Consider the following 57,671-nt stretch of genomic DNA (forward strand, 5'->3'; position numbering starts at 1 on the left):
TTGAGTGAATCGGGGGCCGGTGCTGGAGGTGCCGGCGGGACTATAGTTGTTATCAAGGAGAGCGGAGACACCCCGTCAATGGAAGTCACTGGTGGAGTCAGAGCGTCGAACATTGGATACCCAGGGAAAAATTATTACTCTGGTGCAGGTGGATCTGGTAAGAGTTATGTTGTTCGGCTACGTGACGTTGCAGGAATCACAGGGAGCAGTCTTTACATTGACGGCTTGACCATCTCTCCTACGACTATTAGCGGGGAGGACATCACGATCACCGGAGATATCCCAGATAACTCCCCGATTCGGTACAAGGTCCTTCTTAACAGCGTCGATGTAGACTGGTCGGCATACCGTAATCCTTCCACTTTAAATGAGACAATCTTCTACGATGCTGAGAAGTACCAGCTTGGCAATGGAAACATCGTAGAGGTATTCGCAGAGTCGGCGGATGGGCGATCAGGTTACTTGTTCTCCCCGATCAATGTAATCAACGATCTTCCTGCTATTGAGATCCATGAACAAGGTCTCAATGTAAGAGTCGTCATCAATGACCGTGATAAGGTAAAGTACCGGGTGTTAGTGAATGGAGTGCAGGAGTACCCGTATATGGGGGCTGTTCCGCAGGACATTATCATAGATAACGATAGTGCAGAAGGTTTTTCTTTAGTAAATTCTTGGACTAAAACCTCAGAGGGGGCGGTGGGTCAATCACCTTTCAGTGGCGCATCCTTCCATTACGCTGCCAAAGACACCGGAGCTAGTGCGACATATGTTCCTGGGATTCCAGTGTTCGGCCAGTACAAAGTGTACATGATGTGGCCGAGTCACTATAACCGTGCTACGAATACTCCTATTGACATTAGTTTTGTGGGCGGTAAGGAGACATTGGTCGTCAACCAGCAGGTAAACGGGGGGCTGTGGAACCTAATAGGCACTTACACATTTGACGTAGGAACTGTGGGAAGCGTAAAGATTCGTTCAGATGGCGCTAATGGCTACGTTATCGCTGATGCGATCAGGTTCGAGTATGTCCCTCTGTTTGCAGACATGGGGGAGACTCCAATCGTATGGGAGAAGCAGTACCTGAGCACTCAGGTAAACATTGACGCGGATAATGTAGTAGAGGTAACAGCCATCGACTCCTACGGTGATCAAAGTGTCAAATCTTTTACATTTGTGGGCAAGTATGCGGGACTCATATTTTCGGATGTCAATGGAGAGTACTACTCCGATGACTTTGGTAATGTGCTTAGGTACTTGGAGGTAGGTGTCCTCATTGTTGGTCAGGTTTCGCAGACCTACCCTATACTGCTTACTAACAAGACATCTAATGCACTAACGAATGTACTTCTGACACCGAACAATAAAACTCTGCCAGAGGGGGTGAATCTGGAGATAAGCAAGATAGAAGATCCCTTCACTCCACAGGATTCACTCTTCTACACTGAGATGCTGAACTACGATGAAGCTGTTCCGTTTTTTGCTCGAATCGTAACGGCTCATACAGCACGAACTGGATACGGGGAGTTCGACATCTTAGTTAAGGGTGATCCAGCATGATAATCTTGATTCCAATACAATGGAATGGTCGTGGTATCTATGGCAAGGAATAGAATGAAGGGTAAGGTCATCCTCAATGTACTTAAAAATGATGATCTTGCGTCAAGTGTATCCCCGCGAATCCACAATGAGTTGCTCTCCAGCGTCTTAGTCAGAACTCATAATAAAATGACTGGACAGGTACTCGTTATCGGGAACACAGATAACGACATGCCTTCAATAGTACAACCTCGACTCTACAATGACTTGTTATCCTCTGTGAAGGTTAGACCACACAGCAAGATGTCAGGTCTCGTGGAAATTATGGAACCTCCTGCAATTACGGTAAGGTTGTCACCGATTGAGGACACATACGCAAGGCAGGACATGCCAAAGCTGAACTATGGATACGATCACGATACGTTTGTGGGCGCGAAATCTAATGGCCAGCTATATCGCACGTTCATGAGGTACGACATAAGTTCGATTCCGAAGGATAAGAAGATCAAGAGCGTGAAGTTGAAGTTGCACCTTCTCAACTCGCTACCTGCCATTCCGATAGCCATGTATGACGTGGCTAAGGGGGAAAAGTGGAACGAGTACGGACTGACATGGGATAACCAACCAGCAGTAAGGGACCTCATTAAGACTTATGACGGAGGAACGTATGCAGGTGAGACGGATGTTGATCTCTTGACCTATGTGACCGAATGGTATGAAGGCAAGCGTCAGCATAATGGCTTCTCTTTACGAGCACTCAGCGAAGCAATGCCTGGACGTTTCAAGCAGTATGGAACCCGCGAGAGCGACCTAACACCAGTGCTGGAGATTACATACTTCGATCCAACTGTGTACAGTTACAACCGGAGTGAACTGCGAAGCAGTGTATACGTTGTTGGATTGAAAGACTACGACCTCGTGTCTTCCATAGTCGTTGCAGGGTATGCAGGGGAGTATTATCTTAACGGCAGCGTAACTGTCAGAGATCCGAAGACTCCAGTTAGGCATGAGATACCTTCATCGGTGGCTGTCAATAGAAACTACCTTCCGTCGTCAGTATTCGTCATGGGCACAGGGGAGAAGGAGATCAACGCTTCCGTATCTGTTCGTGTAGGAGACGGAGATGGTCTCGTTTCATCCGTCATTGTAAATAGACGTTATATTGATGGTGAAGTATACGTTAAGCCTCATGAGGATATGGACTCTACTGTAGTCGTCAAAGGGAAGATGGAGGATGACTCATACGGGTCAGTCATCGTCAATGCCCCTAATCGAGAAGGTAGTGTTTACGTAAGGCCATACAGCGACCTGAGTACCACTTTAACGATCCGTTCGGAAGATTACGATGAATTGTATGGCTCAGTCATTGTAAGCGTCCCTGAGCGTGAAGGATCGGTCTACGTAAGGTCGTACACTGACTTGGATGGTTTTGTTAATCCACGGATTATGGGCGATGACTGGTTGTCTTCAAGCGTCTTCGTAATTTCAGAGATCATTAACTCGTTAGTCATTGTTAGGCAGTCCGATGTGTCAGACATGCTTTCATTCGTTTTCCCTCGTGTACCAGACAAAACGGATTTGGATGGTAGTGTTATCTCAAAGGTTCCGAAAGACAGTGACCTTCCCTCATCCGTGGCAATCCGAAATGACCAATTCTATGACTTAGATGGGTCGGTAATTCCATGTATTTTGACTGCATCGGATATCCCATCCAACGTAGAAGTTGAAATCGCGTCTAACTTGTCATCCAGCGTAACCGTTCGTGCATGGCTGGATTCGGATATCCCTTCTTCCGTTGGGGTCAGGTACGGCGGAGAACACGAGATCAAAAGTTCCGTCACCGTTAGGGCATTAGGCTACCGTGACATAGACTGCTCAGTGACTGTTAGAGTTCAGACAGACACAGACATCCGCGGGTCAGTACAGGTACGTGGAGAACAACTAAACGACCTGCTTTCCATCGTCAAACCAAGGGTTGCAGGAGCCGAAGATCTCCCTTGTACTGTAGATGTGTCAGGTGATGTAGGGTATGCCTTTATTATGTAAAACAAAGAGCCTATCTTTTATCGGATAGGCTCTTTGTATCTATTTATAGAAGTGAGATATGATATTAGTTAATGTAAAATTGACGGGGGACAGGCCGGAAGGGAGTCTTTTTTTGCCAGAGATTAATGCGTCTCTTCATCCAGAAACGGTTTGTTCACCGCATAATACATGAAGCCCATCAGCAGCACACCACCCACCAGATTACCCAAGGTCACGGGAACCAGGTTGTGAAGCACACCTTCAAATGAGATCGTCCCCGGGTGATTCAGCACAAGTGCAATCGCGAACGTACACATATTGGCGATGCTGTGCTCGTATCCCGAGATGAAGAAGCAGAACACAAAGAGCATCATGGCAAACATTTTGGCTCCATTCTCCTTCATGAACATCGGAACAAAGAACGCCATACACACAAGCCAGTTACACAGAATTCCGCGGAAAAAGAGCTGCATGGTTGGAACTTCCATCTTGTGTTCTACCACGCTTAACAGAAAACCATTCACCTGAGACGAATCGAACAATCCGGTCAGGTAGATTAACAAGGCAAACACGGCTGCACCCATCAGGTTACCGCTATAACTCGCAATCCACAGTTTGATCACTTCGAACCAGCGCAGTTTCTTGCGCAGCGCCGCATACGTGTAATAAAACGTATTGCCCGTGAACAGGTCACCCCCGCCATAGGCGATCAGAATGATGGCCGCGCCAAACGTAATTGCCGCCATCGGATAGGTAAACGGGGACTGCTCCATATAAAAGAAGTTACCTGTCTTAAACGCCACGATGACGCCGAATCCGATAAACATACTGGCCAGCATGGAGCGTGCAAGGTACCTGATTAAACTTTGTTTGTAAATCTTGTGTTTCTTCAGAGCTAGTTGTTCCACGTTGCGTAAAGCTTCCGTTTCCATAATTCTCCTCCAATAGCATGGTGTCTTGCTTACCATTATAACGAAATTATGGAAATTGGGGAGGGCAAACTTGGTTTATTGATTATTACTTCCTTGTTTCAATTGCAGTACCCGGATTGCAGAAGAGCCAAAATCAGGACCGGATTGAAGCGCTTCTAACGCAGATGCTGCACCACTAACTTGTTGATGTGCAACAAGAATAGCAAAGGCCGCTCCTCTGACTAATATGTTTCTTCTCCGCTGATTTCGTTAAAATCAGGGTGTCCATTGTTGTTATTATGATTTAAATCAGACATGTCAGACATATCCTATCGTTCATCTCCTGAAGAATATTAAGATTGGGGTGGAAGAATGATTGGACGGGAAGCCAAGGCTTCTTCCACAATCTGTTCAGGCGTCAGGTCTCGATCATCCCAGAAAATCAGATTACTGATCTCCGCATGTGGAACCTGCTGCTGTAGCTCCGTTAACATGTCATCCAACTCGGCTTCCGATCCTTCAGAGTCCATCAGTTTGCGAACCAATTCTACCAAATGTAATCTATTGTCCATATCGATACCTCCTGAATGATTCATAGTGTGAACAAACTAGTCATTTCATGGGTTGATTCAATGGATCATACGTAATGAGCGCCGGAAAAAAATTGGGCTCAAGCATCAGACTAATGCGTTGTTCGTCTTGATCAGTATAAGAAATGATATAGTTTCCGAAATGAGACTCGTAGATGAAGTCTTGGAATTGAAAGGAATGTTCGGGATACTTTATCTTCACATATAACGTAGTAACTCCTCGGGCTAAGGTTTCTTTTAACATAGGAATTTGGGCCACAATGATAATAGCAATAAGGACAATTAGTATACGTTTAGCGAGACGGGTCAGATGGATTCACCCCATTATCTAAATCAATTTTCAACAATTCATGAAGGCCCATCTCAAAATAGATATCACTCCATAAGGATAGCCAGATTACCAAATTGCTCGCCTTTTTCCATACGTTCGAACGCTTTCGCTGCGTCCTGTAACGGATATACGCCATCAATTACAGGATGTATGTCATGTTGCTCCACGAATTGCAGCATCTGGATAAACTCCTCACGGCTGCCCATAGAGGTGCCGATCAGACTGATCTGCGGGAAGAAGATAGAACGAATGGGTACAGTCAGATCATCCCCCGAGCTTGCACCATACATCACGATACGTCCACCTGGTCTGATTATATCAAAATATTTTGGGAACATGGCTTGTCCGATGCTATCCAAGATGATGTCCACAGGTTCCAGATCGTTCTGCGTACTCCAATCGGCATGACTATCCAATGCATGGGTAGCACCCAAGCGCAGTGCCTCATTTCTTTTGGCTTCACTTCTGGAGGTGACGGTCACCGTGGCACCAGCCGCTACTGCCATGAGCAGGGCATAGGTTGCAACACCACCGCCAATACCGGGAATGAGCACATGTTCACCTTTCTTCAATATACCGCGAGTGAATAAGGCGCGATAGGCCGTCAGCGCTGAAAGGGGTAATACGCCTGCTTCCTCCCAGGATAGGTGGGCTGGCTTAGGCAGGGCATTTTCAGCAGGCAACGTTATATATTGAGCCAGTGTTCCATCCGTAGGGCCACCAACAATATCGGGTACGGTCGGCACTTCAAATGCATGTTCCCAACCGAGTGTAGGATGGATAATGACTTCATCTCCTATCGCGAACCCTCTTACGCTTTCGCCAATCGCTACGATAATACCTGCTCCATCGGAACCGGGAACGAGTGGGATGTCCTGAGGGCCGCGTCCTGCCATGATGAATAGATCCCGATGATTGATACCAGCGGATTTTAATTGAATCTGCACTTCCCCGGCTTCTGGTGCCCGAGAGATTGACTCTGTATATTGAAGACCTGAAAGGCCGCTCTGGGCCGAATGGACAATAGCTTTCATGTTCGATATTCCTCCTGTCTGTGTAGCCAGATTTCACTACTGAGCCTCATTGTACAGACGGAGCAGATTCACGTAAAATGAACAAAAATGATTGTCAGTATCATTGAAAATAATAGATAAGTACTTTGCATGAATCGGATGATGCAGAATGCCGATATAACGACGAGCAGGTGATCAGGATATGGATGCAGGTGATTTAAAAATATTTCAGGCGGTTGCCCGCGAAGGTAGTATCAGTAAAGCTGCACTCGCACTCAATTATGTGCAGTCCAATGTAACCACAAGAATTAAACAGTTGGAGACTCAACTGCAAGTACCGCTATTTCATCGTTCTAATCGGGGGATGTCGCTTACACCAGCAGGCGAGAACTTGCTTGGGTATGCGGATAGGATATTGGAATTATTATATGAAGCAGAGCAGGCCACGCAAGTGGGTAACCCACCAGCTGGCATGCTTCGTCTGGGTGCCATAGAGACAGCAGCTTCTACTTTTCTGACGCCGCTCTTGGCTGAATATACTTCATGCTACCCGGAAGTACAGCATTCGCTTGTCACGGGTGGGACCCATGAACTGAACCAGAAGGTTATCCAACATGAATTGCATGGAGCCTTAATATATGGGCCGATTGATCATCCTGAGCTGAATTATATGAAGATGTATGACGAGGAATTGGTGTTGATCGCTGAACCTGGAGTACATGAGATGTACACGTTATTGTCCAGGCCGATGTTGTTTTTTGAGATCGGATGCACTCATCGCACTCAGGCGGAATCCTTTTTGAACGATCAGGGTGTCCACACGCTTAACATCATGGAATATGGAACACTGGACACCATTCTGAATGGTGTATCTGCCGGGCTTGGTGTATCATTGCTGCCACGTTCCTCGGTTACCAAAGCAGAATCAAGAGGTGAGATTACAGTGTTATCTTTGCCCGATCCTTATTGCCGGTTGGAAGTAGGATTTGTGTATCCCCGTGGTGAACATATATCTAGTGCGCTCAGCGCTTTGGTTGAGATTATTACAGAACCAGACCTATAAGAGGTTGTTCAAAAGTCCGTTTATGAACATGCACTATAAAGGAGTGAGTGATCTTGAAAGAAACTGCGTTAACGTTGGGTGATGCATTTAATCAGGCAGACTTTATTGTAGGTGGTCATGGCAGTCGCCAAGTGAAGGTACTTCAGAACGTACTGGACCAGATCGATGGGGAGTTGTTCAGTGACCACTACGGGAACGGCCCACTCATTGAAGAATTTCAGCAACAGATGGCTGACGTTCTTGGCAAGGAATCGGCGGTATTTTTTCCAAGTGGAACGATGGCGCAGCAGATAGCATTACGAATCTGGTGTGACCGCAAAGGTGTAAAACGAGTAGCTTACCACCCTCTGTGTCATCTTGAAATCCATGAGGAAGACGGACTGAAAGAGTTGCATCAGATTGAAACAATTTTACTTGCGGACAAGGATCGTTTGATTTGTTTGGAAGATGTACAAGCGCTTGATCAGGACATTGCCTGTCTGCTGTTGGAACTTCCGCAACGTGAGATTGGTGGGCAATTACCGGCGTATGAAGAACTGGAAGCGATCTCGGCCTATTGCCGTGAACGCGGGATTAAGCTACATCTGGACGGGGCACGCCTGTTTGAGATCACTCCCTATTATCAGAAAACACCTGCGGAGATTTGCAGTTTGTTTGATACGGTGTATGTTTCCTTTTATAAAGGCATTGGAGGTATTGCGGGGGCTATATTGGCGGGTGATCCGGATGTGATGCAAGAATCGAAAGTATGGAAACGTCGGCACGGCGGAGATCTGATCGGTCTGTATCCGTATATTCTGAGTTCTCAATATTATTTCAATGAACGGATTGGCAAAATGGAGTTGTATTACGAGCAGGGTCAAGAACTCGCTTCCCTACTGAATGCGTGTCACGGGATACATACCTTACCCGAGGTACCGGTATCAAATATGTTCCATGTGCACTTTGCGCTCGCTGCGGCCGAAGTTGAACCAATTCTTGTGCAAATGGCTCAGCAGTATGGCATAGGAATGACTTCATATCTGAACAAAACAAGTGGAAACAGCTGTGCCTTTGAACTGTCTACGGGTGATCGTTATGAGAAAGTTCCTCAGGACAAGCTGCGTGCAGCACTGGAATGGCTGGATCAAGAGTTGCGTAAACAGGTGAGATAAGAAGTTGATTTTAATGCTCGACTCTTGTTTGGGTAAGGTGTTGCGCTTCAAGGAGAACTATTGAATTCACAACGGCTGATCAGTGGGGAAAGGTATCTTAAGGGGGAGTTCAAGTGAAGTCGATAGAATTGGAACCGATTCGTGATCTTTTGGTAAAAGCCTACGATACAACAATGGGAGAAGGGTGTACTCCTGAAACGCAACAGAGCATTGAGGATTTTGAACAAAAGCATAATGTAAAACTGCCCGCAGCATATCGCGCACTTTTGCTTGAATTCGGTGCATGTAATTTCGGCGACCCTGCCTTGTATTCGGTGAAAGAACTGAGCTGGGCTTATCCGGATTTTTTGGAAGTATACCGTGAATATGAGAAAGAATACGAGCTGCCAGCTGACCTCCAGCCTTTCCCGATTGGTGGATTTGGTGAAGGAAGTATGGCTATACTGGATCAAAATTCAGGCAAGGTGCTGATGTTGATCCACGATGCAGGGGAAACTCCTCTGCGGGAAATTGCTGTGGACTTTAATGAATTGATGACGATGCTGGCTGAGTCGGCAATCTGGGTTCAGGAACAGATGAATTAACAAGGTAGACGGAAGGATGCGCAATTGGCTTATGGATATTCGGAAGTTAAGATACTTTATCACCGTGGCAGAAGAACTTCATTTTCACCGTGCAGCGGAAAAATTAAATATGACGCAACCACCGCTGAGCCAGCAGATTCAGAATTTAGAGGATGAGCTTGGCGTGAAGTTGTTGGAGCGCACCAGAAAAATGGTTCGTCTCACCCCGGCAGGTGCGGTATTTCTGGAACAGGCCAGGCTAATCATGGCCCAGCTCGAACGATCCATTCAGCTTACGCAAAAAGCAGATCAGGGCATCATCGGGCATATAACCATAGCCTTTGTGGATTCGGCTTCGGGGAGCATTATGGTGGATGTTCTTAGGAAATTTCGCGCTGCGTATCCTCAGATTGAATTGACGCTGCGTGAGATGACTTCATCCCAACAATTGCAGGCACTGGAAGACGGACAGATCCATATTGGATTTTTGCGATATCAGGAAGATACTCGTCATGTCTCGTTCCGCCCCTGCCAGATGGAAACGTTGATTGCTGTATTGCCAGATCATCACCCGAAGGCTTCTCAGACTCAAGTTTCAATTCGAGAACTGGCGGATGAAGATTTTATTTTATTCCCAAGGCATCTGGGTTCCCCGTTCCATCGTCTCGTTTTGGATTATTGCAGGGAGCATGGCGTAGATCCTCGAATTACGCAGGAAGCGATCCAGATGTATACGATTGTGAATCTCGTTGCGGCGGGCATGGGCATTTCCATTGTTCCGTCATCGGTGGATGTGTTCCAGCGTAAGGGTGTAGTCTTTCTTCCATTAGAAGAAAATCCGCCCTCCGTACCGTTGTACACGGCATGGCGGACGGATATGAATCAGGAAGTGGTATCCCGTTTTATGAACTTTGTTGATGGGGAATATGAGTTGCGCTAAAGGTTATTTACACTTACACTGCGATGACAGAACAACCTTCCAATCGCTGTTATCCCCAGATTTTTTTCGATCCCTTTTCTCAAGGGGAAAATCTGGTGATAAAGGCGAAGTGTATGCTTCCGAAGTAGCTTTCTTGCAGAAAGCTTTTAGCTCCGCTTTTTCAGGTTTTTTCTGTCCTCTCCGTTATCGTGTAAATGATTAGTACAACTTAGTATGTTGTGAGTAGTAAAAAAAGAAACTATCCCGTCTTGGCTGGATCACGCTCAATCCATGGATTCAATATTTCATCAATACGAGTCATGATCGCAGGGTCCAGTTTCACACTAGAAGCTTTTACATTTTCAAGTACCTGCTCTGGCCGGGATGCACCGATAATGACGGAACTGACATACGTATGCTGAAGAACCCACGCCACAGCGAGTTGGGGGAGAGTTAGACCAATCTCTTTAGCGAGTGGAACAAGTTGTTGCACAGCGGTAAGAACATCTTCACGTAACCACTGACCAGCCAGTTTATTGAAAAAGGGTGCTCCTGCCTCAGCAGCTGCACGTGATCCGGTGGGCAATGCTGCGTTAGGCGCATATTTGCCTGATAGTATACCCTGAGCAAGAGGAGACCATGTAATCTGTCCAAGTCCTGCTTGGTCGCTTGCAGGCACCACTTCTTGCTCAATCACACGCCACAACATCGAATATTGCGGCTGACTTGCAATGAAGGGGACATGAAGTTCCCGCGCCAAAGCGGCTCCTCTTGCAATCTGATCTGCGTTCCATTCACTTACGCCAATGTAATGGACTTTGCCCTGACGCACCAAATCGGAGAATGCCAGAAACGTCTCTTCCAGCGGAGTGTTGTAATCATAACGGTGAGCGTAATAGACATCGATATAATCCGTCTGTAGCCGCCGTAATGAACCATTGCAGGCTTCCATGATGTGTTTACGTGAAAGTCCGCGGTCATTATGACCTGTGCCGGTTGGGTGACAGACTTTGGTGCATAGTTCAATACTTTCTCTTCGTACATCCTTAAGAGCCTGTCCTAACACGGATTCTGCCTTGGTATTGGAGTACACATCTGCGGTATCAAATGTGGTAATACCTGCATCCAATGCGGTTCGCACACAAGCTTCTGCTATTCCATCCTCGACTTGCGCTCCATGCGTAATCCAGTTGCCGAGTGAAATCTCACTGACGGTTAATCCACTGTTTCCTAATTTGCGATATTCCATTCATGTCGCCTCCCTAAGTCATCTGGACTCCATTGTAACAATGGCAGATTAATAGGTGAAATATCTTTTAACCTTATCTTTGATACGAAAATAGTATCAGTGAATCTACATTTTCTCCTGGAGGTATTTGCGATAGAGAGCAGGCGTAATTTCCTCGAACTTTTTGAATATTTTGATAAAATATCCCGATTCATTAAATCCCAGCTCATCACTGATCTGTGAGACAGGCATGTCGGTGACCTCCAGCAATTGCTTGGCCCACTTTATCTTGAGTTTTGCCAGATAGGTGGTGAAGTTCTCGCCCGTTTCCTTGGCAAACAGTCTGCTGAAATAACTCGGACTCAGGTGGCATAGATCGGCCATTTGTTTGAGTGAAACTTGTTCACTCTTGTGACTGTGAATGTATTCAAAAGCAGGCTGAAGCACCGGGCTGGAGCTTTCCGTGTCACTTGGGCTGTTCTTCAGATAAGCATCCGCTATCGCATTGGTCATCTCTTTTTTGATCGACTCGATATTACGAATGGAGTAACCCGGCAGAATGGTGGAGAGGTTTAGAGTCTCCTGATTGCCTGAAGCTTTTTCGAACATTTCAACTAACAGATTTTTGTTTAGCGCTTCTTCCACAATGTAGTTGCAGAGCAGGGATAACATGTTGGAGATTTTCACAATCTCTTCATAGGTCATCACAGGTAGCTGGGCGTAATCATCCTTTAATTCCTCCAACTTGGCTGCATGCATGGGTACGTTTTTGGACGTGACAATTTGCTCCAAGTCGCTACCCTTTTCCGGATCGGCGAGTTTCACTTGTCCTGCCATGACGGCACCGATATATTTGCCATCAATCGTGATCGGAATCGCGATATCAATAATATTGAAGTGGCATAAATACACATAAGGCTCGTTCAATCGAACGGCTTCCAGACCACCGCGTGAATCACATTTTTGACAGTAGGGGAGAAGCTCCGGGTCTTTACGCACATTCTGGCAGAAAGCCTGACAGCTGCTGTGACTGGTTACGGGAATGCCTTTATAATCAACGGTGAGGATCGCCAGTTTGGTTACTGTTGCGAGAGAATCTTGTAGGCGCTTCCATTTATTCAGGTCGAGAATTTTATTGATATGCAGATATTCTTTGATCATTGGTGCAACCTCCATAGGCTAACCTGATTCATAATTTAGGCCGTTAAAAGTTAGCAAGTTGTACATATTAAGATGTAATGATGACGGGTAATGTATAATGGGAGGTCAAAATTCAACCATCTCATGACAATAAGATACCATGATTGCGTCAAAAAGCAAAAAATTACGATTGTAAATTATAATAATTTGTTATCAAAGTCCACTGTAAACCTGCTGCTCATGCGTTATATTAAGGTCAATTGTAAGAAATTAAAATTTGATGTAATCACTACACGATTTCATATCCTTAGGAGGCATATATTATTATGAGAAAAGCATTTATCAGCCCAACCAAATATGTACAAGGCGAAGACGAGTTGTTGAACCTGGGGTACTTTGTTAAATCCTTTGGAGAATCTGCCTTGCTGATTGCACATCCGGATGATGTACAGCGTGTCAAAGCAAAGCTGGATGCAACAGCGGAGAAATTTAATATTACGTTTGTTGAAAGCGGTTTTAAAGGGGAATGTTCCCGTGAGGAAGTTGCGCGTCTGCAAGCGATCGCGAAGGAAAAAGGATGTGACTCTACCATCGGTCTTGGTGGCGGTAAAGCGATCGATGCGGCGAAATGTGTAGCTGAAGGCGAAGCACTGATTATCTGCCCAACGATTGCGGCAACAGACGCACCGACAAGTCACTCCGCTGTATTGTACACACCGGATGGTTCTTTTGATGACTATGCTTACTTCAAACAAAGCCCAAGTGTGGTACTCGTTGATACAACGGTAATTGCTAATGCACCAACACGTTTCCTCGTATCCGGTATGGGAGATGCGCTCTCTACATACTTCGAAGCAAGAGCAACAGCGAAATCTTATTCCCGTGTAAACGCAAGTCTGCCAATGGGTTCCCGCGAAGGATATACACCTTCTGCTGTAGGTACCAATGCGGCACTTGCACTGGCAAAATTGTGTTATGAAATGCTGCTGACTGATGGTGCAAAAGCAAAAGTAGCCAGTGACAGCAACGTCGTGACTCAGGCGCTGGAAAATATCGTTGAGACCAACATTCTGTTGTCTGGTCTTGGATTCGAAAGTGGCGGTCTGGCCGCAGCACATGCAATCCACAACGGTTTGACTGTTCTGGAAGGCACACATCACTTCTTCCACGGTGAAAAAGTATCCTTCGGTACAATCGCACAGCTCGTCCTTGAAAATGCACCAACTGAAGAGCTGCATGAAGTCATGGACTTCTGTCTCGAAGTGGGACTGCCGATCAGCTTGGCGGATATCGGTGTAGATACGATTAGTCAGGAAGAACTGTTGAAAGTGGCAGAGATCGCTTGTATTCCGGAAGAATCCATTCACGCCATGCCGTTCCCAATCACCGTTCCTGAAGTAGCTGCTGCCATTGCAGCGGCTGACCGCATGGGCCGTGAGTACAAAGCAGCTCGCCGGGAGGTAAAATAATGAAGAAAATTATTAACCAGGCCGAACATGTTGTTATGGAAATGTGCAACGGGATTGCGCTTGCACACCCGGAGCTTGAATTTCTGAAAAAATATAAAGTCATCAAACGCAGAGAGATTCAGGCCGATAAAGTCAGCCTGATCAGTGGCGGAGGCAGCGGACATGAACCGGCTCACGCTGGTTATGTGGGTAAAGGCATGCTGGATGCAGCGGTGTGTGGAGATGTATTCGCATCTCCTTCCCAAATCCAGGTGTATCAAGCGATCAAGGCAGCAGCCAGCAACAAGGGTACACTTTTGATCATCAAGAACTACAGCGGCGACATGATGAACTTCAAGAATGCAGCGCATCTGGCTGAAGAAGATGGCATCGACGTACAGTATGTGCGTGTTGAGGATGACATCGCTGTACAAGACAGCTTGTATACCGTTGGACGTCGCGGCGTTGCCGGAACTGTACTGGTTCACAAGATCGCCGGAGCAGCAGCCGAAGAAGGCCGCAGTCTGGCTGATGTGAAATCCGTTGCTGAGAAAGCAGCTCAGAACGTGCGCAGTATTGGTTTTGGATTCACATCCTGTACGGTGCCCGCCAAAGGCACGCCTACATTCGAAATTGCTGAAGATGAGATGGAATTCGGCGTAGGGATTCATGGTGAGCCAGGGATTCGCCGGGAGAAAATCGTATCGGCTGATGAATTGGCAGGACGTATGGTCGAAGCATTGCTCGCAGACATGAAGCTGGATAAGGATGCATCCGCTGAGATTGCGGTGCTCGTGAATGGTTTTGGTGCAACGCCACTGCAAGAACTGTATCTGCTCAACAATTCCGTTCAGCGTGAGCTTGCTGGACATGCAGGTCTGAAGGTCGCTACTACGTTTGTAGGCAACTACATGACAAGTATCGATATGGCGGGGGCATCGGTTACGATCCTGAAACTGGATGAGGAACTAAAAACTCTGTTGTTCAAGGAAAGTGATACACCTGCATTTAAAGTATCCGGCCCTCCAGCAGCACAAGTGGCGTATTCCGAAGCGCTGGAAGCCGTTGTGGGTGAAGACGCTCCTGTATCTTACGAAGTGGAGACGGATGCATCAGCTGCGGTCATCGAAGGCAATCAATTTTCACTGGACAATGTCGTCTATCTGATCGATAAAATGGGTGAGATCATCATCAAGAACGAGGTACCGTTCTGTGAACTGGATTCACATGCCGGTGATGGCGATTTTGGTATGAGTGTGGCAAAAGGCTTCCGCCAGTTGAAACGCGAATGGAATCACATCATTAACGAAGATAAAAAAGACATCGGATCATTCCTTGATGCATGTTCCTTGGTCATCATGGAATATTGTGGTGGCGCATCCGGCCCGATCTGGGGTTCAGCATTCCGTGCAGCTGGCAAAGCAGTAGGGGATAAACAGCAATTAAACGTTGCTGAATTTGCTGAGATGATCCATGCAGCCGTGCAAGGGATTCAGTCCACAGGAGAACGTTCCTTCGGACGTGGTGCCGTTGTAGGTGATAAAACCTTGATCGATGCACTCGTTCCGTGTGCCGATTCCTGGACTCAAAGTGCGGAGTCTGGCGATGACTTTAAAACAGCATTTGCCAAAGGTGCAGCAGCAGCCGTTGAAGGTGCGAAGAAAACGGAAGACATCGTGGCACGCATGGGACGTGCAGGTGCCGTCGGCGATCGTAGTCTGGGCTACCCGGATGCTGGCGCGTATGCGCTGGGTGTTATTTTCACAGAATTATCTGAGTCTATGAAATAAGAATGTTGGTGAAAAATTAACACATTTCGATGAGAAATATAATTGTATAAAGTGTTCTTACTGCAAAAGAAGTATCACACAGTGATGCTTCTTTTTTTGTATTGAAATGTCGATTTTTATGCATATAAATACATAGAATGGAATATTTGGTTCATAATTTCGCCATGAATTAAAACAATTAGGTTGTTGAAAATGCCTTCTAACTTGTTATAATATAACCTATTGATATTGATAATCACTATCATTTGTTGTTTTGTTACTCAGCACTACAGTGAAAAGGGGTTAAGTTTATTCTCTAAATTTACGTCTGAGGAGGTATATGATACTGAGTTTATCCAACACAGTACGCTGCGTGGGAATCCAAATTTTCTAAATCTAGGGGGATATAAATTAAATGAGAAAGTCTATTTCTTCAAAATTAATGTTTATCATGGTTGCAGCTTTAACTTTGGTGTTGGCAGCTTGTTCAAGTAATGAACCTGCTACGACGGATACTGCGAATACAGAGGCTACAACTTCCGATGCTGCTACTACAGCTACAGCCACAACAGTTGAAATTACGGATGCTCATGGAACGGTAACTGTGCCTGTAAATCCAACGAAGGTCGTTGCTCTGGATAACAGAACATTTGAGACTCTGTCCACTTGGGGCGTCAAATTGGCAGCAGCGCCGAAGGATGTAATGCCTGCGGATTCACCATATGTGGCAGATGAATCGGTACAAAATATTGGGAATCACCGCGAACCAAACCTTGAACTATTGGCATCAATACAGCCTGACCTTGTCATTGTTGGTCAACGGTTTGCTAGCTACTATGAAGACATCAAAAAATTAGTACCTAATGCAGCAGTGATTGACCTTAATATTGAGCTTGAAGAAACAGCATCACCTGGAGAAAACTTTGTTAACGGCCTTAAAGATGCAACAACCAATCTGGGAAAGGTTTTCGAGAAGCAAGAAGAAGCTGCCCAACTGATTGCTGATTTTGATAAAGCTATTGAAGAAGCTAAGGCCGCTTATAACGGTGAAGATAAAATTATGAGTGTTGTGGTTTCTGGTGGAAACATCGGTTTCTCGGCTCCTCTAACTGGACGTGTGTGGGGACCATTGTATGACATTTTCGGCTGGGTTCCGGCACTAGAAGTGGACAAATCATCTTCTGATCATCAAGGTGATGATATTTCTGTTGAAGCGATTGCCCAAAGTAATCCGGATTGGATTTTCGTACTGGATCGGGATGCAGCTGTATCTGCTGAAGAAGGTGCCGTTCCGGCTCAAGACGTTATTGATAACTCACCTGCTCTGAAAAACACCACTGCTATTACTCAAAAACAAATCGTTTATGCTCCAAACGATACGTACACCAATGAATCCATCGAAACTTTCTTGGAGTTGATTAACAACCTTACGAAAGCTTTAGCTAAACAGTAAAAAGGAGTATGCTGCAGTGCAGAAAAATTTAATACCAAAATTAGCTGGGGTTGAGAATTCTCAACCCCAGCGTCATAATCCGAAAAAGCTATGGACCATACCTTTTATCATTGCGATTCTAGCCACTATTATTTTAGGCATTACATCACTGCTTATTGGAGTCTATGACATACGAGGACAAGTGGATGGAATGGAGATGTTCTTCATTACTCGTGTCCCACGAACTGTTGCATTAATGCTTACCGGTGCCGCCATGGCAATGGCAGGACTGGTCATGCAGCTTATTACACAGAATCGCTTGGTGGAACCTACCACCACCGGAACAATGGAATGGTCAGGACTGGGGATCATGTTTATTTATCTGGTCTTTCCTGCTCCGAGCTTAACGCTAAGAATGACTGGTGCAATCATTTTTTCTTTTATAGGAACGATGATTTTTTTTATGTTTCTGAAGAAAGTTAAACTCCGTTCGTCTTTAGTTGTCCCGATTATTGGGATGATGCTTGGAGCTGTCATTTCTGCATTTTCAACTTTCGTTGGGCTTGTGTTCCAAATGACTCAAAATATCGAAAGCTGGTTTGCAGGCTCCTTCTCATCTGTGCAAATTGGCAGGTATGAATATTTATGGCTCATCGTATTGGTGACTATTCTTATATTTGTTTTTGCTGATCGGCTGACATTAGCCGGACTAGGGGAAGATGTCGCTACCAGTCTTGGCGTAAATTATGACAGGATCATTCTTTTGGGTACTGCGCTTATTTCACTGGCCGTTGGAATCGTTGCAGCGGTCATTGGGAACTTGCCTTTTCTAGGGTTAATTGTCCCCAATATTGTTTCCATGTTTAGGGGTGACGATCTCAGGAGCAATTTGCCATGGGTGTGCTTATTAGGGATGGGCAGCATCATTGTGTGTGATATCCTTTCTCGTGTCATTATTATGCCTTTTGAAATACCTGTCTCGATGATCCTTGGAACAGTGGGAGCCGTCGTATTCATTGTCATTTTGTTAAGACAAAGGCGGTCAACAAGGAGGGTAAGATGAGCGACTTGGCAAGTAGAAATCCACTAAATATCGAAATCGATTCTAGCCGTCGTCCTAAAAAAAGATCAGCTAGAGCCTTCCGTACCAAGAAAGAAGAAAAGCGCTATTGGATTTTGCTGATAACATTAATTATTCTGGGCGTTTTTGCATCAGTTGGGCTACTGATTTATAACAATCCGGTCCCGGTGTCTTCGCCTTCTTTCATACCTGTTGTTACAAGAAGGGTAGTTGCTCTGGTTTCAATGCTGATCGCTGCAATTTGCCAAAGTTTATCCACGGTTGCTTTTCAATCGATTACGAATAACAGAATTATAACTCCGTCTCTTTTAGGTTTTGATGCTATATATTCAACCATTCATACGAGTACTATATTTTTCCTTGGTGCTACGGTATTTGTGAATTTTAGCGGTGTTGATTCCTTTTTATATCAAGTTGTTGCAATGGTCATCATGTGTTTAATCCTTTATGGATGGCTGCTTTCCGGAAAATACGGAAATTTACAACTTCTGCTTCTAGTCGGTATTATCATTGGGACCGGGCTGAGATCCGTATCTTCATTTATGAGAAGACTTCTTGCACCGTCTGAGTTTGATATTTTGCAGGCAAGAATGTTTGCTTCCGTGAATAATGCGGATTCTGCCTATTTCCCGATTGCGATTCCTATTGTCATCATTGCAGCAATTCTGCTGCTTGCTAATGCCAAGAGGTTAAATGTACTGTCGCTGGGTAAGGATGTCTCGACTTCCTTGGGAACTAAACATCAAAGTAGTGTGATTTATACGCTGGTCCTGGTTTCCATTTTGATGGCCATTTCGACGGCTTTGGTTGGACCACTTACATTCTATGGATTTTTAGTTGCGATTTTGAGTTATCAGGCCGCGCAAACCTATGATCACAGATATGTTTTCCCAATGGCACTGGCGATAGGGTTTGTAATCTTAACCGGTGCATACTTTGTTATGAATCATGTTTTCAATGCCCAAGGTGTTGTTTCCATTATTATAGAATTGGTTGGCGGACTAACATTTTTAATTGTGATTTTAAGGAAGGGTTCTTTATGATACAGATCAATAATGTCAAAAAAACCTATGCAGCCGAGGTAGAGATAGGCCCTTTGAATATTCATATACCCAAAGCCGGTCTTACTTCTTTAATTGGACCCAACGGTGCGGGGAAGTCAACGACACTTCTGATGATCGGAAGACTTTTGGATTTGGACGAAGGTCAGATCAAGGTTGCCAATATGGATGTTTCCACATCCAAATCAAGGGATCTGGCCAAGATTATAACGGTTTTACGACAAGAAAATCATTTTGTCACAAGGCTTACCGTTAGACAACTTGCTGGATTTGGACGGTTTCCTTATTCTAAGGGAAGATTAACGGATGAGGATGAAGCTATAATCTCTAAATATATTGATTTTCTAGACTTAACTGATCTGGAAAATAGATATTTAGATGAGCTTTCTGGTGGTCAAAGGCAAAGAGCTTATGTCGCCATGGTTTTGTGTCAGGAGACGGAATATGTACTTTTGGACGAGCCTTTGAACAATCTGGATGTTGCGCGTTCTGTTCGGATGATGGAGCATCTGAGATATGCTGCTAATGAATTCGGAAGAACCATTCTGACGGTTATGCATGATATCAATTTTGCCGCCAAATATTCGGATCGAATATGTGCCATGAAAGATGGTCAAATCGCCGCTTTTGGAACCGTAGATGAAGTGATGGACCCCGAAATTTTAACAGATATTTTTGAAACAAAAATTGAAATTATTGATGGTCCGTATGGACCGATAGCGATCTATTAGCTACAAGAGTTTAATGAAAAGTTGTTTGTTTAAATGGCTTTCAGAAAGTAGAGTGATTATTCACTCTGCTTTTTTTTATTAAAGTCGAACAAGACAGTTTGAATGTTTATCTTAAAAACATCATAGAACGATAAGCCTTTACCAGAAGCATCTTCCTGCAAACGTTCCTTTCTCGATTAATAGCTATTTTCGCTCACAGAGTAGTCTTTTGGATATGAAAAGGGGATACCCTATGCCATAAATTGGCTTGAAGGTTCCAGATAGTGTAATCTTGAGATTATGAAAACTCATTTGAACGAGAAGGGATCGGGATGATTCAATGACGCAAAAAATCTATTATGACTCTGCTTACACAAGAGAGTGGCATACAACGATTACAGGCAGAGTGGACAAGGAAGATGGCGTATATGTCACGCTGGCGGAGACTGCTTTTTACCCGCATGGGGGCGGACAGCCTTGTGATCTGGGACGAATTGGCGGCATCGCTGTTCTGGATGTGAACATTGAAGATGGCGAGGTGTGGCATAAGCTGGAACGCGCCCCTGAGCAGAACGAGGTACATTGTGAGATTGACTGGGAGCGAAGATTCGATCATATGCAGCAGCATACGGGTCAGCATTTGTTATCGGCAATCACTCTAAATCTGACTGAAGCGATGACCCTCAGTTTCCATCTCGGTACGGAGTATGACACGATTGATGTGGCTTCGGCTGAACTGGGAGCGAGTCAATTAACCGCCATTGAACAAGAAGTGAATCGTCAGATCTATCGTAACGCTCGCATCAACACGTCCTGGGTTACAGCAGAAGAGGCGGCACAATTGCCACTGGTGAAGCAGCCTACGGTAACGGAGGACATTCGCATCGTCGAGATCGAGGGTGTGGAGTATAACGCCTGCGGTGGAACGCATGTGTCGGCGACGGGTGAGATTGGGATCATCAAACTGTTGAAAACCGAAAAAGTGAAGGGCGGCACCCGCATTTATTTCAAATGTGGAACAAGGGCGCTGAATGAATTCGCAGCTACACAAAATGTGCTCAACAGCATCATGGTTAAATTAAAGACCAGCAAGGACGAATTGTTGGAGCGCATTGAGAAAATGGAGCTGGAGCAAAAGCAGCTGCAAACCGAATTGAATGCAGTGAAAACAACCAATGATGCCTATTATGCGGAGGAACTTCTGGCCGCTCGGCAAGGGCTGGTAATTGCTCAGGTCTTTGAAGACAAATCGCTCAAGGATATGCAGAGTCTTGCTACCAAGCTGACGGCAGACCATGAGGGGCTTGTACTCTTTGTGAGCATCTCGGAGGCCAAAGTAGTTCTGGCACAGAACGGCCAACCGCCTGAATGGGCTTGTGGACCTTTCTTCAAAGGTAATCTTGGAGCCTATCAAGGCAAAGGTGGGGGCAGTGAAAAGATGGCTCAGGCAGGCTTTGCCAGCAGTGAAGATGCGCTTGCTTTTTACGAATTCACCAAGGACCAGTTGGGACATCACTGATTCGCATTTCCTTTTCGAGACAGGCAGTATTGAAATATGAGTAAGGGACAAACACGTCACATTGTGGCGTGTTTTCCATGGCATGATGAAGCGAGCAGATAGTAGAGGGGGTTGGAACATGACAGAACGAATTCCGTGTATACGGGAAGGGTGTGCAAATACCATTTTACCAGCAACAGCGGCGAAAACGGGTGGTTATTGCATGCCTTGCAAGCAGGAGATGGAACGCGAGGAGCGCCAGAGATACATTGAAGCGAATCGACGTGACGTGAACTTGTATGCAGGTATCACAGACCCGGTCGAAATTTTGAAAATCATTCACAAACCTCAGGTTCGCGATCCACTAATTCGTTATACACCCTATGAACAATCCGAGGAACAGGTATATCTATCTTTGTCTGTAGAGCAACAAGATCAGATGAAGGATTACGCGATGCAACGGATTCGTACAGGTGATGAAGATACGGGCAAAGACATTCTGGTATATCTGGTCTGCTACCATGATATATCGTTGACTGCCGAAATTCCTGAGCTGCTGGAACAGGAGATCTATTATCCTGCCATTTTGTATAAAAGTGCCTCGGGTGAGGTTCGTGATCATCTCTTGCAGCAGGTAAACACAGATGATGAGAATCGGAACCACATATTGCTCATGCTGGCCCATATCGGAGATGATGTTGTCGTGCAGCAGTTACGGCAGTGGAGACAGTCTCCGCCATCTTGGGCGAACGAATTATACGTGGCACCTGAGCATTACACCACTGAAGCTGGTTGGGAGCTTACAAAAGACGGGCAGCGTAGGGAATTATTCACCACCCCAAGTTATTCACTCTATAAAGTAAAAGAGAATGAAGGACCTAACGTGGAGTTAACCGGAAGTTCACTATCGATGCTGAACCCTAGCACCAATTGCTGTCCATGGTGTGGCAATGCGTTAACCACCTTAATTAGTCTGGATGTTAAGCATCCCGCTCTGAAGGACGTGTCTTGGCATGCCCAGCAACTTCAGATACAGACTTGCGTGATATGCAGCAGTTACGGTGTGGTTTACATGGAGATGGACGCGGCAGGGGAACCGTTATGGAGTTCACATAATGTCATGCCTATGGGAATGGACGAGATTGACCTGGACGACTATGGTAAACTTGCACCGGATGTTGGCCGGCAGTTTCGGATTGCGAATGCATCGCGTCATGCATTCCATGCCAGTGAGTGGGCGATGGAGCCATCGTTATCTCAGGTCGGCGGCCATCCAGGATGGGTTCAAGATGCGGAGTACCCAACATGTCCACGCTGTTCCACGAGAATGAAGGCTGTCGCACAACTGGATTGGGGCGAGGTTGAGAAATATGGTGAGGGTATGTATTACATGTTCATATGTGAGCCGTGTCAGATGACCGCCGTATCGTACCAGCAATCTTGATGGTGGAAGCTAGTATAAAACATAATAAAAGCAATTATAAGCAGTCATCTTATTATGATATTACACCGCTTTTAAGGTTGGAATGACAGTAGTAGACAGACTATAACCAAGGGGCATCCCGAAGTTCTTGGAACTTCATGGGATGCCCCTTTGCCCTGCGCAGGATGGATGTGAGATATCTTTGCTACAGCCAGTCGTTTATGCTATATGGTCAACCAAAGAGACATTAGGGTGTTTTTTTATCTACGTGCAGAGGCGGCTTGTCGTACTAACACAGTCTAACGAATCTAGCACATCTTATTAGGCGAATTTCCAGCAGTGTAGGATTCTAACGAATCTTAGCCACTCTATTTCTCCAATTGTCATGGTTTTTCGAAGAAAATCGAAGGGGGTTTCTGTATTAAGACTGCTGAGATTCGTTAGAATTTCATATGTTTTTAAAACGGCGATATAAGGTGTGTCCGATTCGTTAGCGCTTGGCCCAAACCCAAACTCACCCCATACACTCCAACCGCACATTACCACTCACACATTACTACCTAAGTTACTACTTCGGCGTATGTGCCTCTTTACTAGACCCGTCTACAATTCCGCAGATGCCTGCTTTAACAAATCAGCCAACCATTCATAGTCCGGCGTATCTTTTTCCTTGAGTTTGATCGTTTTTCGTTCTTCCGGGCCTTCAAATATCCCATCGGGTAGATCGAGTCCGGTTGCATTGAAGATGGTGAAAGACATGGCTTGTTTGGAAGGCGAGATGACCGCAGCGTACTTTCCGTTTTTCAAAAAATGAGGTTTCTTGTATTGTACGCGTTCTTGTACGTCAGGGATGGTATCATGCACTAACTGGCGCAATTGTTCAGCGATTTCTACTTGCCAGGGGATCTGAATCTGTTCAATAAACGCAGTAACTTCTGCATTCTTGGTCATACTTGTTCACCCTCCGTATGGATCTGATTGTGTGTTTCCCATTCTGGTCTTAGGATTCCCATCATCAAGCGGTCATAACGCTTACCATCACGATATACAGCTGAGCGTGCACGACCTTCCAACTGAAAACCAACCTTTTCATAGGAACGGATTGCTTTGGCATTGTAGGCGATGACATCGAGACCAACTCGGTCCAGATTCATCTCATGGAACGCATATCGTAAAATAAGATTCAACGCTTCCGTGCCATATCCCTTGTTGCGATGTTTGGCAAGTCCGATGCCAATGGCAAGCTGTCCGCAGCGGTTGTTCCATTCAATGCCATGAATGACGACAAAACCAATCAGCGTATCCTCTTCATGCGTGCGAAGTCTGAAGTAAACTTCCTTGTTCTTCGTTTCGCCCTCATCCTCCAACTGTTTCTCCGAATAGGGAATGGCCAGGTCAGTATCCACATTCCGAAGGTACTCCGGGTCTTCGTTCCATTGCAGCATGGTCTGCACGTCTTCAGAGCGTGGTGGCGTCATCTTTAATCGTTTGCTATAAAACAGGTTATCCGTAGTGAGTGTCATAGGGTTCTCCTTTAAATTAAGTTAAGCTTGCTTCACCTTAGTTCCACGTTTAACTCTATGTATATTTCGCAATAGACCTCGCCCCTTTGGCATATGATAGCCTCATCATACTGGAAATTATAGGTGAATCACAATAGCGTATTTCAGTGGATATAAGTAACCTCTTGTCATAAAACCTAACACGGTAGTAAGATGAAATGATTGATATACATTCAGTGATAAAACCAATAAAAATGTCGGCGGGAGTGGTACGTTATGGAGATCAAAGTGGATGATTTGAGTGGAGTCCAAGTTAAGGCTTTAATTGCGGAGCACTTGCAAGGGATGGCAGCAGATTCGCCTCCAGAGAGTATTCATGCGTTGAATCTGGATGGACTCAAGAAGCCCGAAATTACATTCTGGTGCGCATGGGAAGCGGGAGACCTGATGGGCTGTGGGGCAATGAAAGAACTGAATCCGGAGCATGCAGAGTTGAAATCGATGCGTACCGCTTCGGCTCATCTGAGAAAAGGCGTAGCGAGAAAAATTTTGGCACATATTATGGAGGTTGCCACAGACCGTGGTTATAAGCGAATCAGTCTGGAGACGGGTTCAATGGATTCATTTATCCCGGCAAGGAAGATGTACGAAGATTTCGGATTTGAATATTGCGAACCATTCGCAGATTATGTATTGGACCCGAACAGCACGTTTATGACGAAAAAAATCTAAATGAATTCACATGACAAACCAGTATTCTGTTTTTTTACAGGACGCTGGTTTTTTAATTTTGCAACATATCGTACATTTTAAGAGATGGAAAAAGAGTAGAATAAACTCAATAATACGCATTAAAACAACGTGGCCTTGTGACGAAGAATGTGGAGGGAGTCGTACATGATTTACTGGTGGTTCGATCATATGAATCCGCTGTTTGCTGTCTTGGTGTTATGTCCCATCATTGCTGTGATGCTTGGAGTATGCAGTTATTTTGCCAATTGGTTTAGACTCTGGGTAGCGCTGGTTATATCTTTTATGCTGCCTTTGTTGTATATCGCGAGTGATCTTTCAACATGGGGTAGTAACATAGGCGCTTGGTTCATCTATGGGGCAGGGTACATTTTGCTAACCTGGATTGTACACAGATTGCTTCGTGCCATTGTGGGGTATAAAACATAGGTTATGTCCATATATGTTTGGGATGAATTGGCCATGAGGAACTTCTGGGCTGATTGATGGACAATAGGGTATACTGGACATTATGTCTATGAAACAAGACAGCATTACAGACGTTTTTTACATCAGGAGGACTTGAATTGGCTCAGACAGAAGGAACACTACAGAAGAAGCTTAAACCAAGACACATCAGTTTTATGGCTATGGGTGGTGTCATTGGAACGGGAATTTTTAAAGGCAGTGCAGAGACGATTGGACTCGCAGGTCCGGGCGTTATTGTCACGTACATTTTTGCCGGATTATTGCTGCTGGTTGTTATGGCCGCGATGGCGGAGATGGCTACGGTGTACAAGAACAAAAATATGAAAGACTTCGTGCAGGAGGCATTTGGTAGCAGAGTATCCTTTGTTATGGGATGGATGTACTGCTTTCTATGGTTATCGGTGTGTGTCATTGAGGTGATTGCCGCCGGGAGCTTTTTGCAGTATTGGTTCAGTGAAGTACCGCTGTGGATGCTGAGTCTGGCTTGTGCGGCGTTCATTATACTGGTTAATCTGTTAAGTGTAGGTGTGTTTGGGGAATTTGAGTTTTGGCTGGCCGGGATCAAAATTGCCATGATCATTATTTTTATCTTCCTGGGTGCAGGATTGATCTTTGGCATTATCCCGAGTGATAACACGCCATATCTGCAAAATTATACGCAAGCAGGCGGATTCTTCCCGAACGGATGGTCATCGATCTTCTCGGCACTGCTTGTGGTCATGTTCTCCTATGGGGGATCGGAGCTGATTGGTCTGACCCTGACCGAGACGGAAAATGCAGAAAAGGTTATGCCCAAAATCGTGGGTAATTTCATGCTCAGAATTATTCTGTTCTTCACCTTGCCGATTCTCATCATCTGTGGTCTTATCCCATGGAATGAGATCGGGCCGGAGAGCAGTCCATTTGTTCAGGTGCTTGCATCCACGGGACTGCCGGGAGCAGCACACATAATGAACTTTATTTTGGTGACTGCCGTTCTGTCTGCTGCGAATTCAGGGATCTATGGTGCATCCCGGATGATGCACTCCATGGCAGTGGGTGGGGAAGCTCCGAAGGCATTGTCACAGACCAATCGCAATGGTAGCCCTGTTAACACACTTCTGGTGTGCTCAGTGGTTTTGCTCGGAGGTTCCTTGCTTGGCCTGTTCGCGCAGGATCAACTGTTCCGCGTATTGCTCGCAGTTCCGGGGTTTGTCGTAATCCTTGTGTGGATCTGTATTGCCTCATCACAGTTGAAACTGCGGAAGAGATATCCGGTTCAACCGACCTTCAAAGTTTGGGGATTCCCTTATATAACCGGAGTTGTTGTACTATGTCTTAGTGTAATTGCGGTGATGTTTGTGTTTGATGAAGGTAATCGGTTCAGCATTAGTATCTGTCTTGCCGTGCTTGCGTTGCTGATTATCTGGTCCCTAATTCGATTCAGAAGGACGAATAAACAAACAGTTTAGTATGAATGGGTAGTATACAAATGTAGAACAACATGACATCTCGGCGCTTGCGCCGGGGTGTTTTTTTGTATGCACTAAGGGAACGATCTTATTTCGGAACTGGAAGATCTGTTTTTGTTATATTTCCCTGAACAGTTGATATCTGTTTCGAAACAATTTGCAGCAGCTCAGAATCATGTTTTTCTGATGAATAACATCTTGAAACAACAGTTTTTCGAAATCGAAAGACAGTGGGATGGTACTATAGCTCATGAGATTATTGGACATTATGAAGCGTTTAAAAGCGGAAAAGCTTTCGAATTATATAATCTTGACGATGCAACGTATGCGCGAAATTTTGCGTTGGACGAAGCACAAGCCAGTATAAGAGCGGCGAGATTTGCCCCAGAGTTAACTTCTGTAGAGAGAATGACACTACTCAGAGATGCGATTACGAGATTGAAAAATGCAGATCTCCGTGTAAAGGATGTAAAAAACGAACTTTATATTCAACATAGATAGAAGGAGAAGGGATTGTAATTATGTATAAATTAATGAATGTTGGAGATATTTTTGAATCGTCAGAACATGGCACTATTTTAGTGGGAATCAATCCTGATCTTGATAATCTGAGCCATGATCAAATTAAAAAGCGAATCAATAATTATATTTTTGTACGAACACCTGACAATAAAGAATTTTCAATAGAAGTGGTTTCAATACAAATCTCAAGTTCGTTAATGAATAAAAAAAGTATTGGTATATGTGTTGGTAAATCAATAAGCCAATCCGAGATCCCTATTAACTCAGTAGTGTATACACAAAACTCCTAATACTGATCCAATGAACAAAGGTACCACGGCCATGATAGCGTTTTTATGTAAACCCAATATTTTCTTGCCTAATTCGACATATTCGTTTACTATTTTCCCATACATAGTGCTTCAAGCATGTGTTTTTTGGGTAGCGCCTAGTCAAAAAGGCTTGGGTTCACGGGAGAGGAAGAGGAGCGGATGATTGGTTTTTTTAGAAAACGTTTGGTTGTGCGCATTGTTGCAGTAGTCACACTGGTCATTACGATTATAGCCATTGGAAGCATGCTGTTACAGGTGGCCAATATGAAACTAGCTGCGCAGGAGGCCATTTCGAGTTACAACATCCAGATTGCTCAGAGTTATGTGAATCAGCTGGATACAGCATCTTATGCCGAGTTTGCCAAGGACCCCAAGGAGAATGACGAATTCTTGAAGATTCGTGATGAACTGGATGACTTTCGCGTAAGCATTGGTGCAATGTATGTGTATTTCGTCAAAATAGATGACAAAGGTACGCCACTTATTATGGTGGATGGTATGAAGGATGCAGATAAAGCCTCACCGATTAATGAAGTTACGGATGTCCCTCAGGAGGCTGTGCAGAAGCTGTTACAGGGGCAAACAGCCAGTTCTTCGATTATTAACAATGAGGAGTACGGCGACTATATTTCCTCTTACGCTCCCATGCTGGATAGTAATGGCGCTGTAACAGGTGTAATTGGTATCGATACGGCAGTATCGGTGATCGGAAGCATTGAGTCAAATATAATGAAATCGAGTATTCCCTTCTATGCCTTATTGCTACTGATTACACTTATAGGCATTGCTGTTGTCACGTGGTTTATCGTAAGAGGACTGCGACCACTTCAACCGCTGAAGGCGAGTGTGGAAAAAATGGCACAGGGTGAGCTTGCAGAAGCGAATCAAATTCTGACGTCGTATCGTTTGCGCAGCCAAGATGAGATTGGAACAACATATCAAGCGATGATACATATGTCTGGTAACTTGAATAAGATTGTGAGTAACATGGTTGAAGGCGTAGCAGTAACCACAGATATTTTATCGGAATCAACGAAGGAATTTAATCGTAGTACCGAAGAGATGCTTGAGATGGGCAAGACGGTTGATCAATCTGTCGAACAGATTAGGCAGGGTGCACATACGCAGAAGCAGGGTGCAAGCGATAGCGCGCATGCGATGGAAGAGATCGCAAAAGGCATAACGGATATATCCGAATCCTCGATGGTTGTATCGGATGCGGCATCAAGTGCGCTTTCTACGGCGGAGTGCGGTAAACAGAGCATGACACTGATGAAAACACAGATGGAGAGCATCTCAAATGTCTCAAGTGAAGTTGTAGCGATGGTTCAGGTGCTGAACAACTACTCCCAGGAAATTGGTGGTGCCCTGCACACGGTTCGTGACTTTGCGAGTCAGACGAAGCTACTTGCGCTTAATGCATCCATAGAGGCAGCACATGCAGGAGAACACGGCAAAGGTTTTGCGGTTGTGGCGGATGAAGTTCGGAAGCTTGCTGAGGCCTCAAGCACATCCATGGAACGGATCTCCGACTTGCTGCTTCGTATTCAACAAGAATCACAGCAGATTGGCTCACAGATGGGGGTTACTGCAACCGAGATTGGACAAGGGGTTACAATTACCGCAGAAGCGGAGCAAGCTTTCGCTCATGTAGTTGACGCGTTCCAACTGGTAACCAGTCGCATTCAGGAAGTCTCCGCTGCGGCAGAGGAAATCTCGGCAGGTTCGGAAGAGGCCGCAGCCTCCGTCAATACGATCTCGCAGATCTCAGCCGGGGTGTCGGATCATTCGGATGATATCTATCGCTTGATGCGTGAACAGTCGGCCATGTTCAACAGGGTGGCGCAAACCTCCACCATGCTGGAGCGGCAGACGAACGAGATGAGTGAAGCCGTACGAAAAGTTAAAGTATAGTTTGAGTAAGGTGTAGTAATAGTAACGCAAGAGATAGTCAGAAAAGTGTTCCACTCTTGGAGAAGTTGGTGTTCATCCCAAACTTCCTTCAAAGGGTGGAGCACTTTTTTAGATTTAAACTTTTAAATGATCCAGCTCTATCGCCTGTCTGAAGCGTTGGGCGAATCGTTCTGCGGCTACGGCGGACTCCTTGGACTCCGTCTGCACGAAGCCAATTTGCATTTTCGGTTGATCGATTCCAGCGATCTCTACCATCTTCACCAGACCTTCTTTCCATAAGGGATTTTGGTGAAAGGAAAAGTCGTGACCAATCGTGGCGGCAATATCGTTTCTTAACACCATGTTGATGGCTTCTGAATTATTTGTTTTAAACAGAATGGACAGAGGTCCATGATCATAGGTGAATTCCTTGATGAAGTCTTCGATGAAACCATCTCGATACAGTGCCAGCTTGTGTTCTTTTAATTGATCAGGTGAAACACGGCTGTGCTTGGCAAGTTCAGACAGGTGATGAGTACCGACGACCAGCTTACCCGAGTACATGGGACTGAAGTGAAGTCCATCGAATTCCCGCAATTGTTTCGCATAGATCGCGATAAAGCCCAGATGGGTTTTGTTATTGCGAATATCTTCGATAATTTCCATGGACCCTTTCTCTTCAATGGAGATGTTAAGTTGCGGGTGCTCACGCTTCATATCCGCAGCAGACTGGACAAGATAAGGCATGACACTTGGAAAGGTAGCCACATGAAGCTCTCCGCTAAGAGAGGAGGCTTCGGCGTTCAGGGATTTTAATTCATCAATCCGCTGTAAAATGTCCAGTGCTTTGGCAATGAATTGTTTGCCTTCGGGAGTGGGATGAGTTCCCTGCCGCGAGCGTTCGAACAGGATGATACCCAATTCTTTCTCCAGACGATGCACCGATTGGCTGATCGCCGATTGTGTGACATGTAGATGTTCCGAGGCGGCGGAGAATGATTTCGTTTTCGCAATTTCAACGACATATTCGAGCTGTTCCAGATTCATGATTTCATCTCCGTTTAGCATTAATACAACTAATGTTAACATTAGTATCTATAAATATGAATAATACATGAACAGCGATATAATATATAGACAATCATACAAAGGGGATGAACTTCATGAAAGCAGCAGTATGGTACGGCCATAAAGACGTTCGTGTAGAAGAACGGAAAGTTCCGGTCGCTCAAGCGGGTCAGGTCAAAATCAAAGTGGAATATGCAGGGATCTGCGGCAGTGACTTGCATGCCTATCATCATGGTGTGGGGATTCAAGAAGGCGAGAATCATCCGCTCTCAGGACAGAAAGCACCGTTGACACTGGGTCATGAATTTGCAGGAACCGTAAGTGAATTGGGGAGTAATGTAAGCGGTATCAGTGTAGGGGATCGAGTTGTGGTTGAGCCGTTGTACCATTGCGGAAAATGTGAGTACTGTATCAAGGGACGTTACAACCAGTGTACTCAATTTGGATTCGTTGGACTGAATGGTGATGGTGGTTTTGCGGAGTATGTTGTTGTTGAAGCATACATGGTTCATCCCATCCCGGATAACGTAACTTTCGAAGAAGGCGCGCTCGTAGAGCCTACAGCAGTAGCTTTTCACGCGGTTCGTCACAGCAAGCTGAAAGTGGGGAACAAAGTAGCCGTATACGGAGCGGGCCCAATTGGATTATTGACCATTCTGTCTGCCAAAGCAGCAGGAGCCTCTGAGATCTATGCAGTCGATGTATTTGAGGAACGTTTGAACCTGGCAGCCAAGCTGGGAGCGATTCCGGTGAACAGTGCCAAAGTCAATGCAACAGAGGTGATCCTGCAACAATCGGGCGGTATTGATGTGGCTTATGAAGCAGCAGGTGTGCAGCCAACGATGGATAGCGCCATTGCGGTTGTCAAAAAAGGTGGAGAAGTTGTTGTCATCGCAGCGATTCCAAATCCGCTTCAAGTGAACTTCTTCGATCTTCTGGTCAAAGAAGCGAATCTAACGGCAACGCTGGCATATCGCCACATTTTCCCTGAAGTGATTTCATTAATTGCTGAAGGGTCGCTCGATGTGAAACAGGTCATCACCAAGAAAATCAAACTGGACGATATCGTGCAGGAAGGGCTTGAGCTGTTAATGAGCGACAAGAGCCATGCGAAGATTTTGGTGGAGATTGGCGGTTAAAAAATCAGTAGCGAAGTGTCATTTCAAATGTTGATTGATCATTTATAAATGTAAAACAGACCGTCATGAAGATGATCGGTCTGTTTTACATTTCATTCTCTGCTCCCTGATCCCGTGTAGCTGTTAACCTCCACTAGGAATCATAACGGTAACAGATCGCCTTGCCCCCGTCACTCTCGGAGCTGAATTCCTTATCCTCTGTAAATCCAAAACGCTCATATAACCGGATGGCATTGACCATCTGACCGCCCGTATATAAATACACCGTATTTTTGCCCATGTCTTTGGCAGAATCTACGCATTGCTGGAGCAATACTCTGGCAATCCCGTGACCTCTCCATTTTGGATCAACACCCAACAGCCGAATAAACGGATAATCGATCGGCAATTCAAAGTTTGGATATGCCCTGTGCGCTGTTTCGAATAATTGGACTGTACCAACAATTTGATCATCAATCTTTGCGATCCATAATTGTGTCAGATACGGATTAACCACAGACTCTCGAATATCTTTTAGGTAGGCCTCCCATCGTTCATTTTGCTCAAAAGTCTCCCGATACTCGGCATAACTTGCAATAAGGATATCTACAATCTCTGGATGGTCTGCTTCTGTGGCAGGGTGAATCGTAACGGCAGCCGTTGTCATCTTATAATTCCTCTTCTCTTATGGGTTAAGTATGGAATATAGTTTTCTTGCATTTTACCATAACGGATTCAATCCGATTCATTCAAATTTTCTATAGTTAACTCAGTCATTTCTATAGATCAAAGCGCATCAGCGATTGAGCTGTGTGGAATACAGATGATTGCGATATTCGGTTGGCGTATTGCCTTCGTATTGCTTGAACATGCGCAGGAACAGCTTGTAGTCGGAGAAGCCGCACTGTCCGGCAATTTCTTTTACACTGGCATTGGTGTTCAGCAGCAATTGTTTTGCCCGGCGAATACGTTCTGTGAGGATATAGGTTTTGAGTCCAGTACCTTTCTCACGTTTCACCATTTTGGAGATATAGTCTTTGTTAAAATTAAAATTTTCCGCAATCTGACTCACCGTGATGTTTGTATGCAGATGAATGTCCACCCACTTGCAGATATGGTCTACAATCGCATTATGCGGGCGATAATCCGCCTCTATATTGCGCTCCAGCTCCTTGAACAACAGTAACAAAGCAGCGTCGGCTTCTTCTGGTGAGAAGGTTGACACATGCAGCAACTGCTTGAATAACTGATTGGCCATGGAAGGTACCTGGATGGTGGCATGTGTCCTAAACCGGTTGAATTCTGGCAACATGGCATCATAGTGAACCCAGTAGAAGCTCACGGGGGCGTCGCTGATCTGGTAGCCATAGTGGGTGCGACCGGCGCGCAGAAACAACAGATCGTTGGCACGAACTACATATTGTTCCTCTTCCTCCGCGATGTACATCTCACCTTCCAGCATCAAAATGATCTCATGCACAGGCATGCTGCGTCTCATGTGGCTCCAGTTGCCTTCGGATATGAACTTGCCGCACAGGTAATGTTCCAGTGGCTTTTGCATAGGACGGATTTATCCACCTTTTCTTGGATTATGAGTCTGATGTAATTGTATTTTATTTGATATTATGGGGTTATTCAAGCTCTAAAGTAGATTGATGAGTATTAGTCATATGGAACAGAACACGGATTTTACCCCTCAAGAATGAATGGATATCTATATCTATATAAGTTGAACTAATCATTTACATGATAACGGAGAGGACAGAAAAAACCTGAAAAAGCGGAGCGTTCGCCTTTATCCCCGGATTTTCCCCTTCGGAAAAGGGAATCAAAAAATCTGGGGGTAACAGCGATTGGAAGGTTATTCTGTCATCGTAGTGTCAGTGTAAATAAATTTTAGTTCAACTTATATATTACATCCCGAGAAGGAGTGAGTGTCATGATTGATACGAAAAAAGGATTTCTGGGACCGGAACATGTAGATCTGTTAAATGGTGTGTTCCAAACATCACAAGAGGTGGGGGAGCGTTACCTGTTATCGCTGGATATTGATCGATTCCTGGCTCCATGCTTCGAAGCTCATGGTTTACCTGCCCGAAAAGAGCGTTACGCGGGTTGGGAGGCACGTACCATCAGCGGACATTCCCTCGGACATTATCTGTCTGCCCTGGCTGTGACGTATCAGGCAACCGGGAATATCACGTTAAAAGAAAGACTGGATTATGCGGTTACCGAACTGGCGAGAATCCAGCAGACCACGGGGAGCGGGTATATCGGTGGTTTGTCCGAAGAACCTTTTCACATGGCTTTTCGAGCAGAGAATATCGGTGGATTCAATATCGGTGAATACTGGGTTCCCTGGTACAGTGTGCACAAAATCTATCGCGGCCTGATTGATGCGTATAAACTCACTGGCAACCGACAGGCACTTGATGTAGTTACTCGATTTGCAGACTGGGCGGTAGAAGGTTTGCTCCCGATGACAGAAGAACAGATGCAGACAATGCTTCAAAGTGAACACGGGGGCATGAATGAAGTATTTGCACATTTGTATGGAATCACAGGCAAAGCCTTATATCTTGAGATCGCTGACAAGTTCACTCATCATTTGATCCTGAGACCCTTGGAGCACAAGCAGGATGATCTTCAAGGCAAACACGCCAATACCCAGATTCCCAAAGTGATCGGTGCAGCCGAAATCTACAACCAGGACCATACCCATGAGAGTTATCGGACAGCGGCAGAGTTTTTCTGGAACACCACGGTGCATCATCGTTCTTATGTATTTGGTGCGACGAGCATTTCAGAGCATTACGAAGCAAAGGGTATGGAGAGTCTGGGCATCAAAACAGGAGAGAGCTGTTGTACTCACAACATGTTACATCTAACGAAGCAACTCTTTGCCTGGAATCATGATAGCGCCTACATGGACTATTATGAAAACGCCATCTATAATCACATCCTTGGCACGCAGGACCCGGATACGGGGAACAAAACGTATTTTGCATCAACGCTGCAAGGCCACTACAAAATCTATGGGACTCACGACACCGCCTGGTGGTGCTGCACAGGATCAGGTATGGAGAACCCGGGCAAATATGCCGAGGCGATCTATTTTGAAGATGAACAGGACCTGTACGTCAACCTGTATATCGCTTCCCAGCTGGATTGGACGTCTCAGGGAATATCCCTGAAGCTCGAAACCGACTTTCCTTATTCGGAAAAGGTAACCCTGACGATCACCGGAGGCAACGCCTCGGCTCATCTAAGATTACGTGTGCCGTCATGGCTGCAAGAGCCAATGACGGCAACAGTTAACGGGGATATGGAACATCCGTATACACGGATGGAACCCGGTTATCTTTCCATCGACCGCACATGGACAGCGGGCGATGTCATCACCATCACACTGCCGATGTCACTCCGCCAGTACACTGCCCGGGATGATTCCCACAAAGTGGCATTCCTGTACGGCCCGATAGTACTCGCTGGTGCACTAGGAAACGAGGGTCTTCCGGAGGATACGATTGTAGACGAAACAGCGCTGAATCCCAAGACTGCACCTGTACCTGTGATCTGGACGGAGCAGGATGATGTACGAGAGTGGATCAAGGTTGTGGATGCAGACACGTTAACATTTGAACTTAGCAAAGATGTTACTTCCACAGGCGAAGCCGTGAAGCTCATTCCGTTCTATGATGTGCATCACGAATTTTATACCGTGTACTGGCCGTTTAACGATGAAGGAGATGCGCTGGAGAAAGAGTTGAACGATATCACGATCGACAGGGTCCAGGCTGACGGTCAGCAGGATGAGATTGGACATCAACTGGATAGCAACTGCCGTGGTGAGCACCACAACGGTTCAACCACAGATGGCCGTAAGAAGTTGCATATGTGGCGAGAGGCTTATGGTGTCAGTGGGGCTTACTTCAGTTACCAACTGGCAGTGGATCGTGAGGCAACCAATTATCTATGTGTGGCCTATTGGGGCGGAGATCATTCCACGTTTGGACGGGAAGGTACGTTATATGACAGACAATTCGCCATTACCGTGGATGGAACACTCATTGGTGAGCAGCGAATTCATATGAACAAGATTGGCGACGTGTTCTATGTGACCTACGATATTCCTGAGGCCGTAACATCAGGTAAAGACAGCGTTACGGTAATGTTCCAGGCGAAGGGCGACAATGGCTGTGCCGGGAAAGTTGTAGAGGTGCGCACCACGCGAAGCAAACCGGAATCCATCTTTTCGTGATAAGAGGCATGGTGTGTAAAGGCGCAAACACAATGTTATAATGAAAACAAAAATACGGTTAGTTGGAAGAGGAGGATCGAAGTGTGGCAAAACCCGACAATAAAGGTACTTATAGCTTTCAGGGTTGGTTAACATGGGAAGGATCATGGGAATTAATTAACGGCAGAGCTTTTAATATCTCGCCAGTACCTACTTCATCGCACCAGTTTATTGTGGGTGAGCTGCACTTCTCTTTGCGGACTTTTTTTCAGAATCGGAAATGTTTCGTGTTTGTTGCCCCTTTTGATGTGTATTTTAGCGAAAATGAACAATATGACCTACCAGATCAAGTTGTACAGCCTGATTTATCGGTAGTGTGCTCCAAAGACCAGATATCCAAAAGTGGCTGTCACGGTGCGCCTTCTTTAATTATTGAGGTGTTATCACCTTCGACTGCGTTAAAGGATTTTAACGAAAAATTTAACTTGTATCAGAAATATGGTGTGAACGAATACTGGATTGTTGACCCCGGTAATCAAACCGTCCATGTGTACACGCTGGAGGATGGCAGCTACCAGACCCGTCATCTGTATACAGAGCAGGAAACGATTCAATCGGTTATATATCCTGAATTGGTAATTCCGTTGGATTCGCTGTTCAAGTTCAGGTAGTGCGAAGCGTCAATCTGTCTGCTACAGACGAAGCAATAAGGCGGCCATTTTTTTATTCTAACGAACCGTACACGTCTTATATGGGCAATATTGATGTGGTGGAAAATGTAACGAATCTCAGCGATGCTATTTCATTCGAAATAAGCGATAAACAACGTCTTTTCGCCTAAAACGGGAACATAACGTGTCTCAGGTTCGTTACATTTTCAGAAGAGCTGGAATGTACCTAATAACGTCACCTCAGTTCGTTAGATGTAGAACACGGCATCAAAATTTTAATAAGAACACGAAAAATAATGAACCAACGTAAAAGGGACGAAAGCGGATGATCTCCGATTCGTCCTTTTTGCATTGCTCTTTTTTTCAGACAAGTCTTATATAAAAAATGACACGCATAGCTATTTTCCACGTATTACCTGATAACATTTCTTCTCCACAATCTGCTGTCTCGTAAAACTCACTTTTTATGGATTGACCACAAAATTTCCTGCCAAGTTCCACGTTGTCCCTGAAAATATGAAATGGGATAAGCCCAAACCACGTATATTATGAGTATTCAAATATCCAATCATATCCACCTGAGAGCGTTAACATCATGTACAATAAGAATAAGTTGAACAGGAAAATTACGACATGAAGCACCAATATATAACATGAAAGGAGGTCGGATGATTGAACATGATCAAGTACATAAAATTGTTGGGATTAATCCTCGGTATTGTGGCTGTGAATGTTCTCGCATTCTCACCCGGCTTTATCGGGCTGAATTTCGAGGAGGGTGCATTCACAACTGCGCTATCCGTTACCCTTCTGTTCGGCAGTGCAATGGCACTCTTGTATGGAAGTTACACCTCGCTGTTCAGACAACCGGTAGTCCTGCCCGTGAAGCATATTGAAACGCATGAAGATTATGTGGAAGCACTATCTTTTTATAGACGCATTAAAGTTCTCGAAGAAGATATTACGCTGGGGCTGTCCCAACTTAGTCGAATGAAAAAGAAAAAAGAAACCCTCCTGAACGTGCTTCATCAGCGGTTTGATCCAGGAGAACTGAGCTACAAGAAATTTGCTTCGGTCACACTGGAAGTGGAGAAGCTGTTGTACCTGAACATCCGCAGTGTGCTGAACCGGTTGAATGTATTTGATGAAGCTGACTATGCCAACATGATGAAATCCAAATCCGAAAGCATTCCCCAGAAGCTTTTTCAGGAAAAAACCAAGGTATACAACGATTATCTGTCTTATGTGAAAAATGCATTACACACCAATGAGGAAATTTTGCTCAAGCTCGATCAGTTGTTACTCGAGATTTCACGCCTCGACAGCTTTGAAGCCGGAGATATTGAACAGATGCCTTGTATGCAGGAGATCGATCAGTTAATCAAGCACACCAAATTATACAGATAGTGAGGGGTTGCTCGTATGGCCAAGAAGGGAAAGTTTTTTTTCATATCGATTGTAATGCTGGTACTCGTATTTGGTCTGGTCTATGCAGGGATTACACTGACGTCGAACTTTGGCAAGTCGACCACACAGGTGAGCACAGAGAATGCAGGTAAGGAACTGGGGAAACTGTACGCGGACATTGCGCCAGCGACGGCGGAACCGGTCAAAGGACAGATTGATCTCGACCCGGTCGATGTGGCAGAATCACTGCCGGATATCTCCAAATTTGCAATTGCCGTAGAGAATACAACAAATGATTACGTTGAAATCTTCTCTTCCACGGAGAAGTCGGGCAGCGGGGTAGACGGCTGGTTAACCGAAGTGGGCGAGGAGTTCAACAAAGCAAATATTACCGTTGGTGGGAAACAGGTATCGGTCAAAATCCGCAACATTGCCTCCGGAACAGCCACCGATTATATCAAGTCCGGTAAGTATATGCCGGATGCCTTCACACCTTCCAATGAACTGTGGGGCGAGATGGTTGAGGCCAGTGGAGTGAAGACAGAGATGGTATCCGAGCGACTGGTCGGGAATGTTCCGGGTATTGTCATCTCCAAAGCCAAATATGATGCACTGGTTGATACGTACGGCTCCGTTAATGTAAAAACCGTAACCGAAGCGATTGCCAACAATGAACTCGCGATGGGATATACCGATCCATTTGCCAGCTCCACAGGACTGAATTTCCTGGTGACCGCACTGAATACGTATGACAGCGCCAACCCGCTTGGCGAGAAGGCTATTGAAGGGTTCGAAAAATTCCAGACGAATGTACCGTTTACAGCGTCGACAACGATTCAGATGAGGGAGGCTGCCAAGTCCGGCAGACTGGATGCCTTTGTACTCGAATACCAGACGTATGTGAATACCGCTGATCTGAAGAGTGGTTACGTCTTTACACCATTTGGCGTGAGACATGACAGTCCGCTGTATGCACTCGGTCAACTGCCGCAGAACAAACAGGAGATCGTCCAAAAGTTTGCGGAATTCGTAACCCAGGCGAAGTACCAACAATCGGCGGAGGAATTCGGTTTCAACGGGCTACAGGATTACAAATCCGAACTGGCTACCGTGGATGGCGGCACGTTGCTGTCCGCACAGAAAGTATGGAAAGAGAAGAAGAACGGCAGCAAACCCATTGCCGCCGTGTTCGTGACAGACGTGTCCGGAAGCATGGACGGCGAACCGCTTAACCGACTGAAGGAGTCCCTGCGCAAAGGTCAGAAGTACCTGGGTACAGAGAACAGTATTGGCTTGGTCTCTTACTCCAGCGGGGTAACTGTGAATCTGCCGATTGCCAAGTATGATACGAACCAACAGTCCATGTTTGTTGGAACAGTTGATAGTCTACAAGCTGGCGGTGGTACAGCGACCTTTGATGGAATCGTGGTGGCAATGAAGATGCTGGAAGATTATAGGGCTGCTAATCCGAACGTGAAGCCGTTGATTTTTGTCCTGAGTGATGGCGAGACCAACGAAGGTCATACCCTCAAGGATATCCGGGATCTGGTCGAGACGTACAAAGTGCCAATCTATACGATTGGGTACAACGCGGACATCAAGGCTTTGGAGAGTATCTCCAGCATTAACGAAGCCGCAAGCATCAATGCCGATACCGACGATGTCGTGTACAAGATTGGTAACCTGTTTAACGTACAGATGTAATCTAAAGGGGGAACTGTAGATGTCATTTTCAATGGAAATACCGAGCCAGAAGGAAATTCAGAAGGTGATTGAGGAAGAGGTGAAACCCGTGCCCGCCGAGGTCGCGGAGCTTCAACAAGTGGCAAATGCCAACGTAGAGATGATCATGACACTGGATCTCGAATCCCTGGAGAAGCGCAAAGAGATTTTGCAATCCATTGACGGCTTTGGCATGAACACGATGAGATCCTCTTCTGAGAAAAACGCCTTGCTTCAAGTCTCCGTTGGACATCTGTCCAAGACGGGAGACGAGGGCGGTCAGGTCGCCAAAGGTTTGACCGAGCTGCATATGCAACTGAAGGATCTCGACCCGAGCGTGGTCGACTTTGCCAAGACCGGTTTCCTTGGGAAATTGTTCAATCCGCTTCGCGCCTATTTCCTGAAATACCAGAAGGCTGACGCAGTCATCGCTGACATCGTAACCTCTTTGGATAAAGGCAGATCCACCCTGCGTAACGATAATACAACGCTGGAGATCGAACAACAGAACCTGCGAGAACTCACAAAGCGATTGCAAAAGGAAATCCAGCTTGGCATGCTCATGGATGAGTCCATCGACGCGCAGATTGAAGCCGCCAAGGTCCGTAATGAAGACCCTGAGAAAGTCCGATTTATTACCGAAGAAGTGCTGTTTCCGCTCCGTCAGCGGGTGATGGATCTGCAGCAGATGTTAGTCGTGAACCAGCAGGGTATCATGGCGATTGAAGTAGTCATCCGCAATAATAAGGAACTGATCCGAGGCGTAGACCGTGCGAAGAATGTAACCATCTCTGCATTGAAAATTGCCGTAACTGTAGCGAGTGCTTTGTATAATCAGAAGATTGTATTGCAGAAAATTGAGTTGCTGAACCAGACGACCAATGATCTGATCGCCGGAACATCCAAGATGCTCAAGGATCAGGGGATTGCCATCCAGAAGCAGGCGTATGAAGCCAGCATCTCCGTGGATACGATGAAACAGGCGTTCACCGATGTGCTGTCGGCACTGGATTCGATCAGTCTTTATAAGCAGGAAGCTCTGCCAAGAATGCGCGAGACGATTAACCAGTTCCGTGAACTCGCGGATACCGGAGAGCAGCAGATTCAACGGTTGGAGAAAGGGCAGAAGCTAGGGCTGTGATCAGAAGAGAGAGAGATAAATACGCTTTATATTGTTATCTTTATTTCTATAATTAGAAAAAGCGACCGTTCCTCATTAAACATGAGGAACGGTCACTTTTTGGGTTTCTATGAAGGTAGGTACTAACTGTCATACCCCAAGCTTCTTGCATAGGCGTATAACTTTTGTTCGCATTGATCCATTAGAACACTAGCGGTGTTTACTTTGGCATTACCCTGTTTTAGTAACGTGTAATTTACTTTGTTCTTGGATACTGCCTTTTGGTACAACAGGTACCCTTCGAGCTGAGTGTAACTTGCCTTGATAAATGTGGCGTGGATTTTCTTGATTTGCGGGTTGGCAGGCTTGATTTGTTTTGCCTTGGATACCAATTTCGTATAATTGGGGATCACCGTATTCGTAAGTTTAAGGTACATGGACTTGCGATTGGTTGAAGTTACCTGGGTGTCGATACTTTCCAAAGCGGTAAAGGCTTTGGCCTCATAAGTTTCAAGAGCAAATAACTGATTAGTGTACTCTTTAAATTCTGCATAACTCTGATCTGAATCTGAATATGTAGAGGTTGCTACTTTGGCTGCATCAGCAGAAGCGGCTGGGGAGAGAAGCATCCCACCAAGCAAAACAAAACTGGTAATCAATGATATAATCCACGACTTCTTCAAATGTAATCTCATCCTCCTTTTGTTTGTATTCCATTGGATAACCTAACATATCATTACCAGAAATTACAGGAATACATTTACATAATTTTGGTGGGAAGCTTTCTTGAAATTAATCTCAATCACCCTACTAAAGGGAAGTAAGATGATTCAAAATTTCAGTTTTATAACACGATATTATCTGGCTTGTAATGGATGATCTTGAACAACTCCTCAGCCATGTAGGCCGGGCTGTGCTTGAAATCCTGTCTGATCCACTCCATGATCATGCCAAATATCGCATGAGATTGGTAACTTGCCAATATTTCATGGTTGATGTGTGGAGGGAAGATGTGGTTCAGATCCTGTAAGGCCAGATCCCGAAGAACATCACAGATCATGCGCTGGAAGTTGGAGGAGGCCTCAGATTTCACAACCAGTGTGTAGAATTGTGCGTGTTGGTGTACATGCTCAAATATAGTGATCGCCGAAGAGGGCATTAGATTGACCTCGAACTCTTCCTCATCCTGATAAGGTTTGCGGAAAGAAGTTACCAGATCCTGAATCACATCATCGATAATTTCGTTGAACAGGTCTTCTTTGTACTGATAATGCCTATAGAAAGTTCCCCGATTCAGGTCGGCTCGCTGCACAATATCTGTAATCGATATTTCTTTAAAGGGATGTTTCTGCATCAAATGGATGAGTGCATCCTTCAGTGCAGCTTTTGATTTCTTGATTCTTCGGTCCATTGAATTCATAGTTTCAGACATCTATTTTCCTCCTCGCTATATAAGTTGAACTAAAGAATATTTACACTGGTCACTCCGATGACAGAACAACTTTCCGATCGCTGTTATCCCCAGATTTTTTTTGATTCCTTTTATAAAGGGGTAAATCCGGGGATAGCATATGCTTCCGATGAAGCTTTCTTCCAGAAAGCTTTTAGGCGAACGCTCCGCTTCTTCAGGTTATTTCTTCCCTCTCCGTTTTGTGTAAATGTTTAGTTCAATTTATATAGTTCACTTTATTAATTAAAGTACATTCGGGCTTGTTAGTGTTGTTTAACGTACAACTGGACAAGCTTTTACTGATTGAAGTGAAACGCTATGACTTATTATACTAAGGAGAGGAGTTAATGAACATTTGTTTGTTAACTTATTGTAAACGAAGACACAAAGGAGGATACATGGAATGAAACTTCAAGATAAAGTTGCAGTTGTTACAGGTGCTGGTTCAGGTATGGGGAAAGCAATTGCCACGTTGTATGCTCAAGAAGGCGCGAAAGTCGTCGTATCGGATATTAACGAAGAATCCGCACAAGCGGTAGTCAATGATATTAAAGCACAGGGCGGAGAAGCGATTGTCGTTATGGCCAATGTGGCTAAAGAAGAAGATGTGCAAAATCTGATCGATACGACGGTGAGCACATATGGTACAGTAGATATTCTAATTAACAATGCGGGAATTATGGATGGTATGGAGCCGGCAGCTGATATAACGGATGAGAAGTGGGAGAGATTGTTTGCTGTAAACACAACCAGTGTGATGCGGACAACACGTAAAGTATTGCCGATCTTCCTGGAAAAACAAAAAGGTGTTATCGTGAACATTGCTTCAGCAGGTGGATTGCACGGCGGACGTGCGGGAGCAGCTTATACAGCTTCAAAACATGCGGTCGTAGGATTCACCAAAAATACAGGATACATGTATGCTGAGCAAGGCATTCGTTGTAATGCGATCGCTCCAGGAGCCGTAGCAACCAACATCAGCACATCTATGGCTGGTATTAGCCCATACGGTGCAGGTCGGCAACAGCTGGGCATGGCAATCAACCCACGCATCGGGACGAGCGAAGAGATCGCCAAAGTGGCCCTGTTCCTCGGATCTGACGAGTCCAGCTTCGTGAACGGAACTGTCGTTACAGCAGATGCTGGCTGGAGCTCTTACTAATCCACTCATGTGCAGTTGAGCATGGAGTACGGAAATATTGTGTGAATTAAGGAAGCCGCATAAGTATATGCGGCTTCTTTTTTTGCACCTATGCACCTACGTACGGTGGATAACAGCATCATATTCCGTGTAGGACAAACGTTTGCATTACTACAAGGATACCCGAAATGAATCAATCTGAGGGTGGCCTTGGCTTGGAAAAGAGTGAGGATTCATGCACGATCAGACGATGGGGGATAATGACCGGATTATGAAGCTGTGGTTCCCCACTAAGAATTTTTAACAATACCTGAACGGCTGTATAACCAAGCTGATAAGTCCCGATGTCGATAGAGCTTAGGGGTGGAGAAGCCAGTTCCGATAATGCAATATTGTTAAAACTGACCACACTGATATCTTCAGGCACCAGATAATGAAGCTCGGCAAGAGCTCTCAATACCCCAAAGGCCACGTTGTCATCGATGACAACAATTGCGGTGGGTCTGTCCGGCAAGGACATGAACAGCGACATCGCTCTGAATCCACTTTCCTGCAGAAATTCGCCTTCCACAATCCAATCACTATCCGCATCCAGCCCGGCTTGGGCAAGCGCTTTTTGGTATCCTAACATACGATCATGCGATAACGTAATGTCCGGAGGACCGCTGACAAATCCGATTCGAGTATGTCCCTGAGCGATTAGATGATGAGTCGCATCATAAGCGGTCTGCACATTATCGTTATCCACCATGGGGGCATTTGGATGAGCTTCACTGCGACCGATTAGCACAAAAGGAAACTTTTCCGCTTCCAAAAATGAAATGATGGGATCATCTCGTTTGGACCCAAGCAACAGAATACCATCGACTCTACGGCCATGCACAAGGCGTGATATCGCATGCAATTCATTGTCTGATGATGTTTCGGTTGTTAGCAGCAATTCATAATTCATACGGGTGGCATGTGTAATAATACCTCGCAGCAGTTCCCCGAAAAAGTAATTCTGAAACAACTCTTCTGCAGGACGCGGAAGCATAATGCCAAGGGTATGTGTTGTTTTGGAAACCAGGCTCTTCGCGATGATGTTGGGATGGTAGTTCAATTCTTTCATAATTTGCTTCACTTTGAGAGACGTTTTGGTGCTGATTCTAGGATGGTTGGAAATCACCCTTGACACTGTAGAAGGGGAAACACCCGCCAATTTGGCAATATCCTTGATCGTAATCATGTGAAAAAATCCCTTCTGAACAATCGTATAAATATTCTCCTATGGTAATCCAAAGGATACGAGAAATCAATTGCTAACTGCCGAGTAAGGGATGCACGCCAAGTGAAATTAAGGAAGAAAGAGTCAGAACAAGGAAACAGGAAATTACTGTAGGTAGAAGAAGGAAATTGGTTAAAATTGAGCAAATATGGCTTGTGCAAACGTTTGTGCAAATAAAGATCGTTATTGTATGATGTGATTGTTATTGTAGCGCTTACATCGTTGGGTTTACATACTTCTTGACTTGTTTACCCCTACATATTGAACGGATAGGTCATCTTGTCTCCCATTTGAGCAAACGTTTGTACAAAATGGAATATGGGATGCAAAACCTGACAACATACGCAGACAAAAGGGTGAAAAGCGCGAACTTTGTTGGACCAAGCAGAGGGAAGGGGACATTTTACATGAGAAAATGGCAAGGGGCAACATTGTCCGTCATGATGGCTTTTACACTGGCTGCGTGCGGGGCTGGAGGTGGAAGTCCATCTCCAACTACGGCAGGTGAGAATCCGGAGGAAGTTGTAGAGCTGACAGCCGAGAACCTTCAACCGGAAGAAGGGGCAACCCTGGTGATCTGGGAGGATAAAAATCAAAGTACCTTTATTGAGCAAAGGGTCAAAAAATTCGAAGAAAAATATGGGGTAACGGTCAAAATGGAGGAATTACCTCCAACCGATCAGGTAACCAAGCTGACGACGGATGGCCCAGCGGGTCTGGCGGCAGATGTGGTTGTTTTCCCGCATGATAAGATTGGTAGCGCTTCAGAGGCGGGACTTATTCTGCCCAATGACATATTCGAAGCAGAGACCGCAGAGAACACCAGCGACAACGCGCTGAAGGCAGTGACGTTCAAGGATATCCTGTACGGCTATCCGTACAGCGTGGAGACCTACGCCCTTTTCTATAACAAGGCACTCTATCCAGAAGCTCCGAAAAACTTTGATGAGATTATCAGTTTCGCCAAGACGTTCAATAATGTGAAGTCCAATCAGTATGCGCTGATGTGGGAATTGCAGCAATTTTACTATAACTATGCATTCCTGGCTTCACAGGGCGGTTATATTTTTGGGGACAACGGGATGGATAGCGCGGATCTCGGTCTAAATAACGAAGGAGCCCAGAAGGGTGGACAGTTCTTGCAGACGCTGAAGTCGGAAGTGCTGCCGCTCAAGATGGGTGATGTGAACTATGATATCAAAAAAGGATTATTCTCCAGCGGCAAGCTGGCTATGGACATTAACGGTCCGTGGACCATTGCCGATTATCGCAATGCAGGTATTGATTTTGGCGTTGCTCCGCTTCCAGCAATCGATGGCAAACCGATGACCTCCTTCTCAGGTGTTAAGGCCTATTATGTGAATGCATTTACGCAGTACCCGAATGCATCGAAGCTCTTGGCAGCTTTCCTTTCCAATGAAGAAGCTCAGATGGAGAACTTTGACCTGAACGGTACACTTCCTGCGAACAAAAACGTGGCTGCTGATCCGAAGTTGCAGGAGGACCCGATCAATAAGGCGTTCCTGGAACAGTTCAATAACTCAACACCGATGCCTTCGCTTCCTGCCATGGACAGCGTATGGGGACCAATCACTTCGGCCATTACGGATATATGGGATACCGATAAGGACGTGAAGGCATCGCTGGACAATGCCGTGAAACAGATCCAGGAAAGCCTTGCAACCGTCCAATAAGAACGAACGACGAATTCGAAGATTTGCATAAGAGCTGCATAAATTGAACTTCATATTTACACCAAAACGGAGAGGACAGAAGGAAGCTGAAGAAGTAAAACGTGCGCCTTTATCACCGGATTTTCCCATTTGGAAAAGGGATCAAAAAATCTGGGGATAACAGCGATCGGAAGCTTGTTCTGTCATCGGAGTGGTCAGTGTAAGTACACTTTTGTTCAATGTATACAGGTTAGCAATAGGCGGGGAGGAGAGAGCGAATGCAACAGCAGCATGTCCCGGTGCCTGTTGGACCGAACAGGGAAAGACAGCACCGGATGACAGCGGCCATATGTTCCATCATACTGCAAGGTCTTGGACAGCTGTACAATCGACAATGGATTAAGGGAATTTGTCTACTGTTACTGGAGGGAGCGGGGCTTGCGTACCTGCTTCCTCGCCTGTCACAGGCCGTATGGGGCATATGGACACTGGGGGAAAATACACAGCGTTTTGTCAAAGTGAATGGATCCACCGTACTTCAAAGGGGAGACCATTCCATCTTTTTGCTGCTTGATGGCATTATCGTACTGCTGGTGTTTTTTGTGTTTATTCTGATCTACATCCTGAATATTCGGGATGCGTACGTCACGGGACTTGCGAGGGAAGAAGGCAAGCAGACTTTGGGCGCAGCGGCTTCGCTTCGGAACATGATGGACAAAAACTTCCCGTATCTGTTCCTGTCCATCCCGGCGCTGGGCATTCTTTTCTTCACCGTTATGCCCATCCTGTTTACGATCACGATCGCGTTTACCAACTATTCGGCTCCAGATCATATTCCGCCAGCCAAACTCGTGGACTGGGTAGGCTTCAAGACGTTCAGTGATCTGATCCAGCTGAAATCCTGGAGCCAGACATTCTACGGTGTGCTGACCTGGACAGTCATCTGGGCCATTCTGGCTACAGTCACCACCTATTTTGGCGGCGTGTTAGTAGCACTGTTGATTGAACAGCGGGGCATCCGCTTTAAGAAGCTGTGGCGGACGATCTTTATTTTGCCTTATGCCATCCCGCAGATCATCTCCTTGCTGCTCATGCGTAATCTGTTCAATGGTCAGTTTGGTCCAATCAATACGTACATGAGAGCGTTTGGACTGGAGGGATTACCCTGGCTAACAGATCCCTTCTGGGCTAAAGTCACCGTCATTGTCGTCAACATGTGGATCGGTATTCCGGTCAGTATGGTGCTGATTCTGGGTGTGTTGACAGCCATTCCTCGTGATCTCTACGAGGCTGCCGAAGTGGACGGAGCATCCGCGTTTCAGAAGTTTCGGATCATTACGATGCCGTTCATTCTTTTTGCCACAACTCCGGTACTTATCATGCAGTTCGCCGGAAACTTCAACAACTTCAATGTCATCTTCCTACTGACCAACGGGAATCCATTACGGGGAGACTACCAGTACGCAGGGGCAACGGACCTGCTGGTAACCTGGCTCTACAAGCTCACACTCGACAATAACAAATTCAACATGGCTTCAGCGGTAGGTATCATCATCTTCCTCATTATCGCTTCATTCTCTATCTGGAACTTCCGTCGCTCCAAATCATTCAAGGAGGAGGACATGATTCAATGAAGACACGTAATAATCCGCTGCGTTTGGCCCTGAGTTATGTGCTGTTGCTGATCATCGCCGTTGTCTCCATCTACCCGGTGCTCTGGATCTTTCTCTCTTCTCTGAGACCTGGTGCGGCATTGTTCAGTGAACGGTTGTGGCCGGAAGCATTCACCCTTACTCATTACGGTGAGCTGTTCAATAACCCGTCCTTTATGTACGGCAGATGGTATATGAATACGCTGAAAATTGCCTTTTTCACGATGATTTTCTCTACGCTGATGGTGACACTTGGGATGTATGCCTTGTCCCGCTTCCGCTTCCGTGGACGTAAAACGATCCTCTCCACCATGCTGATCCTTGGCATGTTCCCGAGTTTCATGAGCATGATTGCAATCTATATCATTTTGCTGCAAATTAAATTACTCGACACCCACGCTGCGCTTATTCTGGTCTATTCATCAGGAGCGGTACTGGGCGGATTTATCGTCAAAGGTTTCTTTGATACGATTCCCCGCAGTCTGGACGAAGCAGCCCGCATGGATGGTGCAAGTCACCTGCGTGTATTCACCAGCATCATCCTGCCCTTATCCAAGCCAATGTTAACTTATGTAGCGCTGACCAGCTTCACGGGTGCATGGATGGACTTTATCTTCGCCCGGCTGGTGCTGCGGACGAAAGAGAACTGGACGCTTGCGGTGGGTATGTGGGATCTGGTCAACCGTTATCAGGACAGTAACTTTACGATGTTTGCTGCGGGGGCGGTACTGATCGCTATTCCAATTACCCTGCTGTTTGTTTTCCTGCAACGATTCCTGGTTCAGGGTCTGACGGCAGGAGCTTCGAAAGGGTAATCCTGTGCCATAACAGCATAGTCAGCCGCGATACCTGCGGCACGCCAACCAGGCACTTCCGTGATGTCATGTCTTTATCGACTGGCAATGCTGCGGAAGTGCCTGGTTCTGCATGGGCTCGAATCATGATTAGGGAGGAACGTGATGTATGGGCATGAACCCGTCCAGTGAGCCCGAGATTATCGGATACCAAGATGGACAAGCTGTATTGCATAATACTAAAGCTCCCCCAACACTTTGGCGTAATGTTACCTTTCGCAGGATTTTGTACGGCTACGGCATCTCGGTCTTTGGGGATTGCTTCAATGGGATTGCGATCAGCCTGTGGGTGTTACAGACCACAGGCAGTGCAAAGAGCATGGCGGCTGTACAGATCTGCAATATGGCCGTCAGTTTTCTATTTGGATCGGTGGCGGGTACGGTTGCAGACCGATTGGATCGCAGGAAGCTGATGCTGGCCTCGGATGTATTTCGGGGCGTAATGGCTGTACTGATTGCAGTAAGCTTGTTCGGCTGGCATGCTCCGTTTCCGGTAGTGCTGCTGTTGCTCTCACTCTCCATGTTTTCAAGTCTGTTTCAGGCCCCTGCATTCCACGCCTCTGTAGCAAGTATGGTCGGCAGAGAACATATTCAACAAGCGACGGGAACCATTCATATGGTGGATAATCTTGCCCGAATCAGTGGACTAGCCGCTGCGGGAGTGGCTGTTGCTGCTTTTGGCGGGTTCGTTGCCATATTAATTACAGGAGCAACCTTCCTGTTGTCTGCAGTCTGTGTGCTGATGGCGGGTCGCTTTCCTGAGGTACAGCGATCCGGTAGTCAGCAGACCACGTTTGCTCAGGAATGGCGTAGTTCGTTTGGCTACATCTATCGGAATCCTTTGATCCGATCCATCGTATTGCTCAATCCGTTGCTGATTTTATTTTTCATGTCAGCTATGATGCTGGTTCAAGTGATGGCGGTCAAGGTATGGGAGGCGAATCCGGTACAGTTTGGATTAATTGAGACCTGTATTCCGCTGGGATACATGATTGGCTCTGCATTGTTGATTGCTTCGGGGAAACGATTGAAGCGAAGAGGGAGATGGGTATTTATCGGTCTGATTGTATTAGGACCGATTTATATTTTTTTGGCGAATGTATCCTCACCAATTATGGCGTTGCCGTTAATCGTGGGCGGAGGTGCGATGTTCGCGTGCTGTACGATGCTCACCCAGATTATGCTGAGGACAGCCGTTCCGGACGAGCTGCAAGGAAGGGTCTATGGTGTGGTTGGAACAATCACCAGTACAGCGCCTATTCTGGGATTGACGGTTGTCTCCGTATTGGCTGATCAGTGGGGGGCAGCTTCTGTGCTGCAAGGCGTAGGCATATTACTGCTGGCGACAGGTATTCTGGCCGCTACAACATTGAAGTCGATTCGAACCTATCATTAGAAATGTGAGATATAGATCCAATCTATGTTAGTTGAACTATAAACATTTACACGATAACGGAGTAGTCAGATGCAATCCGGAAAAGCGAAGCGTTCGCCTAAAAGATTTCTAAAAGAAAGCTACATTGGAAGCATACGCTAGCTCCAGATTTTCCCTGTATAGAAGGGAATTAAAACAACTGGGGGTAACAGCGATGGGAGATGGATCTGACCGTGTAGTGGTCAAGTGTAGAGTCATTTGTTCAATTTATATAGCATAATCCAATAGCAAAACCCGGAGCATACGCTCGTTAGCGTAACTCCGGGTTAGCTTATAGACGGATTATCTTATTGCCAGTTTACATTTACAGTCGCTGTACCGCTGGTTGGTGTGGTGAACGTGTGGTTGGAACCACCTTCCCACGTGATGGTCGCTCCATTTTTCTTGAAGAATTTGAACTCCAGTTGTTTCCCGGCTGGCACGCTCACATCATAGTACCAAGTTGGGTAGGCGTGGATGACCTGATTGAAAGCAGGGCCGATAGCTGTTGTGCCCGTACTCCAGTTGCCCAGTTCTGCCACGTTACCTGTCAGATAGATGTTCTGACCCAGTGTGGTGGACGCATTATTAATGACAAATCGTACAGTGACCTGATCACCCGTAAGAATGGTAAAGTTGTTATACGCATTGCTGTTAACGCCGTTCGCAGCTACTTTCACAGCATAATTGCCTGCGGCTACCGCTGGGATCGTTACTTTGATCTGCGTATCTTCCCAGGATGTGATCGCAGCACCGGTAACAGATGTTGTACCGAAGTATACGGTACCTTTGGTGGAGCCGAATCCACGTCCGCTAATGGTAACGACATTACCCGGTTTGCCCATCACCGGACCCACATGCCCGATGGTTGGTGTTGTTTCGCTCGTTGTATACTGCCAGACCGCGGTTGCTCCGGCTGCCAATGTGAAGGAAGAGACGTTGCCATTGGTGGAAGTGATGTTATTACCGTTCAGTGCACCGCCCAGTACATCGGTGTAGTTGCCTGTTGGCAGTGAAGTGCTTAGATTCGCAATGCTTGCTGGTGTGGAAAGATTACGGTTCACCGCAACAACAGCTACACTTTTGCCAAATTTGCGTTCATAGACGTACACATCATTATTGATCCAGCGTTGCTGAGTGGAGCCATAGGCAATTGCTGGATTGGATTTGCGCAGAGGGGCCAGCTTGCTGATCACGTTGAAAGCAGTGGTTGTTTTGGAGAAGGAAGGCATTTTGGCCCGATTATCAGGGTCCCCGTTACCAGTCAGATACTGCTCGGTACCATAATAGATGGCAGGTACGCCGCGTGAAGTCAGGGTGAAGGCCAGCGCTTGTTCCAGACGACGGTTGTTGACGGCACTTGTTTTGAACCGATCCATATCATGGTTGTCGATGAACGTGACTTGGTCATTCACCTGATTGTAATCTGCGGCTGTGCCAGTAATCATCGAATCCAGAGCATACATGTTGGATGTGTTATCCCGGAAGACGTCACGCACGGCAGAGTTAAAGCGGAAATCAAGTAGGCTCATCCCGGATTCGTTGGCAAATTCCGTGTTATCCGCATCAGATGCAGCAGATCCCAGGAACCATTCACCGAAAGTGAATACAGGTTTATGTGCATAGATGGAGGACATCCAGCTCTTTTGCCAGCCGAGAGGCATATGTTTCACCGCATCAACGCGAATACCATCCACGCCCATATCAAGCCATAGCTTGATTGCATCTTTGAAATATTGATCAATGGTACTGTTATTGTGATTCAGGTCAGCGAGGTCATAGAGGTTTTTGTAGATACCATTCTCCAGGGAGGAAAAATCGGAGCCGCCGTTGTGATGGAAATATCCATTTGTATCATTTGTGTATCCGCCAACAAGATTACCGTTATCGTACAACTTGCCATTCTCTGCAAAGGAGGTATCGGTCTCCATGGCAGGAGATGTGTGGTTTGGTGCAAAGTCAATGACGATCTTGATACCTTTGGCATGAGCGGTTGTAATCAGATTTTGAAAATCAGCCATCGTTCCGAAATACGGATTGGTCTTCTTGAAATCACGTGCCCAGTAACCATGATACGCTGTGTTGATTACGCCGCCGTAGTTGATGGTAGCGAAGATATTTTCGACCGGTTGGGAGATCCACAGTGCCGTAACGCCCAGATCGCTAAAATAGTTATCGTTGATTTTGTTGATCAAACCCTGCCAGTCGCCTCCGCAATACAACTTCAGGTTACTACAAGTGGCATCGTAGGCAGCTCCGGTAGGATTGTTGGAAGGATTTCCGTCCAGGAAGCGGTCCGCAAAGATCTGATAGATGACGTCTGTACTAAAGTTCTGCTTGTTGGTAACCGCGGTATCCGCATCGGCATAGATCGCTGAAGCAGGCAGATAGGGAAGTGCGCCCCCTGCAAGTAAACTGAGTGTCAGTGTTGTGCTGAGGAGTACACGTTTGGCCATTTGAAACATAGTAATCCACCCTTCTCGTGAATGTAGTAGTTTAGATAAACAACCAACCCGGCTCTTGAATAATAGCGCTTTCAATACAGCGAAGTGTTACGCAGTGGATTGAAGACTTCCCTCCTTTTGACACGCCAACAACCCCGGCATCTCCTTCGGGAGTTACCGGGGTTGTCCTAAACCGCTCAGGTTTAAAAGCATGGCCCTCGAGTTATGATCACAACGTTATCGTAAGAAATATTGGATCTTATGTCAATAACTTTTTTGGGAGCATTTATTTTCTATTTTTATGTTTACAAAAGCACGTCCGGGGATTTAAACTATTCGCAGATTCACAATATAAGGGCTATGTATCCCTGAACACTTACGTGTGTTCTAGGACAACCCCGTCTCTTCTGAGGCGGGGTTATTTGTATTATGCAGTCGAATTGGGAGAAGAGAGGCGGTTGATGATCGTTGAGTACCCATTCTGTCATCGAATGTTTGGAAGGCATTCAGGCATCGCGGCTGGACAATATCCGCAACATTTATGTGTACCTCCCGCCCGGTTACCATGAGCAGACAGCTCGGCATTATCCGGTTTTGTACGTTCATGCGGGGCAACGGGCTTTTGGTCCATCCGGGCCAGGCAATGAAACATGGAATATCGACCAGGCAGCAGACGGTCTTATTTCCTCCGGGCAGATTGAATCACTGATTATTGTCGGCATTACGCATGTCCGTCCAGTCACGCACAACGAATTCTACCACTTCATTACTCCTGAGAGAGAGGCCGTGAGTGTGGGGTGCTCAGGCATCGCCTATGAACATTTCATCATTCATGAGCTCAAGCCGATCATTGATCATCGATATCGGACGCTACCGGATAAGTCGAATACCGGGCTGTTAGGTTCATCTGCCGCGGCGCTTTGTACATTGCACATGGGGATGCGAAATCCGGAGGTTTTCGGAAAACTGATCATGATGTCGCCATTCTATGTGGATGTGCAGCTGGACGAAACATCGGAGAGCGGGCTGTTGGAAGAAGACATGTATCGCTTGCTAGAGGGGGTACCTGCCGTTCGAATATGGATGGATATTGGAGATACGGAAGGTCTGTTTCTGCCTTCTCAGGTCAGAAGGGTAGCTCATCAATTACTTGAACGCGGAGTAGGATCGGATGAGGAATTGGCATTTCTGGAACAGCCGGGTGCCTGTCATCAGGAAGGTGACTGGGGAGCGCGCATTCACCTCCCGTTACTGTACATGTTCGGCCACGTGGGTAAGCCCTCCTCGCTCGAACTGCTTGGAAGGGATGTCATCGGACTACAGGGTGGAATGACTGTGTGTATAAATGCACAAATGCACTACGAGAGTGGGTTGGTTCAGAGTTTGCTGCATGGGAATTATACTTCGAGTGACCCGAATATACTTCAGGTTCATGCGAGTGGAAAGTTGGTTCCTGTCGGTATTGGAAGTGCATCCATCACGCTTACTGTGGGGGAACTGTCTGCTACACGCATCTACACTGTCGTTCCTGAAATGTCCACTCATGTGGAAGTCTGCATTCGTGCAGAGGTAGCTCCAGACGAAGACTCGGGGGAAACGATATATGGTGGGATGGGCATGAAGCTTGTCCGTTCTGGTAAAGGCCGATATGAAGGTAGTTACCGAGTCCCGCGTGATAGTGGGTTCTCCTTCCGGTTTACACGTGGTTTCCGTCGTTTCGAGACCGATGTGGATGGCAAACCTATTGCCAATCGGGTATTTCGAGCGACAGATGATATGTCTGTGCATTACCTAATCCAATCCTGGGGCAGTACGTCAGCCAAAACGGGAACAGGAGGCCCAAAATGATCATTCCTTCATTCGCTCCAGTGCTGGACATTCCCTATTATTATCCCTGCAATTTTCCTCTGATTCATGAAGTGCTCCATCGACAAGGATCCATCACAAGTCTTGCACTGCTGGCGGCAAGTCGGTTGTACAGCCTTCCTTCGTGCGGGGATAACGGACTGGTGAAGCCTTATTTTCACAAACTGGATTATGCAGAGCCGATCTGGGAGATGTATGGTCAGCGACAGCTGGACAGCTTCGAGGAAGGCAAGACGCAGATCCGGCAGCATATTGGCGAAGGTGGGCTTTTTTTGGCTACAGGAACCAGTTATCACCTGCCTTACTGTGAGGATTATCAGAATCCCGAGTACATTCGCAAACATGTGAAGCAGGGCTCTCGACTACATCTGGTAGACCATTGGATTGCTGTATATGGTTTGGAAGATGAGCATGTTCACGTCTACGATCCCGTGCCCTCCAAGTATAAGGGAAAGGTTACTCAAAGGGCCTTTCATGATTTCTGGAAAGGAAACCAAAGCATACCCGAGCTTGCTCAGGCGAAGCGCAAAGAAGAACTCCGAACGTTTGGCACCATGGATATTCGGGCGACTGTGAAGCTGGACTCTGACGGTTACCGAGACATGTTGATCCAAGCGTTAACAACGCAGATTGAGGAATTTCTGACAGGCAGGACGATTACGCAAGGAGATCGCAATTATCATTTTGGACATGCGGTGTCTCTGCGGCTCTTAGGTGCATTGCATGGAGCGAATGAAGGGGATCTGGCCAATGAAATGTTAATATCGGGTCTGCTGTTTGATATGCGATGGAGTCGATATTTTCTTCGAGATCTTCTTCAGGAGTCTGCCTTATGGCTAGGTTCTCCACTTGATCAATATGCGAGAGAATTCAGCGAGATCATTGTACGTTGGGAGAAGGCCTATAATATGCTTCAGGTCAGTCGGATAAAGCAGCGTGAGCAGTGGAAAGTACAGCTAACAAGTGTAATTAAAATGTTGGTCACCGATGAATGGCAATGGTATGAGTCACTTCGACAGTCCATACCTCAGGCAGATTGCTTCCCACGTCAGGCCGTGTTGATGATTGGACAAGAACACAGGGAGGATTTGCTCCGTATCGTATTGGATAGTTGCCGGGAGTTAAACGCGTACCATAATACAACGATTCCACTTGGTGAGGGTGGTAACGCTCCACTGTACGGACGAAGTGGGCAACTGGATTCGCTGGAACTCGTGTCATTGCTTGCAGTGGTAGAGCAGGGAATCGAAGATCGATGGGGGACGGGGATGGGAGCCGCACTGGCGGAGATGGCTGCTGCTTCCATGCCGGAAAGCCCATATCAGACCGTGGGTTCACTTGTTGATTATCTCGCACAGCAATGGGCGCCTGCCGGTAAGGGGGATGCAAGATGTTGAACCAATTCTTGCTTGAACGATTCGCGGAACAGGGACAGCAACCTGCGCTGATCTGGAAAGATCAGGAGTACAGCTATCGGTGGCTGCTGGAACAGGTTGGCATCATGAGTAAGTGGATTACAGCAGAAAAGCTGACTGGGCAACTTGTAACGCTGGAGGAAGATTATTCTCCCTATGCAGCGGCAGCATTGGTTGCTTTGCTCGGACAAGGGTGTATCGTGCTCCCCATGGATCGGAACCTGGTTGAAGCCAAACGAGAGGAATATATCCAGCTGGCACAGGTGAAGTGGCGTTTGGACGTTGAAGGAGGCAAGTTGTGTATTCGGCAAACGTGTGAATTATCTGGAGAGGTTCCTGTGTTGTTATCCTCGCTGGCACAAGAAGGCGTAGGCGGACTTGTACTCTTTTCATCCGGATCAACCGGAGTGAGTAAAGCGACTGTGCATCGTGCAGATCGGCTGTTACATGGTTTTCGGCGGCAGGTTCGGCCTTTGCGAACGATTCCTTTTATGATGTTTGATCATATCGGCGGTGTGAATACCATGCTGCAATCTCTGTCCAGTGGGGGTTGTCTCTGTATCATTGCAGATCGATCTCCCGAAGAAGTGTGCCGAACGATTGAGACGTTTCGTGTGCAGGCTCTTCCGGTCTCTCCAACATTCATGAATCTGTTGCTGCTGGGCAGAAATGATGAGGGGTATGATCTGTCGAGTCTCGAAGTTGTATCATACGGATCGGAAGTGATGCCCGAATCCGTACTGGCAGCCTGGAACCGGAGATTTCCACAACTAAGGACGATACAAGCCTATGGTATGTCTGAACTTGGCATTCTGCCAACCCGCTCCAAAGAGCCAGGCTCGTTGCTGTTTTCCATTCAAGACGAAGGGGTCAAGTATCGGGTGGTGGAAGGAGAATTGCAGATTCACACGGAAACCGCGATGATTGGATATTTGAATGCACCTTCACCTTTTACAGAGGACGGGTGGCTGCGAACAGGCGATGAAGCTGTGCTGGAGCAGGGTTACATTCGTATTCTGGGACGTCGTTCCGAGATCATTAACGTAGGGGGACGGAAAGTGTATCCTGCCGAGGTCGAGGGTGTTCTGGAAGAGATGGAATGTATCGAAGCGGCCGTAGTTTCGGGAGAACAGAGTGGTATCACGGGTCAGAGGGTGAAGGTGACTATCCGGCTGGCTACAGAGTGTACTCTCACCGATCTGCGGCGATCCATCTGGGAATATTGTCGGGACAAGTTACCTTCATACAAGATTCCGCAGAAAATCGTAATTACACAGGGAGCGCTTGTAAGCTCAAGAATGAAGAAAATACGAAAACCAATGACTTCGACACCCTTCGCCTCGGCTGGGAAATAGGT

The 57,671-nt window shown here is 46.1% G+C and carries 48 protein-coding genes (1 of these 48 only partly in view); 34 read left to right on the plus strand and 14 right to left on the minus strand.

Going from position 1 to position 57,671, the window contains the following annotated elements:
- Both EL84_RS10965 and EL84_RS10970 read left to right on the plus strand, forming a co-directional pair.
- Window positions 1-1,557, plus strand: the 3' portion of a protein-coding gene (locus EL84_RS10965) for a hypothetical protein (protein WP_152682995.1). 840 nt of this gene lie to the left of the window's left edge; the window shows 1,557 of its 2,397 coding nt (coding positions 841-2,397); its start codon lies beyond the left edge, outside the window; the stop codon is at window positions 1,555-1,557.
- A gap of 39 nt (window positions 1,558-1,596) precedes the next feature.
- A complete protein-coding gene (locus EL84_RS10970; RefSeq protein WP_047841721.1) occupies window positions 1,597-3,582 on the plus strand; it encodes a DNRLRE domain-containing protein in 1,986 nt (661 codons plus the stop codon).
- 122 nt (window positions 3,583-3,704) lie between these two features.
- On the opposite strand, the gene EL84_RS10975 is transcribed toward EL84_RS10970, so the two are convergent.
- The 3 genes from EL84_RS10975 to EL84_RS10990 all read right to left on the minus strand — a co-directional run bounded on the left by EL84_RS10975 (window position 3,705) and on the right by EL84_RS10990 (window position 6,427).
- The gene (locus EL84_RS10975) at window positions 3,705-4,493 is read right to left on the minus strand and encodes a formate/nitrite transporter family protein (protein ID WP_017690511.1); all 789 of its coding nucleotides are present in this window, start codon (window positions 4,491-4,493) and stop codon (window positions 3,705-3,707) included.
- A 332-nt stretch (window positions 4,494-4,825) separates the two neighbouring features.
- Window positions 4,826-5,044, minus strand: a complete 219-nt coding sequence (locus EL84_RS10980; RefSeq protein WP_152682997.1) for a bacteriocin immunity protein — start codon at window positions 5,042-5,044, stop codon at window positions 4,826-4,828.
- A gap of 393 nt (window positions 5,045-5,437) precedes the next feature.
- Complete coding sequence (locus EL84_RS10990) at window positions 5,438-6,427, minus strand: quinone oxidoreductase family protein (protein ID WP_047841723.1); 990 nt, start codon at window positions 6,425-6,427, stop codon at window positions 5,438-5,440.
- Window positions 6,428-6,608: 181 nt separating this feature from the next.
- On the opposite strand from EL84_RS10990, the gene EL84_RS10995 reads away from it, so the two are divergent.
- The 4 genes from EL84_RS10995 to EL84_RS11010 all read left to right on the plus strand — a co-directional run bounded on the left by EL84_RS10995 (window position 6,609) and on the right by EL84_RS11010 (window position 10,126).
- Window positions 6,609-7,469, plus strand: a complete 861-nt coding sequence (locus tag EL84_RS10995) for a LysR family transcriptional regulator (protein ID WP_047841724.1) — start codon at window positions 6,609-6,611, stop codon at window positions 7,467-7,469.
- A 53-nt stretch (window positions 7,470-7,522) separates the two neighbouring features.
- Window positions 7,523-8,623, plus strand: coding sequence for a threonine aldolase family protein (locus EL84_RS11000; protein WP_047841725.1), 1,101 nt, complete (start codon window positions 7,523-7,525; stop codon window positions 8,621-8,623).
- A gap of 113 nt (window positions 8,624-8,736) precedes the next feature.
- Complete coding sequence (locus EL84_RS11005) at window positions 8,737-9,207, plus strand: SMI1/KNR4 family protein (protein ID WP_036672641.1); 471 nt, start codon at window positions 8,737-8,739, stop codon at window positions 9,205-9,207.
- A gap of 31 nt (window positions 9,208-9,238) precedes the next feature.
- Complete coding sequence (locus tag EL84_RS11010; protein WP_047844100.1) at window positions 9,239-10,126, plus strand: LysR family transcriptional regulator; 888 nt, start codon at window positions 9,239-9,241, stop codon at window positions 10,124-10,126.
- 238 nt (window positions 10,127-10,364) lie between these two features.
- Here EL84_RS11010 and EL84_RS11015 read toward each other — a convergent pair whose 3' ends face one another.
- Window positions 10,365-11,354 (minus strand): aldo/keto reductase family protein, encoded by a 990-nt coding sequence (locus EL84_RS11015; protein ID WP_047841726.1) that lies wholly within the window; start codon window positions 11,352-11,354, stop codon window positions 10,365-10,367.
- 105 nt (window positions 11,355-11,459) lie between these two features.
- Entirely contained in the window at window positions 11,460-12,494 is a 1,035-nt protein-coding gene (locus EL84_RS11020; RefSeq protein WP_036606178.1) for a PocR ligand-binding domain-containing protein, read from the minus strand.
- 305 nt (window positions 12,495-12,799) lie between these two features.
- Here EL84_RS11020 and EL84_RS11025 point away from each other — a divergent pair, with 305 nt between their 5' ends.
- The 8 genes from EL84_RS11025 (at window position 12,800) to EL84_RS11060 (ending at window position 22,916) form a co-directional block, all read left to right on the plus strand.
- Complete coding sequence (locus EL84_RS11025) at window positions 12,800-13,942, plus strand: glycerol dehydrogenase (RefSeq protein WP_017690500.1); 1,143 nt, start codon at window positions 12,800-12,802, stop codon at window positions 13,940-13,942.
- Window positions 13,942-15,711, plus strand: coding sequence for a dihydroxyacetone kinase subunit DhaK (gene dhaK, locus EL84_RS31290; RefSeq protein WP_047841727.1), 1,770 nt, complete (start codon window positions 13,942-13,944; stop codon window positions 15,709-15,711). Before EL84_RS11025 ends, dhaK begins: the two co-directional genes overlap by 1 nt.
- 394 nt (window positions 15,712-16,105) lie before the next feature.
- The gene (locus EL84_RS11035; RefSeq protein ID WP_047841728.1) at window positions 16,106-17,143 is read left to right on the plus strand and encodes a siderophore ABC transporter substrate-binding protein; all 1,038 of its coding nucleotides are present in this window, start codon (window positions 16,106-16,108) and stop codon (window positions 17,141-17,143) included.
- Between the two features lie 31 nt (window positions 17,144-17,174).
- On the plus strand, window positions 17,175-18,185 hold the full coding sequence (locus EL84_RS11040; protein WP_414855723.1) for an ABC transporter permease: 1,011 nt from the start codon (window positions 17,175-17,177) through the stop codon (window positions 18,183-18,185).
- Window positions 18,182-19,246: an iron chelate uptake ABC transporter family permease subunit gene (locus EL84_RS11045; RefSeq protein WP_047841730.1), complete on the plus strand. Its 1,065-nt coding sequence runs from the start codon at window positions 18,182-18,184 to the stop codon at window positions 19,244-19,246. The genes EL84_RS11040 and EL84_RS11045 overlap by 4 nt, the downstream gene beginning before the upstream one ends.
- Window positions 19,243-19,995, plus strand: coding sequence for an ABC transporter ATP-binding protein (locus tag EL84_RS11050; protein WP_047841731.1), 753 nt, complete (start codon window positions 19,243-19,245; stop codon window positions 19,993-19,995). The genes EL84_RS11045 and EL84_RS11050 overlap by 4 nt, the downstream gene beginning before the upstream one ends.
- Before the next feature lie 319 nt (window positions 19,996-20,314).
- On the plus strand, window positions 20,315-21,493 hold the full coding sequence (locus tag EL84_RS11055) for an alanyl-tRNA editing protein (RefSeq protein WP_047841732.1): 1,179 nt from the start codon (window positions 20,315-20,317) through the stop codon (window positions 21,491-21,493).
- Window positions 21,494-21,611: 118 nt separating this feature from the next.
- The gene (locus EL84_RS11060) at window positions 21,612-22,916 is read left to right on the plus strand and encodes a hypothetical protein (RefSeq protein ID WP_047841733.1); all 1,305 of its coding nucleotides are present in this window, start codon (window positions 21,612-21,614) and stop codon (window positions 22,914-22,916) included.
- Window positions 22,917-23,498: 582 nt separating this feature from the next.
- On the opposite strand, the gene EL84_RS11065 is transcribed toward EL84_RS11060, so the two are convergent.
- Both EL84_RS11065 and EL84_RS11070 read right to left on the minus strand, forming a co-directional pair.
- Window positions 23,499-23,846, minus strand: a complete 348-nt coding sequence (locus EL84_RS11065; protein WP_047841734.1) for a DUF1801 domain-containing protein — start codon at window positions 23,844-23,846, stop codon at window positions 23,499-23,501.
- Window positions 23,843-24,418 carry a GNAT family N-acetyltransferase gene (locus tag EL84_RS11070; protein WP_174806482.1) on the minus strand — a complete coding sequence of 192 codons (576 nt, stop codon included), beginning with the start codon at window positions 24,416-24,418 and terminating at the stop codon, window positions 23,843-23,845. Before EL84_RS11070 ends, EL84_RS11065 begins: the two co-directional genes overlap by 4 nt.
- A gap of 255 nt (window positions 24,419-24,673) precedes the next feature.
- Between EL84_RS11070 and EL84_RS11075 the strand changes: the two genes are divergently transcribed.
- The 6 genes from EL84_RS11075 (at window position 24,674) to EL84_RS11100 (ending at window position 29,813) form a co-directional block, all read left to right on the plus strand.
- Entirely contained in the window at window positions 24,674-25,129 is a 456-nt protein-coding gene (locus EL84_RS11075; protein WP_047841735.1) for a GNAT family N-acetyltransferase, read from the plus strand.
- A 165-nt stretch (window positions 25,130-25,294) separates the two neighbouring features.
- Window positions 25,295-25,576: a hypothetical protein gene (locus EL84_RS11080; protein ID WP_036606188.1), complete on the plus strand. Its 282-nt coding sequence runs from the start codon at window positions 25,295-25,297 to the stop codon at window positions 25,574-25,576.
- A 137-nt stretch (window positions 25,577-25,713) separates the two neighbouring features.
- The gene (locus EL84_RS11085; protein WP_076253463.1) at window positions 25,714-27,066 is read left to right on the plus strand and encodes an amino acid permease; all 1,353 of its coding nucleotides are present in this window, start codon (window positions 25,714-25,716) and stop codon (window positions 27,064-27,066) included.
- 114 nt (window positions 27,067-27,180) lie between these two features.
- Window positions 27,181-27,567, plus strand: coding sequence for a hypothetical protein (locus EL84_RS32135; RefSeq protein ID WP_047841736.1), 387 nt, complete (start codon window positions 27,181-27,183; stop codon window positions 27,565-27,567).
- Window positions 27,568-27,587: 20 nt separating this feature from the next.
- Window positions 27,588-27,878: a hypothetical protein gene (locus tag EL84_RS11095; protein ID WP_047841737.1), complete on the plus strand. Its 291-nt coding sequence runs from the start codon at window positions 27,588-27,590 to the stop codon at window positions 27,876-27,878.
- Between the two features lie 180 nt (window positions 27,879-28,058).
- Window positions 28,059-29,813: a methyl-accepting chemotaxis protein gene (locus tag EL84_RS11100; RefSeq protein WP_047841738.1), complete on the plus strand. Its 1,755-nt coding sequence runs from the start codon at window positions 28,059-28,061 to the stop codon at window positions 29,811-29,813.
- Between the two features lie 114 nt (window positions 29,814-29,927).
- Here EL84_RS11100 and EL84_RS11105 read toward each other — a convergent pair whose 3' ends face one another.
- The gene (locus EL84_RS11105; RefSeq protein WP_047841739.1) at window positions 29,928-30,839 is read right to left on the minus strand and encodes a LysR family transcriptional regulator; all 912 of its coding nucleotides are present in this window, start codon (window positions 30,837-30,839) and stop codon (window positions 29,928-29,930) included.
- A 116-nt stretch (window positions 30,840-30,955) separates the two neighbouring features.
- On the opposite strand from EL84_RS11105, the gene EL84_RS11110 reads away from it, so the two are divergent.
- A complete protein-coding gene (locus EL84_RS11110) occupies window positions 30,956-31,999 on the plus strand; it encodes a 2,3-butanediol dehydrogenase (RefSeq protein ID WP_047841740.1) in 1,044 nt (347 codons plus the stop codon).
- 133 nt (window positions 32,000-32,132) lie between these two features.
- On the opposite strand, the gene EL84_RS11115 is transcribed toward EL84_RS11110, so the two are convergent.
- On the minus strand, window positions 32,133-32,645 hold the full coding sequence (locus tag EL84_RS11115; protein WP_047841741.1) for a GNAT family N-acetyltransferase: 513 nt from the start codon (window positions 32,643-32,645) through the stop codon (window positions 32,133-32,135).
- Window positions 32,646-32,774: 129 nt separating this feature from the next.
- Window positions 32,775-33,539 (minus strand): helix-turn-helix transcriptional regulator, encoded by a 765-nt coding sequence (locus EL84_RS11120; RefSeq protein ID WP_152682999.1) that lies wholly within the window; start codon window positions 33,537-33,539, stop codon window positions 32,775-32,777.
- Window positions 33,540-33,917: 378 nt separating this feature from the next.
- Between EL84_RS11120 and EL84_RS11125 the strand changes: the two genes are divergently transcribed.
- From EL84_RS11125 to EL84_RS11145, 5 genes are all read left to right on the plus strand, one after another.
- On the plus strand, window positions 33,918-36,239 hold the full coding sequence (locus tag EL84_RS11125; protein ID WP_047841742.1) for a beta-L-arabinofuranosidase domain-containing protein: 2,322 nt from the start codon (window positions 33,918-33,920) through the stop codon (window positions 36,237-36,239).
- 83 nt (window positions 36,240-36,322) lie between these two features.
- Window positions 36,323-36,889 carry a Uma2 family endonuclease gene (locus EL84_RS11130; RefSeq protein ID WP_047841743.1) on the plus strand — a complete coding sequence of 189 codons (567 nt, stop codon included), beginning with the start codon at window positions 36,323-36,325 and terminating at the stop codon, window positions 36,887-36,889.
- Window positions 36,890-37,567: 678 nt separating this feature from the next.
- Window positions 37,568-38,296: a hypothetical protein gene (locus EL84_RS11135; protein ID WP_321163459.1), complete on the plus strand. Its 729-nt coding sequence runs from the start codon at window positions 37,568-37,570 to the stop codon at window positions 38,294-38,296.
- A 15-nt stretch (window positions 38,297-38,311) separates the two neighbouring features.
- Window positions 38,312-40,000, plus strand: a complete 1,689-nt coding sequence (locus EL84_RS11140; RefSeq protein WP_047841745.1) for a vWA domain-containing protein — start codon at window positions 38,312-38,314, stop codon at window positions 39,998-40,000.
- A 19-nt stretch (window positions 40,001-40,019) separates the two neighbouring features.
- The gene (locus tag EL84_RS11145; protein WP_047841746.1) at window positions 40,020-41,159 is read left to right on the plus strand and encodes a toxic anion resistance protein; all 1,140 of its coding nucleotides are present in this window, start codon (window positions 40,020-40,022) and stop codon (window positions 41,157-41,159) included.
- A gap of 122 nt (window positions 41,160-41,281) precedes the next feature.
- Here EL84_RS11145 and EL84_RS11150 read toward each other — a convergent pair whose 3' ends face one another.
- Together EL84_RS11150 and EL84_RS11155 are read right to left on the minus strand one after the other, a co-directional pair.
- Window positions 41,282-41,821, minus strand: coding sequence for a hypothetical protein (locus EL84_RS11150; protein ID WP_047841747.1), 540 nt, complete (start codon window positions 41,819-41,821; stop codon window positions 41,282-41,284).
- 161 nt (window positions 41,822-41,982) lie between these two features.
- Window positions 41,983-42,570 carry a TetR/AcrR family transcriptional regulator gene (locus tag EL84_RS11155; protein WP_047841748.1) on the minus strand — a complete coding sequence of 196 codons (588 nt, stop codon included), beginning with the start codon at window positions 42,568-42,570 and terminating at the stop codon, window positions 41,983-41,985.
- 421 nt (window positions 42,571-42,991) lie between these two features.
- Between EL84_RS11155 and EL84_RS11160 the strand changes: the two genes are divergently transcribed.
- Window positions 42,992-43,750, plus strand: coding sequence for an SDR family oxidoreductase (locus EL84_RS11160; RefSeq protein WP_047841749.1), 759 nt, complete (start codon window positions 42,992-42,994; stop codon window positions 43,748-43,750).
- Between the two features lie 172 nt (window positions 43,751-43,922).
- Here the strand turns inward: EL84_RS11160 and EL84_RS11165 are convergent, their stop codons facing one another.
- Window positions 43,923-44,957 (minus strand): LacI family DNA-binding transcriptional regulator, encoded by a 1,035-nt coding sequence (locus EL84_RS11165; RefSeq protein WP_047841750.1) that lies wholly within the window; start codon window positions 44,955-44,957, stop codon window positions 43,923-43,925.
- A gap of 446 nt (window positions 44,958-45,403) precedes the next feature.
- Here EL84_RS11165 and EL84_RS11170 point away from each other — a divergent pair, with 446 nt between their 5' ends.
- The 4 genes from EL84_RS11170 to EL84_RS11185 all read left to right on the plus strand — a co-directional run bounded on the left by EL84_RS11170 (window position 45,404) and on the right by EL84_RS11185 (window position 50,571).
- Window positions 45,404-46,690, plus strand: a complete 1,287-nt coding sequence (locus tag EL84_RS11170) for a maltose ABC transporter substrate-binding protein (protein WP_047841751.1) — start codon at window positions 45,404-45,406, stop codon at window positions 46,688-46,690.
- Between the two features lie 257 nt (window positions 46,691-46,947).
- A complete protein-coding gene (locus EL84_RS11175; protein ID WP_047841752.1) occupies window positions 46,948-48,303 on the plus strand; it encodes a sugar ABC transporter permease in 1,356 nt (451 codons plus the stop codon).
- Window positions 48,300-49,136, plus strand: a complete 837-nt coding sequence (locus EL84_RS11180) for a sugar ABC transporter permease (protein ID WP_017690474.1) — start codon at window positions 48,300-48,302, stop codon at window positions 49,134-49,136. Before EL84_RS11175 ends, EL84_RS11180 begins: the two co-directional genes overlap by 4 nt.
- A 148-nt stretch (window positions 49,137-49,284) precedes the next feature.
- A complete protein-coding gene (locus EL84_RS11185) occupies window positions 49,285-50,571 on the plus strand; it encodes an MFS transporter (protein WP_053061451.1) in 1,287 nt (428 codons plus the stop codon).
- 326 nt (window positions 50,572-50,897) lie between these two features.
- Here EL84_RS11185 and EL84_RS11190 read toward each other — a convergent pair whose 3' ends face one another.
- Window positions 50,898-53,054 (minus strand): alpha-amylase family glycosyl hydrolase, encoded by a 2,157-nt coding sequence (locus tag EL84_RS11190; protein ID WP_414855713.1) that lies wholly within the window; start codon window positions 53,052-53,054, stop codon window positions 50,898-50,900.
- Window positions 53,055-53,501: 447 nt separating this feature from the next.
- Between EL84_RS11190 and EL84_RS11195 the strand changes: the two genes are divergently transcribed.
- From EL84_RS11195 to EL84_RS11205, 3 genes are read left to right on the plus strand one after another with little or no spacing between them, the layout of a single operon-like run.
- Window positions 53,502-54,881, plus strand: coding sequence for an alpha/beta hydrolase-fold protein (locus tag EL84_RS11195; protein ID WP_047841753.1), 1,380 nt, complete (start codon window positions 53,502-53,504; stop codon window positions 54,879-54,881).
- A complete protein-coding gene (locus tag EL84_RS11200; protein ID WP_047841754.1) occupies window positions 54,878-56,296 on the plus strand; it encodes a hypothetical protein in 1,419 nt (472 codons plus the stop codon). Before EL84_RS11195 ends, EL84_RS11200 begins: the two co-directional genes overlap by 4 nt.
- The gene (locus EL84_RS11205; protein ID WP_047841755.1) at window positions 56,290-57,669 is read left to right on the plus strand and encodes an ANL family adenylate-forming protein; all 1,380 of its coding nucleotides are present in this window, start codon (window positions 56,290-56,292) and stop codon (window positions 57,667-57,669) included. The genes EL84_RS11200 and EL84_RS11205 overlap by 7 nt, the downstream gene beginning before the upstream one ends.
- Window positions 57,670-57,671 lie beyond the last annotated feature (2 nt).

The sequence above is a fragment of the Paenibacillus sp. VT-400 genome, assembly GCF_001029205.1.
Taxonomy (GTDB): domain Bacteria; phylum Bacillota; class Bacilli; order Paenibacillales; family Paenibacillaceae; genus Paenibacillus; species Paenibacillus amylolyticus.

What these genes read in the sequence shown, in the direction of transcription:
- EL84_RS10990 (WP_047841723.1), bottom strand. Translation starts at nt 6,427, where the DNA reads ATGAAAGCTATTGTCCATTCGGCCCAGAGCGGCCTTTCAGGTCTTCAA.
- EL84_RS11145 (WP_047841746.1), top strand. Translation starts at nt 40,020, where the DNA reads ATGTCATTTTCAATGGAAATACCGAGCCAGAAGGAAATTCAGAAGGTG.
- EL84_RS11190 (WP_414855713.1), bottom strand. Translation starts at nt 53,054, where the DNA reads ATGTTTCAAATGGCCAAACGTGTACTCCTCAGCACAACACTGACACTC.
- EL84_RS11055 (WP_047841732.1), top strand. Translation starts at nt 20,315, where the DNA reads ATGACGCAAAAAATCTATTATGACTCTGCTTACACAAGAGAGTGGCAT.
- EL84_RS11020 (WP_036606178.1), bottom strand. Translation starts at nt 12,494, where the DNA reads ATGATCAAAGAATATCTGCATATCAATAAAATTCTCGACCTGAATAAA.
- EL84_RS10975 (WP_017690511.1), bottom strand. Translation starts at nt 4,493, where the DNA reads ATGGAAACGGAAGCTTTACGCAACGTGGAACAACTAGCTCTGAAGAAA.
- EL84_RS11125 (WP_047841742.1), top strand. Translation starts at nt 33,918, where the DNA reads ATGATTGATACGAAAAAAGGATTTCTGGGACCGGAACATGTAGATCTG.
- EL84_RS11205 (WP_047841755.1), top strand. Translation starts at nt 56,290, where the DNA reads ATGTTGAACCAATTCTTGCTTGAACGATTCGCGGAACAGGGACAGCAA.
- EL84_RS11095 (WP_047841737.1), top strand. Translation starts at nt 27,588, where the DNA reads ATGTATAAATTAATGAATGTTGGAGATATTTTTGAATCGTCAGAACAT.
- EL84_RS11120 (WP_152682999.1), bottom strand. Translation starts at nt 33,539, where the DNA reads ATGCAAAAGCCACTGGAACATTACCTGTGCGGCAAGTTCATATCCGAA.
- EL84_RS11110 (WP_047841740.1), top strand. Translation starts at nt 30,956, where the DNA reads ATGAAAGCAGCAGTATGGTACGGCCATAAAGACGTTCGTGTAGAAGAA.
- EL84_RS11135 (WP_321163459.1), top strand. Translation starts at nt 37,568, where the DNA reads ATGATCAAGTACATAAAATTGTTGGGATTAATCCTCGGTATTGTGGCT.
- EL84_RS11045 (WP_047841730.1), top strand. Translation starts at nt 18,182, where the DNA reads ATGAGCGACTTGGCAAGTAGAAATCCACTAAATATCGAAATCGATTCT.
- EL84_RS11050 (WP_047841731.1), top strand. Translation starts at nt 19,243, where the DNA reads ATGATACAGATCAATAATGTCAAAAAAACCTATGCAGCCGAGGTAGAG.
- EL84_RS11175 (WP_047841752.1), top strand. Translation starts at nt 46,948, where the DNA reads ATGCAACAGCAGCATGTCCCGGTGCCTGTTGGACCGAACAGGGAAAGA.
- EL84_RS11065 (WP_047841734.1), bottom strand. Translation starts at nt 23,846, where the DNA reads ATGACCAAGAATGCAGAAGTTACTGCGTTTATTGAACAGATTCAGATC.
- EL84_RS11035 (WP_047841728.1), top strand. Translation starts at nt 16,106, where the DNA reads ATGAGAAAGTCTATTTCTTCAAAATTAATGTTTATCATGGTTGCAGCT.
- EL84_RS11100 (WP_047841738.1), top strand. Translation starts at nt 28,059, where the DNA reads ATGATTGGTTTTTTTAGAAAACGTTTGGTTGTGCGCATTGTTGCAGTA.
- EL84_RS10970 (WP_047841721.1), top strand. Translation starts at nt 1,597, where the DNA reads ATGGCAAGGAATAGAATGAAGGGTAAGGTCATCCTCAATGTACTTAAA.
- dhaK (WP_047841727.1), top strand. Translation starts at nt 13,942, where the DNA reads ATGAAGAAAATTATTAACCAGGCCGAACATGTTGTTATGGAAATGTGC.
- EL84_RS11025 (WP_017690500.1), top strand. Translation starts at nt 12,800, where the DNA reads ATGAGAAAAGCATTTATCAGCCCAACCAAATATGTACAAGGCGAAGAC.
- EL84_RS11180 (WP_017690474.1), top strand. Translation starts at nt 48,300, where the DNA reads ATGAAGACACGTAATAATCCGCTGCGTTTGGCCCTGAGTTATGTGCTG.
- EL84_RS11075 (WP_047841735.1), top strand. Translation starts at nt 24,674, where the DNA reads ATGGAGATCAAAGTGGATGATTTGAGTGGAGTCCAAGTTAAGGCTTTA.
- EL84_RS11165 (WP_047841750.1), bottom strand. Translation starts at nt 44,957, where the DNA reads ATGATTACGATCAAGGATATTGCCAAATTGGCGGGTGTTTCCCCTTCT.
- EL84_RS11170 (WP_047841751.1), top strand. Translation starts at nt 45,404, where the DNA reads ATGAGAAAATGGCAAGGGGCAACATTGTCCGTCATGATGGCTTTTACA.
- EL84_RS10995 (WP_047841724.1), top strand. Translation starts at nt 6,609, where the DNA reads ATGGATGCAGGTGATTTAAAAATATTTCAGGCGGTTGCCCGCGAAGGT.
- EL84_RS11060 (WP_047841733.1), top strand. Translation starts at nt 21,612, where the DNA reads ATGACAGAACGAATTCCGTGTATACGGGAAGGGTGTGCAAATACCATT.
- EL84_RS11070 (WP_174806482.1), bottom strand. Translation starts at nt 24,418, where the DNA reads ATGACACTCACTACGGATAACCTGTTTTATAGCAAACGATTAAAGATG.
- EL84_RS11105 (WP_047841739.1), bottom strand. Translation starts at nt 30,839, where the DNA reads ATGAATCTGGAACAGCTCGAATATGTCGTTGAAATTGCGAAAACGAAA.
- EL84_RS11080 (WP_036606188.1), top strand. Translation starts at nt 25,295, where the DNA reads ATGATTTACTGGTGGTTCGATCATATGAATCCGCTGTTTGCTGTCTTG.
- EL84_RS11140 (WP_047841745.1), top strand. Translation starts at nt 38,312, where the DNA reads ATGGCCAAGAAGGGAAAGTTTTTTTTCATATCGATTGTAATGCTGGTA.
- EL84_RS11010 (WP_047844100.1), top strand. Translation starts at nt 9,239, where the DNA reads ATGGATATTCGGAAGTTAAGATACTTTATCACCGTGGCAGAAGAACTT.
- EL84_RS11160 (WP_047841749.1), top strand. Translation starts at nt 42,992, where the DNA reads ATGAAACTTCAAGATAAAGTTGCAGTTGTTACAGGTGCTGGTTCAGGT.
- EL84_RS11185 (WP_053061451.1), top strand. Translation starts at nt 49,285, where the DNA reads ATGGGCATGAACCCGTCCAGTGAGCCCGAGATTATCGGATACCAAGAT.
- EL84_RS10980 (WP_152682997.1), bottom strand. Translation starts at nt 5,044, where the DNA reads ATGGACAATAGATTACATTTGGTAGAATTGGTTCGCAAACTGATGGAC.
- EL84_RS11155 (WP_047841748.1), bottom strand. Translation starts at nt 42,570, where the DNA reads ATGTCTGAAACTATGAATTCAATGGACCGAAGAATCAAGAAATCAAAA.
- EL84_RS11015 (WP_047841726.1), bottom strand. Translation starts at nt 11,354, where the DNA reads ATGGAATATCGCAAATTAGGAAACAGTGGATTAACCGTCAGTGAGATT.
- EL84_RS11115 (WP_047841741.1), bottom strand. Translation starts at nt 32,645, where the DNA reads ATGACAACGGCTGCCGTTACGATTCACCCTGCCACAGAAGCAGACCAT.
- EL84_RS11200 (WP_047841754.1), top strand. Translation starts at nt 54,878, where the DNA reads ATGATCATTCCTTCATTCGCTCCAGTGCTGGACATTCCCTATTATTAT.